The sequence below is a fragment of the Nitrospirillum amazonense genome (assembly GCF_029594735.1).
Taxonomy (GTDB): Bacteria; Pseudomonadota; Alphaproteobacteria; order Azospirillales; family Azospirillaceae; genus Nitrospirillum; species Nitrospirillum amazonense.
This window is the reverse complement of record NZ_JARPAF010000002.1, coordinates 892,163-948,510: the sequence shown is the minus strand read 5'-3', so window position 1 is coordinate 948,510 and position 56,348 is coordinate 892,163. Positions and strand designations below refer to the sequence as shown.

The window sequence follows — 56,348 nt, the reverse complement described above, 5'->3', positions numbered from 1 at the left end:
ATTCCCTACCGCGCCGACTGGGAAGCCGCCGACGCCAAGCTGGTCAGCAATCAGGCCAAGGGGTCGCTGCGCGCCACGGTGATGCTGGAGGTGCTGTCCGACGGGAAGCAGCCCATCGCCTACAGCGAATTGCGCCAAGGCGCCAAGGTGCTGGATCAGGCGATCGAGGAATTCGTGGGGCCGGTCATGGGCTTCTTCGTCCCCAGCATCGACGAACTGGATTTCAGCTGCGAACCGGACGCCCACTGCCACGTCCATGCCGCCCTCGATGCAGGGGAAGCGCTGGAAGCCGACGACAAGGGACGGCCCATTCTGGAATTCGGCCGCAAGCTGGACCGGCGCAATCCGACCCTGCAGCTCAGCGCCACGGCGGAGGATGGCACGCCCACCCGTCTCTACGCCCTGCCCCAGCTGCATGTGTTCTGACGGCAAAAGGGCGGGGCCAGCGGCATCACCGCCGGCCCCGCCCCTTTCGGCGTCGTTACGCCCTCAAGATCACGTCCCTGGGGCATGCCCTTTAGGCGGCGCGCACGCGGCTGATGAAGCTGCCCACCTCCGTGCGCAGGATGTCGGAGCTGCGGCCCAGGCCGCTGGCCGCCGCCAACACCAGGGACGCGGCCTGTCCCGCCTCGGCGGACGCCACGGTGACACCGGCGATGCTGCGCGACACGTCCTGGGTGCCGTGGGCCGCCTGGTCGACGTTGCGGGCGATCTCTTGCGTCGCGGCGCTCTGCTCCTCCACCGCCGAGGCGATGGCGCTGGAGATCTGGCTCAACTCGTCGATCACCGCGCCGATGCCCTCGATCGCGCCCACCGCCTGCCGGGTGGAGGCCTGGACCTCCGCGATTTGGGCGACGATTTCGTCAGTGGCCTTGGCGGTCTGGGTCGCCAAGGTCTTGACCTCGCCCGCCACGACCGCGAAGCCCCGGCCGGCGTCACCCGCCCGCGCCGCCTCGATGGTGGCGTTGAGGGCCAGCAGGTTGGTCTGGCTGGCGATATTGCTGATCAGTTCGATGACCCGGCCGATGCGTTCGGCGTTGGAGGCCAGGCCGCGCACCATGTCGTTGGCCAGCCGCGCCCGCTCCACGGCGCTGCTGGATACCTCGCTGGAGAGCCCCACCCGCTGGCTGATCTCGCCGATGGAGGAGGAAAGCTGGTCGGCGGCCGCTGACACCGTCTGGACATTGGCTGTGGTCTGGTCCGCCGCCGCCGCCACGGTGGTGGCCTGGCGGTTGGTCTCCTCGGCGATGGACGACATGGCGCTGGCGGTGGACGACAGCTGCTCGGCAGCGGAAGAAACCGCCTGGACCACCCCGGCCACCTTGGCATCGAACAGGTCGGCCAACTCGTCCATGGCCTTCTTCTTTTCCGCGGCGACGCGCTGCTCCTGTTCCTTGGCCGCGGCCTCCATTTCCCGCGTGCGCAAGATGTTGGTCCTGAAGACCTGCATGGTCTCCGCAACCGCCCCCAGTTCATCCTTGCGGCCGATGCCGAAGACGGTGAAGCCAACATCACCGGCCGCCAGGCGCTGCAGGCACTCCACGGTGGCGGCGATAGGGCGGGCCACGCCGACATGACCAATGAACAGGCCCAGGGCGATGCCCAAAAGGGTGCCGGCGGCCGTGCCGATCAGCATGGTGCGCTTGGCGCCGTCCGCCATGACCTGGCCCCGGTGCGCCATGTCCGTACCCGTCTTGTCATAATGTTCCGCCAGCGCCCGGATCCGCTGCTGCAGCTGATCGACCAGGGTCCGGCCTTCCTTGACCGAGGTGATGAGGGCCATCTGGTCCGCCGTCGGCGCCACCCCGCCCAGGGCGCGCGCCTTCTGCATCGTCGTTTCCAGGCTGGTCATAAAGGCGGCATAACCGTCGGCGACCCCGCGCAGCATTTCCTGTTCCTGGGAATCGGCGCTGGACCGCAGGTCATCCAGGCTGCGTTCGAAAAGGGCACGGCTTTCAGCCACCGACTTTTCCACCACCGCCATCGATTCCTGCGACGCGTCGAGGCCCATCCGGTATTGAGAGCGGTTGAGAGCCAACAGGGTATTGTTCATGCGAGAGGCCCGCAGGGCCTGGCCATCCGCATCGTCGATGTCCTGCCCTGCCATGCCCAGGGTAACGGCGCTGTGGTACCCGGTGTAACCGACATAAATCAAGATGGCGGACAACAAGCCAACGATTATCAATATCTTATGGACAATACGAATGTTCGATAAAGACATGAAATCCCCCTCGGATCACAAGTGCGACACGAAATGTCAACGCTGGGGAATTTTCTGTCCTTGCTCACTTAAGATAAGATTAATACCGGAGAACAATTCGATATTTAATACATCTGTAGTCAAATGGGCGCATTTACATCCGGTTAATACTCAATTTTATTGATTAACTCTGGGATCATTTATTTAGAATCATCTCCAAATCGCGCACAAGGGCGGACGGGGCGCGGAGCCCCGTCCACGGCAATCAGAAGCCGTTGTTCTTGGCGACCTTGGCGTACCAGAGGCCGCTGTCCTTGATGGTCCGCTTCTGGCCGTTCTTGTAATCGACGTAGGTCAGGCCGAAGCGCTGGGTATAGCCCTGGGCCCATTCGAAATTGTCCATCAGGCTCCAGGCGTGATAGGCGCGCACCGGCGCACCGTCCTGGATGGCGCGGGACAGGGCCGCGAAATAAGCCTTCATGTACGCGATGCGCTTTTCATCCTTCACATGGCCGTCGACCAGCGGCGTGTTGTAGGCGGCCCCACTTTCCGTGATCTCGATGGGGCGGTTGCCGATGGCCTTGGCCATGCGCACCAGCGTGTCGTGGAAGCCATCGGGATCGATGTCCCAGCCGATGTCGGTCTTGGCGTGCGGGCCCTCACCCCATTCGTGCGACGTGTTCAGGCCGGGGACGCCGTTGCCCTCGGGTTTATCCGCCACCACCCAGCGGGTGTAGTAATTCAAGCCCACCATGTCGTAGTCGGCGCGCATGATCTTCTCATCGCCCGGCTGGAAGCCCAGCAAGGCATCGCGCTGGTCGGCCGGCAGCACGTCGGGGTAGGTGCCCTCCAGCACCGGCTGCAGGAACCACAGATTCAGGAAGCGGTGGTAGCGTTCGGCCGCGGCCTTGTCGGCCTCGCTGTCGGTGCGCGGCACCATGTTGGCCACGTCGCAGACGCTGCCCACCTGGAACTTGGGATTGATGGCCTTCATGGCGCGGAAGGCCTTGCCCTGGCTGAGGTTCACCACGTGGGTGGCCTTCAGCATCTGCAGCGGGTCCTTGTGGCCCGGGGCGAACATGCCCTCCCAATAGCCGAGGTGGGTAAAGGTTTTGGGCTCGTTCAGGATGGCCCAATGGTTGATGCGGTCGCCCAAGGCGCGGCCGACGATGTCGGCGTATTCCGCCAGACGGTCTGACGTGTCGCGGTTGGTCCAACCGCCTTCATCGTCCAGGGCTTGCGGCAGGTCCCAGTGGTACAGCGTGACCAGGGGGCGGGCCCCCGCCTCCAGCACGGCGTCGGTCAGGCGCTTGTAATAGTCCAGGCCGGCCTGGTTGACCGCCCCCTTGCCCAGCGGCTGCACCCGCGACCAGGCGATGGAATAGCGATAGCTCTTCAGGTTCATCTGCCGGATGAGGGCCGCGTCTTCCTTGTACTTGTGATAGCTGTCGCAGGCCACGTCGCCGGTGTCGTCGTTCTTGATGCGGCCCAGGCCCTTCTGGTGGGTAAACGTGTCCCAGATGGACGGCCCCTTGCCGTCGGCGTTCCAGCCGCCCTCGACCTGATAGGCGGCGGTAGCCGCGCCCCACAGGAAGTCCTTCGGGAACACGACTTGGCCCGCCTTCGTGGCGGCCAGCGCGGACCGCCAGGTCGCGGCCGTCCCCCCCAGGGCGCCCACACCGGCCAGGGCGGCGGCGCCCTGCAAAAGGGTGCGACGATTCATCATGCTTTCAACACTCCGTTCCTTGGTAGCGCCTCATCCCCACGGAGCCCGCCGCGAACGCTCATCCCACGGCAAGATCCGGTATCGGCTGTACGGCAAGGCCAGGGCGCGCCGGCGTGATCGATCCGGCCGATAAAACGGCCTGGAAACGGTGCCAGCCTTGGTTTTTGTCATGCCCTTCCTCCCAGGACGACTTTTACCCCATCCCGGACAACGCTGTCACACGTCATGTGACCGCTACCGCGCCGGATTCTCATCGCCACCCTCGGCTTACCCGATAGGGTCAAATTTCACACTTTTGTGATGGTGATTTATTGGGAGATGCATGGCACCGTTGTGAAAGACGTGCCTGCCCCGCACGGCGTGAAGGTTGTACACGCTCCGGGGCTTATGCATTAATCTCGCGTCTCGAATTTGGGGAAAGGCCGCTCATGACCCGACCGGGTTCGTCTCACGTCGACTTATCCCTTTCGGGCGGGGTAGCCTCGTGACGGCCGCCGCGTCGACCACGGCGACCAAGCCTGCCAGGCGGGGGTGGGCCTTCCTGGCCCCGACCATCCTGCCCGGCTTTGGCACCGCCTTCGGCTTCACCCTGGCCTATCTCTGCCTGATCGTCCTGATCCCCCTGGGCCACATGGCCCTGCGGGCGGCGGACGTGGGTTGGGACCGGTTCTGGGCCATTACCCTGGCCCCCCGGGTGCTGCACGCCTTCTATATCAGCTTCGGCTGCGCGCTGGCGGCCGCCCTGATCAACGCCGTGTTCGGCCTGGTGGTGGCGTGGGTGCTGGTGCGGTACCGCTTTCCCGGCCGACGCCTCATCGACGCCATGGTCGACCTGCCCTTCGCCCTGCCCACCTCCGTCGCCGGCATCGCGCTGACGGCCATCTATGCCCCGAACGGCTGGATCGGGGCCCTGGCCAAGGCGGCCGGGTTCAAGATCGCCTTCACCCCGCTGGGTATCGTCATCGCCCTGGTGTTCGTGGGCATGCCCTTCATCGTGCGCACGGTGGAACCGGTGCTGCAGGATCTGGACGCCGAGGTGGAGGAAGCCGCCGCCTCGCTGGGCGCCACGCGCTGGCAGACCTTCACCAAGGTGCTGTTGCCCGCCATCCTGCCGGCGCTGATCACCGGCGTGGCGCTGGCCTTCGCCCGCGGCGTGGGGGAGTATGGCTCCGTCATCTTCATCGCCGGCAACATCCCGGCGGTGTCGGAGATCGTGCCCCTGCTGATCGTCGCCCGGCTGGAGCAATACGATTATGCCGGCGCCACCGTCATCGCCACGGCCATGATGGGGGTTTCCTTCCTCATGCTGCTGGGCATCAATTTCCTGCAGCGCTGGACCCGGTCGCGTCATGCCCGCTGATCCACATTCCCGCCGCCCCGCCGTGGGCGAGGGCCCGCTCACGCGCCTGGCGCTTATCGGCCTGGCCATCCTGTTCCTGGCGGCCTTCCTGGCCCTGCCGCTGGTGGCGGTGTTCAGCCAGGCCCTGGCCAAGGGTGTCGGCGCCTTCCTCAAGAGCCTGACCGATCCCGACGCCCTGTCGGCCATCCGGCTGACCCTGACGGTGGCCGCCATCGCCGTGCCGCTGAACCTGGTGTTCGGCGTGGCCGCCAGCTGGGCCATCGCCAAATTCAATTTCCGGGGCAAGAGCCTGCTGCTGGCCCTGATCGACCTCCCCTTCTCCGTCTCGCCCGTCATTTCCGGCCTGGTCTATGTGCTGCTGTTCGGCCTGCATGGCAGCTTCGGCCCCTGGCTGCGCGACCACGGGGTGCAGATCATCTTCGCGGTGCCGGGCGTGGTCATGGCCACCGTCTTCGTCACCTTCCCCTTCGTGGCGCGCGAGCTGATCCCGCTGATGCAGGAACAGGGCGTGGAGGATGAGGAGGCCGCGATCGTGCTGGGCGCCAGCGGCTGGCAGACCTTCCGCCTGGTGACCCTGCCCAACATCCGCTGGGGTCTGCTGTACGGCGTGCTGCTTTGCAACGCCCGCGCCATGGGCGAATTCGGGGCGGTGTCCGTCGTTTCCGGCCACATCCGGGGCAAGACCAACACCATGCCCTTGCATGTCGAGATTCTGTACAACGAATACAACTTCGTGGCCGCCTTCGCGGTGGCCTCGCTGCTGGCGCTGCTGGCGCTGGTGACCCTGGCGGCCAAGGCGGCCCTGGAATGGCGCTTCGCCGACCAGATCGCCGCCGCCAAACGGTGAGACCAGACCGGTGAGAGTAGCAGCGACGATGACGATCAAGCAAACGGGCGGCGCGCATGGCCATTGAAATCCGCAACGTGGAAAAGACCTTCGGCGCCTTCACCGCCTTGGGCGGCGTCAGCCTGGACGTGCGCTCGGGCGAGCTCTTGGCCCTGCTGGGGCCCAGCGGTTCCGGCAAGACCACCCTGCTGCGCATCATCGCCGGCCTGGACCATGCCGACGCCGGCGAGGTCAGCTTCGACGGGCAGGACACCCGCGACCGCGCGGCGCGGGACCGCAAGGTGGGCTTCGTCTTCCAGCACTACGCCCTGTTCCGGCACATGACCGTCTTCGACAACGTGGCCTTCGGCCTGCGCGTCAAGAAGAAGGCGGAGCGGCCGGCGGAGATGGACATCCGCCGCCGCGTGGACCAGCTGCTGACCATGGTGCAGCTGTCGCACCTGGCCACCCGCTACCCCAGCCAGCTGTCCGGCGGCCAGCGCCAGCGCGTGGCCCTGGCCCGGGCGCTGGCCATCGAGCCCAAGGTGCTGCTGTTGGACGAGCCCTTTGGCGCCCTGGACGCCAAGGTGCGCAAGGATCTGCGCAAGTGGCTGCGCCATCTGCACGACGACATGCACATCACCTCCATCTTCGTGACCCACGACCAGGAAGAGGCGTTGGAACTGGCGGACCGCGTGGTGGTCATGAACCACGGCCAGATCATCCAGGTGGGCACCCCGGCGGAGGTGTACGACCACCCCGCCGACAGCTTCGTCTTCGACTTCCTGGGCGGCGTGAATCGCCTGAACGGCGTCATCGAGGCGGGCGTGGCGCGCCTGGACGGCAAGGCTGTGCGGGTGGATGGCGCCGTCGGCGCGGACGGCCCGGCCGTCATCTATGTACGCCCCCACCAGGTGGAGCTGGGCGTGGCCCCGGCCGAGGGCGTGCCGGAGGGCAAATGGAGTGCCCGGGTCAGCAGCCTGCACGCCGCCGGCCCCGTGGCCCGGCTGGAGCTGGACCTGGCCGGCCGCGCGCTGGAAGCACAGCTGTCCCGCGACCGGCTGAGCGATCTGGCGCTGGAGGTGGGCAGCTGGTGTACTGTGGACTTCCGTCACGCCCGGGTGTTCCCCGCTAAAAGCTAGGGCTGGGGCGTGACGGCGTAACGGATCAGGGCGTGCGAATCATGGACGGGCAGACGGTCGACCTCACGGCATTGATGCAGGATATCGGACAGCGGGCGCGCGCCGCCAGCGCCGACCTTGCCGTGACCACACCGGAGCAGCGCGTCGCGGGCCTGCGCGCCGCCGCGGCCGCCCTGCGCGCCGACGCCGCCACCATCCTGGACGCCAACGCCCGCGACATGGCGGCCGGCCAGGCCAAGGGGCTGACCCCCGCCCTGCTGGACCGCCTGCGCCTGGACGAGGGCCGGCTGGAGGCTATGGCCAGGGGCTTGGAGGAGGTGGCCGACCTGCCCGACCCCCTGGGCGCCGTCATGGCCGACTGGACCCGGCCCAACGGCCTGCGCATCCAGCGGGTGCGGGTGCCGCTGGGCGTCATCGGCATCATCTATGAAAGCCGGCCCAACGTGACCGCCGATGCCGGCGGCCTGTGCGTGAAGTCCGGCAACGCCGCCATCCTGCGCGGCGGCTCGGAAAGCCTGCACTCATCATCCACCATCGTCGCGGCCATGCGCCGGGGCCTGGTGGAAGGCGGCCTGCCCGCCGACGCCGTGCAGCTGGTGCCCACCACCGACCGCGCCGCCGTGGGCATCCTGCTGACCATGACCGATTTCGTCGATGTCATCATCCCCCGTGGCGGCAAGTCCCTGACGGCGCGGGTGGCGGCGGAATCGCGCGTGCCGGTCATCAAGCACCTGGACGGCATCTGCCACGTCTACCTGGACCGGGCGGCCGATCCGGCCAAGGGCCGCGCCATCGCCCTCAACGCCAAGATGCGCCGCACCGGCATTTGCGGCGCCATGGAGACGCTGCTGGTTCACCGCGACGTGGCGGCCACCCAGCTGCCCGCCCTGATCGAGGATCTGGTCGGTGCCGGCTGCGAGGTGCGGGGCGACGCCACCGTGCAGGCGCTGGACGCCCGCGTGCTGCCGGCCGACGACGCCGACTGGGATACGGAATATCTGGACGCGATCCTGTCGGTGAAGGTGGTGGACGGCGTGGATGAGGCCATCGCCCACGTCGAGCGCCACGGCAGCCACCATACCGACAGTATCGTGACCGAGGATGCCGCCACGGCAGAGTATTTCCTGGCCCGTGTCGACAGCGGCATCGTGCTGTGGAACGCCTCCACCCAGTTCGCCGATGGCGGGGAGTTCGGCTTCGGCGCCGAGATCGGCATTTCCACCGGCAAGCTGCACGCCCGCGGCCCGGTGGGTGCCGAACAGCTGACCAGCTACAAATACGTCGTGCGCGGCGACGGCCAGACGCGCCCGTAAGCGACCGGCCGGCGTCTCCCCCATGTCAACCTCCCACCACGGCCGCTATTGGATTCGCCCGCGGCCGCTGACCGGGGCCAGTTGGGCCGGCCGGCGCATCGGCATCCTGGGCGGGTCCTTCAACCCCGCCCACGCCGGCCACCGCCACGTCAGCCAATGGATGCTGCGCCGCCTGAACCTGGACCAGGTGTGGTGGCTGGTCAGCCCGCAGAACCCGCTGAAGCAGACGCACGGCATGGCCACGCTGGACGCCCGGCTGGATGCCGCCCGCGCCGCCGCCCGCGATCCCCGCATCCTGGTGACGGATCTGGAGACACAGCTGGGCACCCGCTACACCGTGGACACGCTGGAGGCCCTGCGCCGCCGCTATCCCCGCACCCGCTTCGTCTGGATCATGGGCGCCGACAACCTGCTGCAGATTCCGCGCTGGCGGGGATGGACGCGCATCCTGGGCCGCATGCCGGTTGCCGTGTTTCCGCGCCGCCCCTATTCCCTAAAGGCGCTTGTCGGCAAGGCCGCGCGGCGTTATCTCCGCAATCGGGTTCCTCCACGGGACGCGGGCGGGCTGCCGGCACGATCGGCACCGGCCTGGACCTTCCTGGACGGGCCGCTGCATCCCGCCTCCGCCACCGAAATCCGGCGGAAGGGGTGGTGGGCCGGCCGGTGACGGGAAAAGCGGACTGCTAGGACTAATCCCGTAGGCAAGCGCGCCCCGTGCGGCTTGCCCACGGACATCATCGGACTATCATCAGGGTGCGGGCCGGCCATGCCGGATCCTCAGCGCCCTTTTTTGCTTAGAGGTAACGATCATTTCCACCATCGCCCATTTCCCGACGCCGACCGCTGGGCGGACGGCGCCCCAGCCGCTTCCGGACATGGCGGCCCCCGACTTCCCCGAGCAGCTGCGCGACCTGATCGTCGCCAGTGTGGAGGATGACAAGGCCGAAGGCACCGTGGTGCTCGACCTCAAGGGCAAGTCCACCCTGGCCGACTACATCGTCATCACCTCGGGCCGTTCCGCCCGGCAGGTGGATGCCATGGCCGGCCACCTGCTGTCCAAGCTGAAGGAAGTCGGCCTGGTCGGTCTCGACGCCGAAGGCACGCCCCAGTGCGACTGGGTGCTGATCGACGCCGGCGACGTACTGGTCCATCTGTTCCGTCCCGAGGTCCGCGCCTTCTACAACCTGGAAAAGATGTGGGGCGTGGAACTGCCGCCCGACTTCGCCGGATTCGGCGCGCCCGCCGGCGACTTTTTGTCTGTTTAAGTAAGAACGTCGGCGGGACCGGGCCCATGCGCGTTTGGCTGATCGCCGTCGGCCGCAGCCGGCCGGGCCCCGCCCGCGACCTGTTCGAAGAGTACAAGGGCCGCATCACCTGGCCCTTCACCCTGCGCGAGGTCGAGTGCCGCAAGCGGGTGGAGGGCGATGAGTTGAAGCGGCTGGAGGCCCAGCTGCTGCTGGAGGCCATCCCCCCGGGCGCCACCCTGGTGGCCCTGGACGAACGCGGCAAGGCCCTGCCCAGCGAGGCCTTCGCCCGCCAGGTCGGCACCTGGCGCGACGCCGGCGTGGCCGACCTCGCCTTCGTCATCGGCGGCGCCGATGGCCTGGCCGAAGAGGTGCGCCGCCGCGCCAGCCTGCTCATCGCCTTCGGCCCCATGACCTGGCCGCACATGATGGTGCGCGGCATGCTGGCCGAACAGCTCTATCGCGCCCAGCAAATCCTGGCGGGACATCCCTACCACCGGGTGTGAGCGTGCCGCGCTTGCGGTGCGTCAATGCACGCGCCGTCCCCTTTGGCCATTCTTCCCCAGCGTGTGCGACCGCCCGGTGAGGGCGACCGGAAATGGAGGGGACCATGGCCGTGCTGATCGCCTTTTACTCGCTGACTGGAACAACCCGCACCGTGGTGGCGGAGTTGGCCCGGCACCTGCGGGCCGACATCGAGGAAATCCGCTGCGAGCGCTACGGCGTCAGCTTCAGGGGTTGGTGGCGGGCGGCGGCGGATAGCTGGCGCGGCCGGCTGCCCCCGATCGCCCCGGCGACCCACGCCGCCCGCAACTATGATCTGGTGGTGCTGGCGGGCCCCATCTGGGCCTGGCACCCCTGCCCGCCCCTGCGCGCCTATGTGCGGCGCGAGCGGGCGGACCTGCCGGAAACCGCCCTGCTGCTGACCCACGGCGGATCGGCGGGCCAACAGTCGCTGGACGCGCTGCAGGCCTGGGTGGGAAAGCCGCCCAAGGCGCGCGTGACCATCACCGCCGCCGAGATGAAAAGCGGCACCTACGCCGAGACCGTGGCGCATTTCGCCCAGACCCTGCGTCCCAAGCCCGCGCCGGCGCCGGTGCCCCTTGCGGTGGATCAATGCGCCGGGTGAACGGTTGGGGCCGACTGGGCGGGTCATACCCTTTCCAGGACCGCCTTCATGGACGACCCCACCACCCTGCTCAGCCGCCTGGCGGTTTCCCTGGCGATCGGGCTGCTGGTGGGGCTGGAACGGGGATGGCACAGCCGTAGCGGCCAGGAATACCAACGGGCGGTGGGGCTGCGCACCTTCGCCTTGTCCGGCCTGCTGGGGGGCATCGCCGGCGCGCTGACCTTGGCGCAGCAACCCTACATCCTGGGCCTGGTGTTCCTGGGCTATGCCGCCGCGTTCACCGCCTTCCACTGGCTGGAAGCCAAGGCCGACACCGATCCCAACCCGGAGCGCGATCTCAGCATCACCTCAGTCGTGGCGGGATTGGTGACCTTCCTGCTGGGGGCGCTGGCCATCCTGGCCGACGTGCGCGTCGCCATCGCCGCCGGCGTGGCCGTGACCGGCCTGCTTGCCTTGCGCGACCCCTTGCACCGCTGGGTGGCGGCGCTAAGCGGGGACGAGGTTCGGGCCATCCTCACGCTGCTGGCCATGTCCTTCCTGCTGTTGCCTGTATTGCCCAACCGGCCGGTGGACCCGTGGGGTGCGCTGAACCCCCATTCCATCTGGCTGCTGGCGGTCATGGTCGCCGCCATCTCCTTCGGCGGCTATGTCGCGGTCCGTGGCCTGGGCGATCGGTTGGGGGTGTTGATGGCGGCGCTGGCCGGCGGCCTCGCCTCCTCCACCGCCACCACGCTGACGCTGGCGCGGCTGGGGCGGATGCATCCCACCTCATCACGGTTGCTGGGCGCCGGGGTGTTGCTGGCCGGGGCCGTGATGATGGCGCGGGTGGGCGTGCTGGCGATGGTCCTGAACCCCGACCTGCTGAGGCCGTTGGCGCCCCCCTTGGCCAGCGCCGGGCTCGTCCAGGTGGTCGGCGCCGCCGCCCTGATCGTGCGCAACCGGCACTACCATGTGCCCAAGCTGAACATCGCCAACCCGCTGGAGGTGGGCATGGCCCTGAAGATGGCCGCCTTCATCGCGGCGGTGGCGCTGGCTAGCCAGTTGTTGGCGCAGTCGATGGGCGCCCCGGGGGTGCTGGTCATGGCCGCGCTGTCGGGCGTGGCCGACGTGGACGCCGTCACCCTGTCCATGGCCCATCTGGGCGGGCATGGCCTGACCCTCCAGGTGGCCATGGAGGGCGTGCTGATCGTCACCGCCGTCAACACCGTGACCAAGGCGGCGATGGCGGCATGGGTGGGGGGTGGCCGCCTCGGCCTTGTGGTGGGTGGCGTCAGCGCCCTGGCCCTGGGCGCCGGCGCGCTGGCCATGGGGTGGTGAAGAAGGGGCGACCGCCAGAGCGCCCCTTCCCGGGACCGCGCCTCACCAGGTGGTAGGCTTGGGATTGCGGTGGTTGAAGTCCTTCTGGTGCCAGTAGGGATAGATGGGGTCCTTCTGGCTGGCCTGTTCCAGGCGCGCCACCTGGTCCGGCGTCAGCGACCAGCCGACAGCGCCCAGGTTCTGCTTCAACTGTTCCTCATTGCGGGCGCCGATGACCAGATTGGCCACGCCGGGCCGGGCCAACAGCCAGTTCAACGCCACCTGGGGAATGGTCTTGCCCGTCTCCGCCGCCACCACGTCCAGGGCATCGACCACCGTGTAGAGGTATTCATCGTCCACCTTGGGCCCGCCGGCGGCGCCACCGCTGGCGATGCGGCCGGCCTGCGCCGGCTGGCCGCGCCGGATCTTGCCGGTCAGGCGGCCCCAGCCCAGGGGGCTCCACACCATCAGGCCCACGCCCTGGTCCAGGCCCAGGGGCATCAGTTCCCACTCGTATTCACGCCCCACCAGGGAGTAGTAGCCCTGGTAGGCGACATAGCGGGCCAGGCCGTACTTCTCCGACGTCGCCAGCGCCTTCATCAAATGCCAGCCGGAGAAGTTGGAGGCGCCGATGTAGCCGATCTTGCCGGCGGTGATCAGGTCGTCCAGGGCGCGCAGGGTCTCATCCACCGGGGTGGTGGCGTCGAAGCCGTGCATGAAATAAAGGTCGATATGGTCGGTGCCCAGCCGCTTCAGGCTGGCCTCGCACGCACGGATCAGATGATAGCGTGACGAGCCCACGTCATTGGGGCCATCGCCCATGGTGAAGGTGGCCTTGGTGGAAATCAGCACCTTGTCCCGCCGGCCTTTGACGGCCTGGCCCAGGATCTCCTCCGACGCGCCCCGGGAATAGACGTCGGCGGTGTCGAAGAAATTGACGCCCGCCTCCAGGCACAAATCCACCAGCCGCGTGGCCTCGGCCACGTCGGTGCTGCCCCAGCGGTTGAAGAATTCACCCGCCCCGCCGAAGGTGCCGGTGCCGAAGCTGAGGACGGGAACCTTCAGGCCCGACCGTCCAAGTTGCCGATATTCCATGGTGTTTTCCTCATGGGTCCATATGGCGCGCCGTAAACGGCCCCCTGCCTGGGACCGCCGGTGCCGGCAGTTGAGCGTATGAGGATGCGAGAGGGGAAGCGTTTTCGTAGGGGCGGGAGGTTCGCAACGACGCGGGACCGCTATCGATTCAACCGGGCCGGCCATTCACGAGCGGTATGACGAACCGCCAGAATATCCACGCAGGTTTCCGCTATTTGGTAAGCGATGATGAAATCCGTGCCTGAAATGACCAACTCGCGCGTACCGTTGATGCGGCCGGGGCGCCCTTTTTGAGGATGAGAACCCAACCCTTGCGCCTGCGCGCGGAGCGACTTGACCAGCTTGAGCGCGGCCGCTGAATTGAACTGGCTCAGGTAATCGTGGATATCCACCAAGTTTCGTGTCGCCGGCCTGGTCCACCGCACCTTCATCGATCAGCTGCCGCCTCGAATTTTTCAAACAAGGCATCCATCTCGACATCCGTGACGAAGTCGCCAGCCGCCGCCGCCGCCAGTCCCGCTTGCACTTGGGTAGCCCACCGACGCTCTTCGGCGAGATAACGCTCGATGGCCTCGTTGACCACGAAATTGCGCGACCGGTTCTGCGCCTCGGCCAGCTTGTCCAGCTCCGCCAGGGTGGCGGGTTCGGTCCGGATGGAGAAGTTTTGGGTGGCCATGTCCACACCCTCAAGCCGTGACGATTACAGGTGATTACGTTGTAATCATGTGAACCTCAACGCCCCGCCGGTCAAGACCGCTCAAGCCTCCTCCTCGAACACCGGGTACGTCCCGAAATCCCGGATGGGGCGCAGCACCACGTTGCTGACGACGCGGGCGACGCCCATCTCGGCATCGTCGATCCAGCTGTCGGTCAGTTCCTGGTAGGTCTCCAGATCGCGGCAGACCAGCTTGGCGATATAGTCGTAGGGGCCGCTGACCTCGAAGCACTCGATGACCTCGGGCACCTCGCGCAGGCGGCGCTCGAAGGTGCTGGTGCGGGCACGGCCCTGTTTTTCCAGGGAGATTTGGGCCAGGACGAAGACGCAGGACTGGATGCGGCGCACGTCCACCTGGGCCTGGTAGCGCACGATGACGCCCTCGCGCTCCAGCCGGCGCACCCGTTCCAGGCAGGGGCGGGCGGACAGGCCCACCCGTTCCGACAGGGCCTGGTTGGTGACGCGGCCATCGGCCTGCAGTTCCGTCAGGATCTTGATGTCGATGGCGTCGAGCTTGCGCGGCTTCAAGGCGGGGTCCGGAAAGGCCAAAGCGAGGACGCCAGCTTAAGCGCCCTCGCCTCCACCCCCCAAGGCTTTACTTGCCCAAAGGCTTTACTTGGAGGTGCGATCCAACTTCAGGATCAGGCAGAAGGCCGACCCGCCGGACAGGCCGAAGTCGCTGACCGGGGTCTCATGCACGCGGTAGCCGCGCTCCGTCAGCATGCCGCGCAGGGCGGGGCTGGCGGTGGCCAGCACGATGTCGCGGCCCAGGTTCACGGCGTTTACCGCCAGGGTGCAGGCGTCGGGCTCCGGCGCCACGATCAGGTTTTCGGCGCCGAAGCGCTCCAGGATGCGAGCGTTGCCCTCGGCGGAGAAGGCGCCGGGGAAGTACAGCACCTCCCCCCCCGTCAGGGGGCAGAGGCAGGTGTCCATGTGATAGAAGCGCGGGTCGACCAGCTCCAGCGCCTCAACCTCCATGCCGAACAGGTCGCGCACCACGGGCGCGGCCGCCTTGTCGGAACGTTGGCCATAGCCCAGCCAGAAGGTCCGTCGCACGGGATCCCACACGCAGTCGCCCGCCCCCTCCAGCACCACGCCCTCCGGCATGTCGTGCACCTCGGTCAGCAGGCCCCGGTCCTTCAGCGCGTCGAAGGTGCGGCGGAACACCGGCGTCTCGCCCTGGCGCTGGGGATGGCGGAAGGTGGCGACCAGCGCCTTGCCGTCCAGCACCACGGCGGCGTTGGCGGTGAACACCATATCGGGCAGGCCGGCATGGGGCACCGCGAACTCCAGCTCCACACCCAGGCCGCGCAGGGTCGCCACCAGCCGCTCCCAGCCGCTGGATGAGCGGGCGCCCAGCAAGGCCCCCTCCTGCTGCCAGCGATCGGGCCGCATCCACGGATTGATGGCGTAGCTGACCTCGAAATGCTCCGGGGCGCACATCAGGATGCGGCCGCCGGGAAGGGCGTCGGCCACGGCGGAAGCGGCGGCGGTCAGGCGGGTATCGGGCATGGATTGGGATTCCCCGGGATGTTGTTGTCGGTTGATGTCAGGCGAACGCCGACAGGGTCTCGGCCAGGCGGTCCACCGCCCAGTCCAGATCCTCCGGTGCGATCATCAGCGGCGGCGCCAGGCGCACCACCGTGTCGTGGGTTTCCTTGGACAGGACACCGCGGCGCATCCAGTCCTCCACCACCTGGCGGGCGGTGGCGCGGGCGGGGTCGATCTCCAGCCCCACCCACAGGCCGATGCCGCGGATGTCGCGGATGAGCGGGCTGTTCAGCCCGCGCAGGCGGTCCATCAGATGGGCGCCCAGCTCCGCGCTGCGCTGGACCAGGCCTTCCTCCTCGATCACCGCCAGGGCCTCCAGACCCACGGCGGCGGCCAGCGGGTTGCCGCCGAAGGTGGAGCCGTGGCTGCCGGGATCGAACACGTCGATGACGTCGCGGCGGGCGACGAAGGCGGAGACGGGCAGCACGCCGCCGCCCAGCGCCTTGCCCAGGCACAGGCCATCCGGCTTGATGCTTTCATGCTGGTGGGCGAACCAGCGGCCGGTACGGCCCAGGCCGGACTGGATCTCATCCAGGATCATCAGGATGCCGGCCCGGTCGCAGGCGTCGCGCACACCCTTGAGATAGCCGGCCGGCGGCAGGACGATGCCGGCCTCGCCCTGGATGGGTTCCAGCAGCACGGCCGCCGTGTTGGGACCGATGGCGGCCGTCAGCGTTTCCAGGTCACCGAAGGGGACGACGCGGAAGCCGGGTGTATAGGGGCCGAAGCCCTCACGATAGGCCTCTTCGGAGGAGAAGCTGATGATGGTGGTGGTGCGGCCGTGGAAATTGCCGCTGGCCACGATGATCTCCGCCTGGTTGGCGGGAATGCCGCGATGGCGGTAGCCCCAGCGGCGGGCGGCCTTCACCGCCGTCTCCACCGCCTCCGCCCCGCTGTTCATGGGGCAGGCGCCATCCAGGCCGGTCAGGGCGCACAGGCGCTCCAGGAAGGGACCCAGCCTGTCGGTGTGGAAGGCGCGGGAGACGACCGCCACCTTGGACGCCTGCTCGGTCAGGGCCTTCAAGATGCGGGGGTGGCTGTGGCCGACGTTGACGGCGGAATAGGCGCTCATCATGTCCAGGTAGCGGCGGCCGGCGTCGTCGTGCACCCAAGCGCCCTGGGCACGGGTGATGACGACGGGCAGCGGCTTGTAGGTGTGGGCGCACCACCGGTCCTCCAGGGCGATCGCCCCCGGGGACGAGGCATTGACGATGTCGCCGTTCAGCCGCTGGTCCATGATGTCCTCCACCTTATCCCGGTCTCGTTGCCTGGATGGTGGCATGGGCGGGGCAGCCGAAACGGTCGAAGTTCGCGAGTGGCGCGACAGAACCGGGCAGCGGGTGGTGCGCCGGGCACACCGTTTCTGTCCTGCCGCCTTTGCGCCTGCGGCATGGGAAAGGAACGGGACGGGCGAACCACCGGCGCCTATAACGGTTTATCAGGTCGGAAATTCGGATGCGCCGCTTGCCATCGCGCGCGGAAATCCCGATTTTCCCAATAGGTTCGCATCTCCTACCCCCCACCAGGATCAGGGAACAGACAGCCATGGCCGCCACCGACAAGACCAGCAAAGCCCCCCGCCCCGTGGTGCTGTGCATCATGGACGGTTGGGGCTATCGGGAAGAGGTGGCGGACAACGCCGTCGCCCAGGGCAACACCCCCAACTACGACCGCCTGTGGAAGGAGAGCCCGCACGGCCTGCTGTCCGCCAGCGAGGAGGATGTGGGCCTGCCCGCCGGCCAGATGGGCAATTCCGAGGTGGGGCACATGAACCTGGGCGCCGGCCGCGTGGTGTTCCAGGATCTGCCCATGATCGACCGCGCCATCGCCCAGGGCGAGTTCGAAACCAACGGGGCGCTGACCGCCTTCAAGGCCGCCCTGAAGAAGTCCGGCGGCACCGCGCACATCCTGGGCCTGGCCTCCCCCGGCGGGGTGCACAGCCACCAGGACCATATGGTCGCACTGGCCCACACCCTGGCCCTGGCCGGCATCCCCGTGGCCCTGCACGCCTTCACCGACGGCCGCGACGTGCCGCCGCAGAGCGCCCTGGAACAGCTGGCCGCCATCGAGGCCGGCCTGAAGGATGCCCCCGGCGCCCGCATCGCCACAGTGGACGGCCGCTACTACGCCATGGACCGCGACAAGCGCTGGGACCGGGTGGAAAAGGCCTACCGCGCCCTGGTGTCGGCCGTGGGCGAGAGGGCCGACAGCGCCGAGGCGGCGGTCAAGCAGAGCTATGACGCCGACAAGCATGACGAATTCATCCTGCCCACCGTCATCGGCGACTATGCCGGCATGAAGGACGGGGACGGCGTGCTGATGGCCAACTTCCGCGCCGACCGCGCCCGCGAAATCCTGTCCGCCCTGGTAGAGCCGGAGTTCAGCGGATTCGATCGCGGCACGCCGGTGAAATTCGCCGCCCAGCTGGGCATGGTGGAATACTCCTCCACCCTGGCGAAATACCTGCCAGCCATCTTCCCGCCCAAGGAGATCCGCCATACCCTAGGCGAGATCGTGTCGCAGAAGGGCCTGAAGCAGCTGCGCATTGCCGAGACGGAGAAGTACCCGCACGTCACCTTCTTCTTCAACGGCGGCGAGGAAAAGGTCTACAAGGGGGAGGAGCGCATCCTGATCCCCTCGCCCAAGGTGGCCACCTACGACCTGCAGCCGGAAATGTCGGCCGATGAGCTGACGGACAAGCTGGTGGCGGCGGTGGACAGCGGCGCCTTCGACCTGGTGGTGGTCAACTACGCCAACCCGGACATGGTCGGCCATTCCGGCATCCTGGCCGCCGCCGTCAAGGCGGTGGAGGCGGTGGATCGCAGCATCGGCCGGCTGGAGGCCGCGGTGAAGCGCCAGGGCGGCGCCCTGCTGATCACCGCCGACCACGGCAATTGCGAGCTGATGAAGGACCCGGAGACGGGCGGCCCGCACACCGCCCATACCCTGGACCTGGTGCCCGCCATCCTGGTGAACGCCCCGGCGGACGTGGTGCGGCTGGAGCGGGGCAAGCTGGCCGACGTGGCCCCCACCCTGCTGGAGCTGATGGGCCTGCCCCAGCCGGAGGAGATGACGGGCCATTCCCTGCTGGTCCGCGACGCGGCGCGCGCGGCGGCCGAGTAAGCCCACACCCGAGTGAGCGCAGCCCCGGCGTGATCCCGCACAAGGCCCCGTTCCGACTGTTCCCCCTGGCGCTGGCCCTGCTGGCACCGGGATCGGTGTGGGCTGAGCACGCCCCGCCGGTGGTGCTGACGCCCGTCGCGCAGACGACGGCCTCGCAAGGCGTCCCCCGCGACGCCCAGCGCCAGCTGGACAAGGTGGAAAAGGACCTGAAGGCCGACCAGGCCCGCAAGGCCGAGTTGGACGCCAAGAACGACGCCCTGGAACGCGAGTTGGCCGACCTGCGCGCCAAGTCCGTGGCCGTGGCGGAGGACCAGCGCCGCCAGGACGACGCCCTGCGCGCGGTGGAGCAGTCGCTGGCCGGACTGGCGGCCAACGAGCAGGAGCAGGTGGCCCGCATCGACGCCGACCGCGCCGCCCTGGCCGAGTTGCTGGGCGCCCTGCAGCGCCTGTCCCGCCTGCCGCCGGAGGCCATGGTGGCCCGGCCGGAGGCACCGGGCGAGATGGTGAAGAGCGCCCTGCTGCTGCGCGAGGCCATTCCCCAGCTGAAGAAACGGGCCGACGCCCTGGCCGTGCAGTTGCGCGACCTGGCCGCCCTGCGCCAGAAGCTGGCGGACAAGCGCGCCCAGGCCCTGGCGGCGAAGAAGGACCTGGAAAAGCGCGAGGGGGAGTTGCGCGACCTGGTGTCGCGCCGCGAGGCCCTGTCGCAGGCCAACGACGCCGAGCTGCAGGACGTGGCCGGCCACATGGCGGTGTTGACTGCCCAGGCCGGCGACCTGCGCGACCTGGTGGAAAAGCTGGAGGCGGAGCGCAAGGCCGCCGCCGAACGCGCCCGCCAGGCGGAGGCGCAGAAGCGCCAGCTGGCCGAGGAGGCGCGGCAGAAAAAGGCGCAGGAGCGGCTGGCCGCCATGGGCCGCACGCCCAAGGACGTGCCGGGCGGTACGGCGCTGGGTGGCATGACCCTGCCGGTGGCGGGCCCCGTGGCCCAGCGCTATGGCGAGCAGGACGCCGTGGGTACCACCAGCCGCGGTGTCCGCATCAGCGCCCGCGCCGGGTCGCCGGTGGTGGCGCCGTATGAGGGGTCGGTGGTCTTCGCCGGACCCTTCAAGGGATATGGCCTTATCTTGATCGTCGAGCACCCCAATGGCTATCATAGCCTGATCGCGGGATTGGGTCGGATCGATACGCGGGTGGGACAACGTGTGTTGACCGGCGAGCCCATGGGCGCCATGGCCAGCGACGGAACCCCCACATTGTATTTCGAGTTGCGGCGGGGTGGTCAGCCGATCAATCCCCTGCGCGGCTTCGCGGGCACCGAGGGTAAAGGACAAGGGTGAGATGAAGAAACTGCTGACCTCCGTGGCCGTCGTGGCCCTGGTCTATCTGGCAAGCCCCCTGTCCCGGCCGCTGGACGCCAAGCCGCCGATCAAGGCGGAAACCTATAAGCAGCTGGAACTGTTCACCGAAGCGTTCGAGCGGGTGAAGTCCGACTATGTCGAGGAGGTGCCGGACGACCAGCTGGTCGAGGCCGCCATCAACGGCATGCTGGCCTCTCTCGACCCGCACTCGAACTTCATGAACAAGAAGAATTGGGAGGACATGCAGGTCCAGACCAAGGGCGAGTTCGGCGGCTTGGGCCTGGAGGTCACGGAAGAAAACGGCGTGGTCAAGGTGATCTCGCCCATCGACGACACCCCCGCCTCCCGCGCCGGCGTGCAGCCTGGCGACTACATCACCCACCTGAACGACGAAGCCATCGTGGGCCTGGGCCTGAACGAGGCGGTGGAGAAGATGCGCGGCGCCCCGGGCACCGACATCAAGGTGACCATCCACCGCAACAATGTGCCCCAGCCGCTGAACTTCACCCTGACCCGCGCGGTCATCAAGGTGCAGTCGGTGCGGTGGCGGGTGGAAGGCAATGTCGGCTACATCCGCCTGTCCGGCTTCACCGAGCAGACCCAGGTGGGCCTGGACAAGGCCCTGGCCGGCATCCAGAAGGAGCTGGGCGACAAGGTCGTGGGCTATGTGCTGGATCTGCGCAACAACCCCGGCGGCCTGCTGGACCAGGCCATCTCGGTCAGCGACACCTTCCTGGAGCGGGGCGAGATCGTCTCCACCCGCGGCCGCCGCCCGGACCAGGGCGAGCGCTACAACGCCAAGCCGGGCGACGCCATCCACGGCCTGCCCTTGGTGGTGCTGATCAACGGCGGCTCCGCCTCCGCCTCGGAAATCGTGGCCGGCGCGCTGCAGGACCACAAGCGCGCGATCCTCATGGGCACGCAGAGCTTCGGCAAGGGCTCGGTCCAGACCCTCATGCCCATGCCGGGCGGCAACGCCATGAAGCTGACCACGGCGCGCTACTACACGCCCTCCGGCCGGTCCATCCAGCAGCTGGGCATCACCCCGGACATCGAGGTCCAGCAGGCCAAGGTGGAAGAGGTGGGCGCGCCCGCCGGTGTCATCCGCCGGCGCGAGGCCGACCTACCGCACGCCCTGCGCAACACCGATCCGGGTGCCAAGCAGCCGGCCAAGCCGGACGACGCCAAGGACAAGACTTCGGAAAAGGCCCCGGACGCGAAGGCGCCCGACGGCAAGACCCCCGACAACAAGGGGGTTGGCGCCGACAAGGCCAAGGTCGATTCCAAGACCCAGGATCCGAAGGCGGGCACCAAGGGCCAGGACGCGCCTGGCACGCCGGTGCCGCCGGCCGCCACCGGCGACGCCACACCCCAGGATTACCAGCTGACCCGCGCCCTGGACCTGCTGCGTGGCCTGTCGCTGTTGCAGCAGTCCAAGGCCACGAACTGACGACGCCCTCGAGCGGATCGCGGAAAAGCGGAAGCGCTTTGCGGCGTGAATCCGCTCCTTGAACAAGCATTTAGGGCCGAGTGTGTTTCTGATTGAACGCACCCGGCACTAGCCAACCGACGGGGACCCCTTGGCCGCCCTACCCACCCGCCTGAAGGCCTTGGTCTCGCGCCCGAGCACGCCGCGCAAGACCAAGCCCGCCAAGGCGGCAAAGACAACAAAACGCAAGAAGGGCGGCGATGACGACGCCTTCGAGGCGCTGCTGGCTGGCGCGGACGAGGACGCGTCCGCCGATGTGCTGGCGGCGCGCCTGGGCGTGCCCAAGCGCGCCGGTCGTGTCGGGGCGGCCGCCACTGGACCAGCCGGGGACGACCCTGAAAAGCCCCGCCGCCGGCTGAACCTGTTCGCCGTGGCCGTGGCCCTGACGGTATTGGCCGTGGCGGGCACGGTCGCCTGGCTGGCCGCCACGGCGGAGGAGACGGCCGCCGCGCGGCGCAAAGCCACCATGCTGGCCGACATCCCCGTCACCCTGCCCCAGGGCGGCGCGCGGCCGGTGGAGGCCCCGCACCCGGCCGCCCCGGCGGAGGGCACCGCCAAGCCCGCGGCCCCGCACGACCCCGACCCCATGGACGTGGCCGTCAAGCTGGCGCCCAGCCGCAACGACGACCTGTTGGAAAAGACCCGCGCCGGCTATCTGCCGCGTATGCCTGCCAAGGGCCCCGCCCCCTGGCAGGCCTACAGCCGCCCCTTCCCCCAGGATGACAAGCGCCCGCGCATCGCCCTGGTGATGGCCGACCTGGGCTGGTCGCCCAGCGCCCTGGAGAAGGTGCTGGCCCGCATGCCGGCCGCCGTCACCCTGGCCTTCGCCGCCGGCGCCCCCAACCTGCAGAAGGCGGTGGACCAGGCGCGCGGCGACGGGCACGAGGTGCTGTTGCAGGTGCCGATGGAGCCGCAGGGCTTCCCTCAGAACGATCCCGGCCCCGGCACCTTGCTGACCAGCCTGCCGGACGAGAAGAACGTGGACCGGCTGGAAACGGCCATGGCCAGCGCCACCGGCTATGTCGGCCTGACCAATCTGACCGGCACCAAGTTCCTGGCCAGCCACGACAGCCTGCAGACCGTGCTGCGCCAGGTGCAGCGGCGCGGCCTGATCTATGTCGACAGCTGGCCCACCACCGCCAGCCAGGCCACCCGCATCGCCACCCAGCTGGGCCTGCCCCGGGCCGTGTCGGACGTGCAGGTGGACCGTGCGCCGTCCGACGCCGGCGTCGCCGCCCAATTGGCGGAACTGGAACGGCTGGCCAAGCTTAACGGCGTCGCCGTGGGTTATGCCCAGCCCTATCCCGTGACGCTCGAAGGCATCGCCCGCTGGGCCGTGGGCCTGCGCGATCGGGGCATCGTGCTGGCACCGGTCACGGCGGTGGTGAACCGCCAGGCGGATCGGTGATGTCCGGGCGGCACCCTGACCCTCGCCAGGGTCTCAACATAAGGCCAATTCCGATTCTGCTCGCGAGTTTCGTGCTCCCCGCATTATTGGCTATCACGACACAAGCTGTCGCGATGAAGGAAGGGCTCGATCAAATCAGCCCTGAAGCGCTCGCGGCCATGTTCATATTCGATACCATAGGTTATGCGCTCATCGGCCCCCTCCTGTTGGCATTTCCCATAAGAAGACAGTGGCGTTCCCCTGCAATCTACACTATCGCCTGTGCCTTGGCGGGATTGATCATCAATTGGATTCTTAGCGAGCTTTTGCCTGTCATCGCAGCTTACCAAGATGGTCGTGTGACCTTGCTTGGTCTGTTTTGGCTGCCATTCTTGGTGATAGACTGGTCGCCACTCGTCGCCGGATTGCTCGGTGGCGCACCAGGTGGATTCTTACTTGGCGCCACCTTGTGGAGATGGCCGCAGCAGCGCTGATTCCTCGTCAAAATTGCTTCCTCCCATCCCCTTAAGGTCCGTAGGCGCCCCCGTCGTTTCCCCGCATCCTGACCGGACCCGAACCGGCCCACCAGGAGGAACCCGCATGCCCCCCAAACGCATCCTGATGATCGTCGGCGATTTCGCCGAGGACTATGAGACCATGGTGCCCTTCCAGGCCCTGTCCATGGTGGGCTACCAGGTGGACGCGGTGGCGCCGGGCAAGCGGCCGGGCGACAAGATCGCCACCGCCATCCATGATTTCGAGGGCCACCAGACTTATACCGAGAAGCGCGGCCACGACTTCACGCTGAACGCCGATTTCGAGAGCGTGAAGGCCGACGATTACGTGGCCTTGGTTATCCCCGGTGGCCGCGCGCCGGAGTTCCTGCGCCTGGACAGCCGCGTGCTGGCTCTGGTGAAGGCCTTCGCCGCCCAGGACAAGGCCATCGCCGCCGTCTGCCACGGCCCCCAGATCCTGGCCGCTGCCGGCGTGCTGTCCGGCCGCAAGGTCTCCGCCTACCCTGCCTGCCGGCCGGAGGTGACCCTGGCCGGCGGCGAGTACGCCGACATCCCGGTGGATGGCGCCGTCACCGACGGCAAGCTGGTGACCGCCCCCGCCTGGCCCGCCCACGCCGCCTGGCTGGCCCAATTGCTGAAGGTGCTGGGCGCCGAAATCAGGGTGTAAGAAAAACGAAGCCCCCGCGCCGGGGTCACCGAGGCGGGGGCTTGACCTTCAGGAGTGTGCTGGAACCGGCTTACAGCTTGACCAGCGCCTTGCCCAGGTTCTTGCCCTGCAGCAGGCCCAGGAAGGCCGGCACGGCGTTTTCCAGGCCCTCGGTCACATCCTCGCGATAGCGCAGCTGGCCACTCTTCACCAGGGCGCCGACCTCTTCCAGGAAGGCGTCGTTGCGGTGCCAGTGGTCGGAAACGATGAAGCCCTGCACATGCAGCCGGCGGGTCAGGATGGCCGACAGCAGGGCCGGCGTCCGGTCCGGGCCGGCCGGCAGGGCGGTGTCGTTCAGGTTGCCGATACGGCCGCACAGCGGCACGCGGGCGAAGGTGTTCAGCAGATCGAACACCGCGTCCGTCACCCGGCCGCCGACATTGTCGAAATAGACGTCGACGCCGTTGGGGCAGGCGGCGGCCAGCGCTTCCTTGAAATTCTCCGCCTTGTAGTCGACGCAGGCGTCGAAGCCCAGCTCCTCCACCACGAAGGCGCACTTCTCCGGCCCGCCGGCGATGCCGACGACGCGGGCCCCCTTCAGCTTGGCCAGCTGGCCGACAACGGAGCCGACGGCACCGGCGGCGGCGGACACCACCACCGTCTCGCCCGCCTTGGGCTGGCCGATGTCGTAGAGGCCGACATAGGCGGTCAGGCCCGGCATGCCCAGCACGCCCAGGGCCGTCGTCACCGGCAGGCCATCGGTGTCCAGCTTATGCACCGACTTCGGTCCTGCGACGGCGTACTCTTGCCAGCCGGAATTGGACAGCACCAGATCACCCGCCTGGAAGCCAGGGACGTTGCTTTCCACCACCTCGCCGATGGTGCCGCCCACCATCAGGCCACCCACCTCGATGGGCGGGGTGTAGGACTTGGCGGCGCTCATGCGGGCGCGCATGTAGGGGTCGAGGGAGAGCCACCGCGTCTTCAGCAGCATCTGGCCGGGGCCCGCCACGGGGATGGACGCTTGCTCCATCCCGAAGTTCTGTTCCGTCGGGAGCCCTTCGGGGCGCGAGGCCAGAACAATCCTGCGGTTCAGCGGCATGTCTTTCCTCTTTTTCCTTCAGAAGGGGCGTCACCCTCTGCCGGGTGGTCCCCGTTTATTCGCTTGGAACCGGGCCTGTCGTCCGGGGCGCAAACCTTAGCCCAGGGTCCGGCACCCCGTGAAATGCCGTTGGCGCAACCCCCAGCCCCACCACCGGGGCCGGGCGGCGCACCACCTGTGGCTGTCTTTCCTCGGGCGAATGCTGAAGCCGGCTTTATCGCAGGCGCACAAAAAATCCCGGCCGCGACGGGGCGGACCGGGACTTCCTTTGGCAAGCGCCTGGGCTTTGAGTCGCCGCAAGCCGGATCAGGATCAGTCCGGCTTGCGGGTCAGGCTGGTGAGGGAAACCAGCTGCTGCTGCAACTCGTCCAGCCGCTTCTGCAGTTCATCGAACTGCCCGCCGCCGCTGGCAGACTTGGCCTTGGGCGCCTCGGCCGCTTCCGGCTTGCCGCCTTCAGCCCCGGCCAGGGGAGAGAACATGCGCATGGCCCGTTCGAACATGGCCATGTTCTGCTTGCCCACTTCCTCGAAAGAGCCGAAGGGGAACATGCCGCCCAGCGTGCCCTGGAAGTAATCCCGCATCTTTTCATGATTACGGGTGAAGGACTGCATGCTGTATTCCAGGTACTTCGGCACCATCCACTGCATGTTGTCGCCATAGAGGCTGATCAACTGCCGCAGGAAGCCGATGGGCAGCAGGTTCTGCCCGCCCTTGGATTCCTCTTCCACGATGATCTGGGTCAGCACCGAGCGCGTGATGTCGTCACCCGTCTTGGCGTCGTAGACGACGAAGTCGGTGCCGTCCTTCACCATCTGGCACAGATGGTCCAGGGTCACGTAGGAGCTGGTGGCCGTATTGTAGAGGCGCCGGTTGGCGTACTTCTTGATGGTGATCGGCGCGGGCTTGGGATCTTCTTTGTCGACCATAGGCGGCGTTTCCCGGCGATGTTTATCACCCGCACAACGGGTGCACTGCACATAGCTAATCCATGCAGTGCGGAACGTGCAAGCATCCTGCCAAGAACCAATGCGCGTATGTCGTTCCGCCACCGCTTTGCCAGGCGGCGGCGGGGGGTGTAGATTGAAGCCCATGCCCCGCGAAACCGACGCCCCACCACCGCCGTCCGGCGCCCCGGAAGACGAGGCCGCCCCCACCCCCGGCGAGCCGCCGAGCGTGGAGTCGCTGGCCCGCCGCTACCTGGACTTGTGGCAGGACCAGTGGGCCGCCGTGGCCGCCGACCCCGACATGACCGGCGCCTTCGCCCGCCTGGTGCGCGCGTTGGGCCAAGCCACCGCCTGGCCGACGGGAGGGGGCCAAACCGGCTGGCCGGGCGGCAATCCCTTCGCCGCCAGCGGCACGAATCCTGGGGCCGGCGCCTGGATGGGCGTGCCCTTCTTCACCCCCGCCGCCTTCCCCTGGGGGCCCCATGCCAGCACACCAAGCACCACCGACCGGACCGGCCACGACAGCCCCGCCGAAGCCCCGCCAGGGCCCTCGGCCGTTGGCGACGCATCTGACGGCGGCGATGGCCGTCTTGCTGAACTCGCAGGCCGGATTGCCGCTCTTGAACGGCAGCTCGCCGATCTGGCGCAAGGAGCTGGAACCGAGGTGCCGCCAACTGCGCGCCGATCTCGCCGGCGCCGACCCGGAAGCGGTGAAAGCGGCGGTTGAGCGTGAGACCCGGCGCCGACTCGACACACTGCTGGCCGGGCTGGAACGCTACCGCCGCAATCCCTACCAGCGCGACGTCACCGACCCGCCGCCGGTGTGGACGGAGGGCAACAGCCGCCTGCTGGATTACAGCCTGCCCGGTGCCAAGGGCCCCGTGCTGCTGTTCGTGCCTTCGCTGGTCAACCGCGGCTATGTGCTGGACCTGTCGGCGCGCAAGAGCCTGGTGCGCTGGCTGGCCGCCCAGAACTTCCGCCCCCTGCTGCTGGACTGGGGCACGGTGGGGGCGGTGGAGCGGGGGTTCGATCTCACCGACTATGTCGCCGGCCGCCTGGCCCGCGCGGTGGATGCCACGCGCGACCTGATGGGCCAGGCACCGGCCCTGGTGGGCTATTGCATGGGCGGCACGCTGGCCGCCGCCGCCGCCGTACTGCGGCCCGAAGCGATCTCATCCCTGGTGCTGCTGGCCGCCCCCTGGGACTTCCACGCCGACGACCCCGCCGCCGCCCTGCGCACGGCCGCCGTCCTGCCCCTGGTGGAGCCGGCGCTGACCTGGCTGGGCGAACTGCCGGTGGACATGATCCAGTTCCTGTTCGCCGGGCTGGATCCGCTGCTGGCCCTGCGCAAGTTCAGCCGCTACGCCACCCTGGACCCGGACAGCCAGGACGCTCAGGACTTCGTCGCGCTGGAGGATTGGCTGAACGATGGCGTGCCGCTGGCGGCGGCCGTGGCCCGGGAATGCCTGGGCGGCTGGTACGGCCGCAATGACCCGGCGGAGGGCACCTGGCGGGTGGGCGGCCAGGCCATCGACGCCCGCGCCATCCGCCTGCCCACCCTGGCCATCATCCCAGCCCGCGACCGCATCGTGCCACCGGGCGCCGCCCGCGCCCTGATCGACGCCATCCCCGGCGGCGACCGGCTGGAGCCCCACCTGGGCCATATCGGCATGGTGGTCAGCGCCGGCGCACCGGACCAAGTGTGGGCGCCCCTGGCCGATTGGCTAAGGGCGCGCCTCGATCACCCTCGGTCATAGCGGTAGGGCCCGCCCTTCTTCACGGCCGCGCGATAGGCCGGGCGCGTCTGGATGCGGGTCACGAAGGCGGCCAGGTGGGCGAAGTGTTGGCCGGTGCCGGGCATCATCATGGCCGCCTCGATGGGGAAGCTCATCTGGATGTCGGCGGCGGTGAACTGGTCGCCCATGAACCAGGGCCCTTGGGCCAGTTCAGCGTTCATGTAGCCCAGGTGGTTGGCGGTTTCGCTGGCGATGCGGGGCTGCAGGGGCGCGGCCGCCTCGCCCAGGCGGCTGGTGTAGAGATGCAGCAGCAGGGGCAGCATGGCCGACCCCTCGGCGAAGTGCATCCAGTGCAGGTAGCGCGCCTGGGCGGCCCGGTCGCCCGGCGCCGGGGCCAGGCGGCCCTCGCCATAGGTGCGCACCAGGTACTCGATGATGGCGCCCGATTCCGCCAGCACCAGGCCGTCATCCTCGATCACCGGCGACTTGCCCAGCGGATGGACGGCCTTAAGCGCCGGCGGCGCCAGCTGGGTGGCGGGATCGCGCTCATAGCGGACCACCTGGTAGGGCAGCTCCAGCTCCTCCAGCGCCCACAGCACACGCTGGGAGCGGGAGTTGTTCAGGTGATGGACGATGATCATGGAAGCGCCCTCCGGCTTTCTGGTTATGGAATACCCTTTACGGCCCGCTTACAGGCCCAGATCAACCGCCAGCCGCCGGGCCAGCGCCTCGGCCTCGCCGGCGGCATAGGCCCGCTCATGGCCCGAACCCCAGATGGGGCCCGGCCAGGCGGCGTCCCCGCGCGTGCGGGCCACCACGTGGACGTGCAGCTGCGGCACCATGTTGCCGATGGCGGCCACGTTCAGCTTGTCGGGCGCGAACGCCGCCTCCATGACCTGCGAGGCCTGGGTGATCTCAGCCATCAGCTGGATCTGGTCGGCCGTGGCCAGCCTATGGATCTCGACGGCGCCGACACGGCGCGGCACCAGGATCAGCCAGGGCCAGCAGGCGTTGCGGGACAGCAGCGCGCGGCAGAGGGCCAGGTCGCCCAGCGCCACGGTGTCGGCGGCCAGGCGGGGGTGCAGCGTGAAGTCGTCGGCGCTTGTCATTTCAGGGAAATCCGTTCCTGGACCGGTGGCTAGGGCCCGGCGTCGCGATGCGGACGACGGTGTCCGCAATACCGCTGGACGCCGCCGCCGGGATGGCTATGTACTACTGCCCGACGCCGCCCGTCCAAAGGGTTTGGCTGTGGGGTGGATGACTGGGCCTGACCTGGTAGCCTGGCTTGCTGACCTGGCTTGAGGGCCGGAGGGCGGCCCTTCGTCCACAAAATTGCCCCATAGTCATGCCAATGGAAGGGATGGTTCGCACGCGGCCGGTGCCCTGGGGCAGGGAACCGTCCCGTTTGTTCATATGTTTCGGGTCCGCCGTTCTGCTATTCCGTCGCCGTCATCCCGTTCATCGTTCTCCCGTTCCTGGGGCAGGGGTCGTTCACAATGCGTAAGATTTTGAGGATGCAGAAATCCGCCTGGGCGGTCCTGCTTCTTCTGGTGCTGGGCAACATCGGCGCGTGGGCGATCGTCAATCGCCCGGCCGTGGAGCGCCCCTGGGCCGGCACCATCGCCGGCGTGGCCTTCGTGCCCTTCCAGGCCAACCAGACCCCGCAGAACGGCGACAGTCCCACCGCCGACGACATCAAGCGCGACCTGGACGTGGTGGCGCCGCATGTGCAGTCCATCCGCACCTATCAGGTGGGCAACGGCATCGACCAGGTGGCGCCCATCGCCCTGGAGCGCTACCCCAACCTGACCATCACCCAGGGCGCCTGGCTGTCCAAGGACATGGCCGCCAACGAGGCGGAACTGGCGGGCCTGGTGCGCGTCGCGCGCGCCAACGCCAACGTGAAGCGGGTCATGGTCGGCAACGAGGTGCTGTTCCGCGACGACTTCAGCGTCGCCCAACTGATCGACTACATCCAGCGCGTGAAGCGCCAGGTCAACGTGCCGGTGTCCACGGCCGAGCCGTCCTACGTCTGGCTGGACCATCCGGAACTGGCCGACGCCTGCGACTTCATCACCATCCACCTGCTGCCCTACTGGAACAAGGTGTCGGTGGACCGCGCGGTGGAGGACGCCATGGCGGCCTACCGCCAGGTGCAGGAACGCTTCCCCAACAAACACATCCTGATCGGCGAGACCGGCTGGCCGTCCGACGGCGCCTATCGCGGGGCGGCCGAGGCCGGCCTGGTGAACGAGGCCAAGTACATCCGCAGCTTCCTGAACATCGCCGGACAGCAGCGCCTGGATTTCTACATCATGGAGGCCTTCGACCAGCCCTGGAAACGGACGCTGGGCGGCACGGCGGAGACGGCCTGGGGCATCTGGGACGCCCACCGCCACCAGAAGTTCCCCATGGTGGGCGGCATCCTAGAGGTGCCGTCGTGGCGGGTGTTGTGCGCCATCGCCACCGCCCTGGCCTTCCTGCCCATGTTCTTCTTCGTGCTGGCCCGCGACGACCTGAAATGGCGCGGCCAGCTGTTCTACGGCTTCCTGATCCAGACGGTGGCCTCGGTCCTGGTATGGACGGGCACCCAGGCCCTGACCGTGGGCATGGGCACCCTGTCCTTCACCGCCTTCATGGTGCTGATCCTCGCCCAGCTGATCCTGTTCGCCGTCATGCTGATCGACGGCCTGGAATTGACGGAGGTGGTGTGGACCCAGCGATGGAAACGGCGCTACACGCCGGTGCGGGAGCCGCTGGGCGACTACACGCCCAAGGTTTCCATCCACGTGCCCTGCTATAATGAGCCGGCGCACATGGTGATCGAGACCCTCGACGCCCTGGCGGCCATGGACTACCCCAACTTCGAAGTCCTGGTGATCGACAACAACACCAAGGACGAGGCGGTGTGGCGCCCGCTGGAGGAATACTGCGCCAAGCTGGGGCCGCGCTTCCGCTTCTTCCATCTGCCGCGCTGGCCGGGCTTCAAGGGCGGCGCCCTGAACTTCGGCCTGTCCGTCACCGCCCCGGACGTGGAGGTGGTGGGCGTCATCGACAGCGACTACCAGGTCACGCCCGACTGGCTATCGGCCACCATTCCCTATTTCAAGCGGCCGGAGGTGGGCTTCGTCCAGTCGCCGCAGGACTACCGCGACTGGTCCGACGACGCCTTCAAGTCGATGATCAACTGGGAATACCAGGGCTTTTTCCACATCGGCATGATCCAGCGCAACGAGCGCAACGCCATCATCCAGCACGGCACCATGACCCTGGTGCGCAAAAGCGCCCTGGACGGCGTGGGCCGCTGGGCCGAATGGTGCATCTGCGAGGATTCGGAACTGGGCCTGCGCCTGTTCGAGGAGAAGCTGGAAGCGGTCTACATGCCCGACAGCTTCGGCCAGGGCCTGGTCCCCGATAGTTTCGCCGGCTACAAGACCCAACGCTTCCGTTGGGCCTACGGCGCCGTGCAGATCCTGAAGCGCCACTGGCGCGAGATGATGCCGGGCGGCACCAAGCTGACCGCCGGCCAGAAGTATCACTTCATCACCGGCTGGCTGCCCTGGTTCGCCGACGCCGCCCACATGGGCTTCGTCATCGGCGGCATCATCTGGTCGCTGGGCCTGCTGCTGCTGCCGCAGTGGATCGAGTTCCCACCCACTGTCTTCATCCTGCCCACCCTCAGCGTCTTCTTCTTCAAGGTGCTGTGCGGCCTGTGGCTGTATGGGGAGCGGGTGAAGTGCCGCTTCATCGACAAGCTGGGCGCCGCCATCGCCGGCATGGCGCTGACCCACACCGTGGGCCGCGCCGTCTGGGTGGGCCTGTTCACCAGCGGCCGCCCCTTCGTGCGCACGCCCAAGTGCGAGGATCAGCCCGCCCTGATCCAGGGCTTCCTGCACGCGCGGGAAGAGGTGGGGCTGATGCTGGGCCTGTGGCTGGCCGCCGCCGCCATCGCCCTGCTGAAGGGCAGCGACAACCGCGATGCCTACGTCTGGGCCACCATGCTGGTCGTCCAGTCCTTCCCCTACATCGCGGCCCTGTTCCTCAGCACCCTGAACGCGCTGCCCAAGGGCGGCGGGGCCGAAGCCACCGCCCCGGCGGAATGAGGCGGTCGCCAAGCACTGGTATCCAAGCGCTGGTACAAGGCCGGGGCGGCGGGGCAACCTGCCGCCCCCTTCCTTTTCGGGCACAATTCCGTGACCAAGGACCCCGAGTCGGGGACACGCGGCGCGCGCCCACGCTAAGCTGACGGTGGATCGGCGCTGAGAGAGCCGGCCGGAATGCCGTCAACAGGGGACGCAATGGTGAAGACCCACGCGCTTTCATGCCAGGCACCGGAAACCGAAACGGCGGAGGGTGACACCCATCAACATGAACACGGCGACACGGATGTCCAGGATGTGCTGGCCGCCAATCGCCGCTTCTACCAGGCCTTCGCGGACCGCGACGTGGCCGGCATGGAGGCCCTGTGGGCGCAGGACCGCGACGTGCGCTGCGTCCATCCCGGCTGGCCGGCGTTGTCGGGCCGCGAGCCCGTGATGCGCAGCTGGCGCGAGTTGCTGGGCAACCCCCGGTCGCCGGGCGTGCGTCACCAGAGCGAACAGGCCACGGTGTGCGGCGACATCGGCTGGGTGGTGTGCGAGGAGTTCGTGGCCAACACGGCGCTGGTGGTCACCAACCTGTTCGCCCGTTCCGGCGGCGGCTGGCAGATGATCCATCACCAGGCCACGCCCATCTCCTCCATCGCCGCGTTCGAGGACGCCAGCGGCTATGAGGATCTGAACGGCCGGCCGCCGACGCTGCATTAGTACGACTAATCCGATCTCCGTCCTTGCGGCCGCCCCGCTTTTCCGTACTGTTATCGCTAACAATATGGAAGAGGGAGAGGACCCCATGCGGCGTTGGCTGCGCATCGCGAGCTTGTTACCGTCCTTACTGGCCGCCGGCACGGCGTTGGCCGCGCCGGCCAAGTCGCCCGCCCCCACGCCCCCAATGGGGTGGAACAGCTGGGACGCCTACGGCTTCACCATCGACGAGGCCGACTTCAAGGCCAACGCGGGCGTCCTGGCGACGCTGAAACCCTATGGCTGGACCTACGCCGTGGTGGATGAAGGCTGGTACATGGCCGACCCCTTCGGCAAGTCGCTGGCGGAGCGGCAATACCTGCTGGACGGCAACGGCCTGCTGGTTCCCGTACCCGCCCGCTTCCCCTCCGCCACCGGTGGCCAGGGTTTCAAGCCGCTGGCCGATTGGCTGCATGCCCAGGGCCTGAAGTTCGGTCTGCACATCGTGCGCGGCATCCCCAAGCAGGCCGTGGAGCGGAACACGCCGGTGGCGGGATCGTCCTTCCACGCCGCCGACGCGGCGGACACCGCCGACACCTGCCCCTGGGACGATGGCAACTACGGGGTGCGCGACACCCCTGCCGGCCAAGCCTATTATGATTCGATGATGGCTCAGTACGCCCGGTGGGGGCTGGATTTCCTGAAGGTCGACTGCATCGCCGACCATCCCTACAAGGTCAGTGAAATCCGGCAGATCAGCAGCGCCATCGCCAAGACGGGCCGGCCCATCGTGCTGAGTCTTTCCCCCGGTCCCACCAACCTGTCCCACGCGGATGAAATCAGCCGTTATGGCCAGATGTGGCGGATCACCAACGACGTCTGGGACGGCTGGACCTTCCCGCATGACAAGCCCACGGACGGCTTCCCCTATGGCCTGCGCGACCTGTTCGACGTCCTGCCGGGCTGGGCGCCCCATGCCAAGCATGGCCGCTGGCCCGACGCCGACATGCTGCCCATAGGCGTGCTGGAACCCAATCCCGGCTGGGGCGACCCGCGCACGTCGCGACTGACGGCCGATGAGCAGCGCACCCAGGTGACCCTGTGGGCCATCGCCCGGTCGCCGCTGATCCTGGGCGCCAACCTCACCAAGCTGGACGAGGCCACGCGCGCCCTGATCACCAATCGCGCCGTCATTCAGGTGGACCAGACGGCCACGGAAAGCCACCCGGTGACGGACCTGCCCGCCGGCTTCGAGAACGCGCGCGTCTGGCTAGCCACGGGCGCCAAGGGCCAACGCTACCTGGCCCTGTTCAACCTGGACGACAAGCCGTCGACGCTGTCGGCGTCCTGGGGAAAGCTGGGCCTGGCCGGCGGCAACCTCACCGCCCACGACCTGTGGACGGACAAGGCCCTGCCGGCGGCGGACAGCCTGAGCGTCACGCTACCTGCGCACGGCAGCGCGCTTTATGAAGTGAAGTAACGCCAGCGGCACGAGGTAGCGACTCGTGCCGCTGTAGCCCGCGACTGCGGGTGCCTGAGGAAGCATTTGAGCGGTCACGATCAAATGCCGCGCGTATATGCCGGAAAGGCTGGGCTGGCGCCGGGGTCACTCCCGGCGCAGCACCTTGTCAGCCAGCACGCTGGCCCACCAGCGCGTCATGAAGGTCTTCTTGAATTCGGGCGGGTCATAGACGTCATCCACCCAGGTGTAGAAGGCGTCGACGCTAGGCTCGATCCCCTGGGCCTGGGCATAGGCCAGGAAGGTCTCGAAGAAGTGGTCCAGGATGCCGGTCTTGGCATGGCGCAGGTGGCCATACTTGGGGCTGAGCTGACCCAGCGCCATTTTCAGCGGTACCCCCTCATGCACGAACTGGTATAGCACGCTCATGAAGCCGACGCGGTCGGACCCGGCCTTGCAGTGCATCAGCACGGGGTACTGGGCGTCGCGCCAAATCTGCCGCGCCTGGTGCAGGATGTGCTTCTTGGGCGCGTCGCGGGAATTGACGGCGAAGTTCACCAGGGTCAGACCGTGGCGGGTACAGGCCTCATCCTCCAGCACCCAGGACCCGCAATTGTCGCGGCGGCCGCGCAGGTTGATGACGGTGCGCACGCCCAGGCGGGCGGCCTGGGCGATGTGGCGCGGCGTCGGCTGGCTGGATCGGTACAGCCGCGGCGAAATCTTGAACATGTTCTTGTAGATCATGCGGATGAACGCGTGATCCTTGAAGAAGCTGTTCAGATAGCGCTTGAAACCGCGGATCTGGTTCGGCGGCACGGCGGCGTGGGAGGGGGTAGGCTGCCCCCCGGGCGCGGTGTGGGAGGGCGGCGCCCCGGGGCCGGCCGCCGGCATCTTGTCCACCGTCGCGGCCTGCAGCCGATAGTCCGTCATCGCGTGCACTTATCCTAAAGCAAAGGCAGGAAACCACCGGCCCGCCATCCAGGGGGAGGGATCCGTCAGGCTCACGGCCCCTATATAGGATGTTTGCCCGCCGGGGGCGAGGGGCCTCGCGCGCATGGGCGCATCAACCGCAGGCCCGCGCGGGTGGATATAGGGGTTAAGCGCGCCGGATATGGCCAGTTAGTCCACCCCGGTCAGCGCCCCATGGGACGGACATGGCTGGCGTCCAGCCGATCCAGCCGCTCGAAGAAGGGGGCCATCACCGACCGGTCCTGCTTGGTTTCCTGTTCCAGGGCGGCGCGGTCATGCTCCGTCCAGCGGACCAGGGCGGCCATCTCCTGCCGGTCGAAGGCGCTGAGACTGGAGGCGGACGCCAGCTTCTGCGCCGCCGCCCCCTTTTCCACCGGCTCCTCCGCCGCGCGGGCCGCCTGCCGGGCGGCCAGCACGCGCTGGGTCACCTGGCGCCAGCGCCGCTCATCAAAGCCATAACTGGCCAGCAGGGATTTCGCCTCCGGCCCCGGGTGGGCCAGCAGGACGAAAGCGGGCTGTCCATCGTCCGGCGCGGACGCGACCAGGGCCTCCGCCGCGCTGACGTAGCGGCCGACCTCGGCGGCGTCCAGACGCTCATGCGCCAACATCGGCGCGGATACCATCAGAACCACTAACGCGGCTGCGAAACGCATCGTTTGCCCCCAAACGTTCGCGCGCCAAATGTGATCGTTTCTTATATCGGGCACGCAACGACATTTCCAGCGGAAAGCCTGTAAGTGGAGAGTAGAATTGAAGAATTATGGCGGGGGTATGGCCGCCGCAGCGCTTGGCGCAAACTCTTCCGGAGAGCGCGCAAGGACAGGCCTGCGGCGCGATCGCGCATGCCCCTTGAATGATGCCATGACGTGCCCTAGGGTCCCGTCGCACCCATGGGTTTCATTTAGGATAAGACGTAGCCCCGTGTCCCGCTTCACCGCCCGTCTTCTTGCCGCCGGCACCGCTCTGGTCCTGGCCGGTTCCGCCCTTGCCCAGACCACGCCCCAGCCGGATCAAGCCTCGGGGGGCCAAGCGCCGGCCGGCGGTGGCGACAACGGCGGCCTGATCCTGCCGGGCGCCATCTCCTCCGGTTCCAGCGTGGCAGCCCCCCAGCAGGCCCCCATGCCGTCCGGCCCGGCCGCCGGCCCCGCAGTGGGTCCGGCAGCGGGCCCGGCACTGGGCCCCAGCGCCGGCCCGCGCCAGGCCCCGGCCGCGCAGGCCCCGATCGCCGGCCCCGCCACCGGCCCGGCGGCGCCCTCCGGCGCGCCGGCCGCCTCCAAGGTCGGCACCGTCACCGGCAACTGGCAGGTGGGTCCGCAGGTCTATACCGACGGCAGCTTCAAGCTGTGCGAGGCGCAGGCCAGCTTCGACAACGGCCTGGCGCTAGTCTTCCTGGCCCTGCCCGTGCCTCAGGCCGAGCAGCAGGCGAAGAAGCTGCCGCCCAAGATCATCAACCTGGTGATCGGCGTGCCCGGCGCCAACATGCCGCCGGGCCAGGGCCCGGCCATCAAGCTGAAGCTCGACGGCAAGCTGGAGCAGACGCGCGGTTCGCAGGTCATCCAGCCGAACGCCATCATGACCGGCTTCGACCCGATGGACGCCAACTTCATGAAGGCGCTGCCGGCGGCCAACAAGCTGGAGATCACCAGCCCCAACGACACGGCCACCTTCGTGCTGAAGGGCGGCACCAAGGCGTTCAAGGACCTGAACGCCTGCTTCGACCAGGCCATGGCCGGGAAGCTGCAGCTTCCCGCCCCGCCGCCCGCCATCCCGCCGGCCTTCGCCGCCCTGCTGATGGACGCCGGCCTGAAGGACGCGCACCCCCTGCCCGTCGACAAGATGTCGCCGCAGGAACGGCCGGGCGATTTCGCCTGGGCCATCCAGAAGGACGTCATCGGTTCCTTGCGGTCCGTCGGACTGAAGCCCGAGGCCGGCGACCTGGAAAAGATCATGCAGAACTACCTGGACAGCCTGTCCAAGGGCTGCCAGGGCACCTACACCCCGACCAAGGGCAAGCTGGAAAAGCTGCTGCAGATCGACATGCAGACCGGTTCCGCCAGCTGCAAGACGGACAAGGGCGAGTTCTACGCCAACCTGATCCTGTACCTGACCAAGGACCGGCAGCTGTTCATCATCTCGCATGAGGCGCCGGTGGCGTCCAAGGCTGTGGCCGACAACGCCGGCAACGCCATCGCCGGCGTGCTGCGCAAGAAGGCCAACGAGCCGCCGCCCGCCCAGGGCGCGCAGCAGCAGCAGCCCGCCCAGGGCCCCCGCCCGGCCGCTGGCCCCCGCAAGCAGCAGTAAAGACCAGCGATCTGGCTGAAATAAGAACGGGAGGGGCAAACACCCCTCCCGTTTTCTTTTGGGCCCCGGCCCTTCGCCTGGGCGGCCGCCCAAAAACTACACCACTTCCCGCACCAGCTTGGACAGGAAGGCATCGGCGAAGGCGTGACGGTTGGCGGCGGTTATGACGAAGGCATCCTCCCCCGCGACCACGTTCTCGCGGTAGTAGGGTTCCAGCCAATCGTACTCGTCCAGGATGACCAGGCCGTTCACGCCCACGCCGGCGGCCTGGGCGTGCGCCCGAGCGGAGCGGGGATCGATGCCGCCGTTGTTGAAGCCGTTGCTGACCAGGTCGATGGTCCGCCGGTCGGCGCTGTAGGGGCAGGCGTCCAGCTGGCGCACGGCCTGGACGATGCAATCGCCCAGCGCCGTGTTGCCGCCCATGGCGACACCGGGCGCCTCATCGATGCGGTCGGCCAGGGCCAGCGCGTCCTGGGTCCCGGCCAGCAGGGTCCAGGGCACCAGGGTGGTCAGGGTGCCGGGGCCGGAGAACAGGGCCAGTTGCACCGCCACCTTGCCCTTCGGCCCGCCGGTCAGGGCCTGGTGCACCGTCTTGTCGCGGAAGGCGGCGGCGTGGCCGCGCAGCTGGAAGTCCAGCATCACCTTGGAAATGCTGGCGGAGCTGTCGACCGCCATCACCAGGGCGAGGTCCACGGGCGTACCGCCGGCCCGCGCCCAGGCCCGCCCCGGCAAGGTGGGAGCCGCCAGTGCCGCCCCCATGCCGGCCAGCAGCGCGCGCCGCGTCGGCTTGGCCATTCCTTGACCACCCTCACTCACGTCTCGTCCCATCTACCCGTAGTCCTATGGAGAAACGCGGCGGCACCTGGGCGGGATCAGTCCTTGCCGCCGCCGCGCGCCCAGGCGACGACCTTGCGCATGACGGTGGGCAGGGCCTGGTCATGGAAGTCGGCGGGGGCGCACCACACGCCCTCAACCGCCGCCCCATCGTCATCCAGGTGGCCGCGAACGACGGTAAGTTCCAGGTGAAAATGGGTGAATGTATGGCGGACGACACCGGGCAGGCGCTGCCAGTCGGCCGCCGCCGGCGCCCAGCCCAGGGCGCGGGTGTAGGCGAGGTCCACGCCAGGTTCCCACGCGCTGGATGGCACCTCCATCATCCCGCCTAGCAGGCCCGATTCGGGGCGGCGGCGCAGCAGCACCTGCCCCCGGGCGTTGGTCAACCAGAAGGCCACCCCCCGGCGGGTCGGCTTGGCGGCCTTCTCCGCCTTCAGCGGCAGCAGTTCCGCCAGGCCGTCGCGCCGGCCCCGGCAGGCCGCCATCCACGGGCACAGCACGCAGCGGGGGCTGCGGGGGCTGCACAGCGTGGCGCCCAGGTCGAACAGGGCCTGGGTGTAGTCGCCCGGCCGCTTTTCCGGCACCAGGGCGGCGGCCAGCGCCTTCAGCTTGGGCTTCGAGCCTGGCAGCGGATCGGTCACGGCATAGATGCGGGACATCACCCGTTCGACATTGCCGTCCATGGCCGTGGCGGGCCGGTCGAAGGCGATGGCCGCGATGGCGGCGGCGGTGTAGGCGCCGATGCCGGGCAGATCCAGCAACGCCGCCTCGTCCGCCGGGAAGCGGCCGCCGTGCCGCGCCACCACCGCCTTGGCGCAGGCGTGCAGGTTGCGGGCACGGGCGTAATAGCCAAGACCGGCCCATTCCTTCAGCACCTCGTCCAGGTCCACCGCCGCCAGGTCCGCCACCGTGGGCCAGCGGGTCAGGAAGCGCTGGAAATAGGGGCCGACCGTCGCCACCGTCGTCTGCTGCAGCATGATCTCCGACAACCAGACATGGTAGGGGTTGGCCTTGGCACCGGGGGCGGAGCGCCATGGCAGCACCCGGCGGTGGGCGTCGTACCAGGCCAGCAGGTCGGCGGGCCGGGGGGCGGGCAAATCGTTGCCGGGGGGAAGGGAGTCGCCTGCGACGATCATTGTGTGGTCAAAGCCCCTTGCGCCATGGTTCAACTGCCCCCAAACACTGTCCCAGACAAAGGGGTCGGCGTTAGCGGATACGCCGCCCCCGCAACCGTTTCAAGGTCCACCACCACCCATGCCCGGCCCCCGCCCCATTGGCCGCCACCTGAACGCCATCGCCGGCAAGGCGCTGGGCCCCCATGGCCCGGCCTTCGCCACCCTGCTGGCCGAGTGGGACGCCATCGTGGGTCCCCGCCTGGCCAGCGTGGCCCTGCCGCTGAAGCTGCAGTTCCCCAAGGGCCGGCAGGATGATGCCGTGCTGCACCTGGGCGTGGCCGGACCCGCCGCTTTGTTCATCCAGCATGAGGAGCCGCAGATCCTGCAGCGGTTGAACGGCTTCTTCGGTTTCCGCGCCGTGGCGCGGCTGAAGCTGCTGCAGGCGCCCCCCGCCACCAACCGGCGGCGCGACCGGCCGGCGCCGATTCCCCGCCGCCTGTCGGCGGGCGAGGCGGCGGCGCTGGAAACCCAGACGGCGGCCGTGGAAGACGGGGATTTGCGGGAGGCGCTGACCAGCCTGGGTCGCGCCATCCTGGCCACCGAAAAGCCGGTCGGGTCCCCGAAGCGATAGCCCCTCGGACGCGGCTTGCCGGCCCCCGGCGCCGCCCCCTATAGTCACTACAGTTGGTATCGGAGGAACTAAGGTGAACCTACATCTGCGTAATTCGCTGGCCGCCGCCCTGGTGGCCGCCGGTGCCCTGGCCGGTGTCCTGGCGGCCGGTGCGGCCCACGCCCAAGCGGCGGACGCCCCGGTCACCATCGACGTCGCCAGCGCCACCAGCCCGCGCGTGCTGGGCGATGTCAAGGCGCCCGTGGTGCTGGAGGAATACGCCTCGTTCACCTGCCCGCACTGCGCCCATTTCGAGGAAGCGTTCCTGCCGCAGCTGAAGGCCGACTTCATCGACACCGGCCAGGTGCAGCTGGTGTTCCACGACTTCCCGCTGGACCAGCTGGCCTTCGCCGCCGAAATGGCCGCCCGCTGCCTGCCGCCCGATCGCTACACCGCCGCCAAGGGCCTGATCTTCAAGACGCAAGCGCAGTGGGAACACGCCGACGACCCGCTGAAGGCCTTGCAGCAGACGCTGCGCCTGGGCGGCATGTCCGACGCTACCTTCACCGCCTGCCTGAGCAACAAGCCGCTGCAGGACTTCATCACCCAGAGCCGGCTGGACGCGTCGGAAAAGCTGGGGGTAGACGGCACCCCGACCTTCTTCATCAAGAAGGGCGACGCCATGGTGGAGAAGATCGACAACCTGCGTGAATACAGCCAGCTGTCGGAAGCGCTGGTGAAGGCGGGCGCTAAGGCCCCGGCCAACCCGGCCCCGGCGCCGGCGCCGGCCGCAGCCACCCCCGCAGACCAGGCCGCGACCACGCCGGCCAGCACCCCGGCGGCCTCCGCCGCCGCGCCGGCCGCGTCCACCGGCCCCAACACCGGCCTGATCGTGGGTGGCATCATCGCCGCCCTAGTCGTGCTGGGCGGCATCTTCATGCTGACCCGCCGCAAGAAGTGAGACCAGCGGCGCCCTGGGGACGGGGATCCCAAGGGCGCCGTCTTCGTGCCCGTCGCGTTTGGACCGGTCGCGTTTTGAACCAGTCGCGTTTTGGAGTCGGGATGGAGGGGGATATGGCAGGGCGTTGGATGCGTGATCGAGCCGGCATGGCCCAGGGCCTGGTCATGGGGATGGCGGCGCTGGCCGCCCCGCTGGCCCTGCCCGCGCCCGCCGTGGCCCAGGCAGCGGTTGCCCCCGCCCCGTCCACGGGTGGCGGCATCGACATCGCGGCCGCCACCAGCACCCGCGCCCTGGGCAGCGGCAACGCCCCGGTGGTGATCGAGGAATACGCCTCCCTCTCCTGCCCGCACTGCGCCCATTTCGAGGAGACGATGCTGCCCCGCCTGAAGGCCGACTTCATTAATCCCGGGCAGGTGCGCTTCATCTTCCACGACACGCCCACCAACCGTGTCGGCTTTCTGGCCCACATGGCCACGCGCTGCCTGCCCGTCGGCAGCTATAATGACGCCCGCAGCCTGCTATTCAGCACCCAGGACCAATGGCTGGGCGCCAAGGACCCGGAGGCGGGCCTCAAGGAGATGATGGGCATGGCCGGCCTGCCGGCGCCGGCCTATGACGCCTGCGTCGCCAGCAAGCCCATCCAGGACTACATCGCCGCCAGCAGCCAGGAGGCCACCGAGGCGAAGGTCGAACAGACGCCCACGCTGATCATCCGCAAGGGTGGCAAGGAAGTGGACCGCATCGCCGGCCCCAACGACTATGACAAGCTGGCCGCCGCCCTGATCAAGGCGGGCGCCAAGGCACCGAAGAAGTAAGACCCCGTGCAATTCACCAAGCTTCGCATCTCCGGCTTCAAGTCCTTCGTGGACCACACCGAGCTTCTGATCGAGCCCGGGATGACCGGCATCGTCGGCCCCAACGGTTGCGGCAAATCCAACCTGGTGGAGGCGTTGCGCTGGGCCATGGGCGAGACCTCGGCCAAGAAGATGCGTGGCGAGGACATGGACGACGTCATCTTCGGCGGCACGGCCACACGGCCGGCGCGCAATTTGTGCGAAGTCGTCCTGCACCTGGACAGCCCCAACCTGACCGCTGGCACACCGGGCGTCAAAGCGGACGCCGTCCAGACGGAAATGGAGATCAGCCGCAAGCTGGAACGCGGCGCCGGTTCCGACTACCGCATCAACGGCCGGCCCGCCCGCGCCCGCGACGTGCAGCTGCTGCTGGCCGACAACGCCTCGGGCGCCCATTCCCCGGCGCTGGTCAGCCAGGGCCGGGTGGGTGCCCTGATCAACGCCAAGCCCGGCGACCGCCGCCAGTTGCTGGAGGAGGCGGCCGGCATCACCGGCCTGCATTCCCGCCGGCATGAGGCGGAATTGAAGCTGAAGGCGGCGGAAACCAACCTGACGCGCCTGGACGACGTGGTCGTCACCATGGACGCACAGCTGCAGAACCTGCGCAAGCAGGCCCGCCAGGCCGCCCGCTACCGCAACATCTCAGACCACATCCGCCGGGCGGAGGCGCTGCTGCTGCACCTGCGCTGGACCACCGCAACCGCCCAGGTCATGCAGGCTCGCGCCGGCTTCGACAAGGCGGAGGAGGCGGTGCGCGGCCTGATGCTGGCCGTCACGCAGGCCACCACCAAGCGCACGGATCTCGCCGCCAGCCTGCCGCCCAAGCGCCAGGCGGAAGCCGAGGCCGCCGCCGCCCTGCAGCGCCTGCTGGTGGCGCGGGAGCAGCTGGACGCGGAGGAGCGGCGCGCGACCGAGGCGCTGGCCACCCTGCAGCGCCGTCTGGCCCAGATCGAGGGCGACCTGGCGCGCGAAAAGGATCTGGCCGCCGACGCCGACCGCGCGCTGGCCCGCCTGGCGGAGGAACGCCAAGCCATCGTCGACGCGCAAGGGGACGAGGCCGAAAGCCAGGAACTGGCCAAGGCCCGCCTGGAGGAAATCCGCGACACGGTGGCCAGCCTGGACGCGGAGCTGGCGGCCGCCACCGAGCGGCTGGCCGCGGACGAGGCCAAACGCGCCCAGATCCAGCGTCAGGCGCAGGACCTGGAGCAGCGCGTCGCCACCCTGCGCCGCCGTGTCGAGGAGACGCAGGCGCAGAAGGCGGAGTTGGAGCGCCAGCAGGCCGCCCGCGACGACGTGGCCGAGGCGGAAGAGGCCATCCACCTGGCCGAGGAACGGCTGGAACTGGCCAAGGGCACGGCGGAGGAGGCGGAAGCCGCCAAGGCCGGGGCCGAGCAGGCCGCCAACGCCGCCCGCGCGCTGGGCACGCAGGAGCAGGCGACGGCCCGCGACGCCCTGCAGCGGGCCGAGGGCGACCGCGCCCGCCTGACGGCGGAGGCCGACGCCATCACCCGCCTGCTGAAGGCCGGGGCCGGCGACCTGTTCCCGCCGCTGGTGGACGCGCTGACCGTGGCCAAGGGCTATGAGCAGGCCCTGGCCGCCGCCTTGGGCGACGCGCTGACCGCCCCGCTGGATGAGGCGGCGCCGGTGCACTGGCGCGCCCTGCCCGCCCTGGGCACCATTGTCCCCCTGCCCGCCGGGGCGGAGCCGCTGGCCGCCAAGGTCAAGGCCCCGGGCGCGCTGGACCGCTGCCTGGCCCATATCGGCATCGTCGCCGACACTGCCACCGGCACGCGCCTGGCCCCCAACCTGGTGCCAGGCCAAATCCTGGTGACCCGCGATGGCGCCGCCTGGCGCTGGGACGGGCACTGCATCGCCGCCGGCGCGCCCACCGCTGCCGCCGAGCGCCTGCGCCAGCGCAACCGCCTGACCGAACTGACGCAGGAGATCGCGGAGGCTGACGCCCTGGTGGCCGAGGCCCGCGCCGCCTATGAGGCGGTGAAGGACGCGGCGGAGGAGCGCGTGGCCCAGGCGCTGCGCGCCGTGGACCAGGCCTCCGCCAAGGACCGCGCGGCCCGCGACGCCGTCAGCGCCGCCTTCCGCGCCGTGGCCGACGCCCGCGCCACCCACGCCCGCGTGGCCCAGGCCGCCGCCGCCCTGGCCAGCCGCCTGGCCGCCCTGTCCGAGACCCTGGACCAGATGACGGCGGATGAGGAGGACCTGCGGGAACGCCGGGCCGAGGCCCGCGCCACGCTGGAGGAACTGCCGCCCCCGGGCGAGGGCCGGGAGCAGATCGCGGAGGCCCGCCTGCGCCTGACCGAGGCGCGCGGCACACAGGCGGAGGCGCAGAACGCCCTGGACCGCCTGCTGCGCGAGGCGGAGGACCGCCGCCGCCGGCTGGACGCCATCGCCGCCGAGGAAACATCGTGGCGCCAGCGCCGCGACGGCACCGGCGGCCGCCTGGCCGAGCTGACCGAACGCGCCGAAGAGACGCGGGAGGAGCAGGAGCGCCTGGCCGAACGCCCGGCCCAGATCGAGGAAGAGCGCCTGACCCTGGCCGACCTGATCCATGAGGCGGAGCGGGTGCGCAGCCGTGCCGGCGACGACCTGGCGGAAGCCGAGGGCGCGCTCACCACGGCCGAGCGCACCCTGAAGGAGGCGGAGAACGGCCTGGCCGACGCGCGCGAGGCCCGCGCCCATGCCGAGGCGGCCGTCGGCTCCGCCCACCAGCATCTGGACACGGTCAAGGAGCGCATCGCCGAACGGCTGGATTGCCCGCCGGAACAGGTGCTGGCCCTGGCCGGCCTGGACGAGGGCGAGCCCCTGCCCGAGGCCCATGCCGTGGAGCAGCGCCTGGGTCGTCTGGAGGCCGAGCGCGATAACATGGGCCCCGTCAACCTGCGCGCCGAGCAGGAGGTGCAGGAGCTGGACGAGCAGATCGGCGTCATGAAGACGGAGAGGGAGGACCTGGTGTCCGCCATCGCCCGCCTGCGCCAGGGTATCTCGGGTCTGAACAAGGAGGCCCGCGAGCGGCTGCTGGCCGCCTTCCACAAGGTGGATGCCCATTTCCAGGAGATGTTCACCCAGCTGTTCGGCGGCGGCCGCGCCCAGCTGAAGCTGACCGACACCGAGGATCCGCTGGACGCCGGCCTGGAGATTTACGCCAGCCCACCGGGCAAGAAGCTGCAGATCCTGTCGCTGCTGTCGGGCGGCGAGCAGGCCTTGACCGCTATCGCCCTGCTGTTCGCCGTCTTCCTGTGCAACCCGGCGCCCATCTGCGTGCTGGACGAGGTGGACGCGCCGCTGGACGAGGCCAACGTGGGCCGCTTCTGCGACCTGGTGGAGGAGATGGCGCGGGCGGGCCATACCCGCTTCCTCATCATCAGCCATCACCGCCTGACCATGTCGCGCATGGACCGCCTGTTCGGCGTCACGATGGCGGAGCGGGGGGTATCGCAGCTGGTGTCCGTCGATCTGGCTACCGCCGAGGAGCTCCAGGCCGCCGAATAGGCGTAAAAATGGAGCTGCGGTAGGGTGTTAACCCCGTTACCCGCGACAACTGGCGCGCTGGCCCGCAACAGTCCGGCCCTGGCGGGAAAGCGCGCGCTGCACTATCTTAACAGGCAAGGGCCCTGGGGCAGGGCCCGGGCGGTTGGGGCTTGTTTCATCCGGCGGCAGCGGCCGAACCGGACGTGTGAGGGAGACTGAAATGCGGTACCGTTCCTTGGCACTCGCGGCGGTGGGCCTGTTGGCCGTTGCCGGTTGCGCCACCAACCCCGACGCCGACCAGGCGGCGTACGCCCAGCGCGCGCTGATCGGCATGCCGAAGCAGACCCTGCTGTCCTGCGCCGGCGTGCCCACCCGCCAGACGGCGGTCGACAATGTGGAATACTTCACCTACTCCAGCGACAGCCTGCAGACCCGCGTGGGCCCGTCCTACTGGGGTGGTTTCGGCGGTGGCCCGTGGCATCGCGGGTATTGGGGTGGCGCCGATTTCGGCCCCACCGAGGTGTCGGCCCGCAACTGCAACGCGACCTTCACCCTGAAGAACGGCGCCGTGCAGCAGCTGGTCTACGGCAGCTCCACCGACAGTCCCGCTGGCCGCCTGTCCCAATGCTACGCCATCGTGCAGAACTGCTTGCCGCTGGTGCCGCAGCAGTCGGGCCCGGCGGCCTCCGCCGCGACCGGCGCCGGCAGCCGCGCCCGTTAAGGGACCGAATATTCCCTTGCCGAAACAATCCCTGGGTCGCTAGGGGTTGTTAGGCACGGCGCGATGCATTGGGTGCCCATATCCCTCGACCTATGCTTAAGGCCCGGCCCTCGGCCGGGCCCGTCGCCGTTTGGCCCATTGCGGACGCGGCGCAACATGACGTTTCATAGTCCCCTGGAAGGAGGGGCCGCCGGTTGCGGCCCGCTTCCGGAGGGGGCCGTTACCGGTCGACAGAAACCGGCGCTGGTTTCCTTGGCATGAATCCACTGGGCACGCGGAAGACCGGCCCTTGGGAAGGCCGACCAGGGCGCGAGACCGCCCCCGCCCGCGTTCCCCGTGTTGAACGGGAGAAGCGCCTATGCATGTTTCCGGTATCCTGAAGCACAAGGACAGCAGCACCATCATCAGCGCCAAGCCGGGCGACACCATAGAAACGGTGGCGGCCCTGCTGGCGGCCCATCGCATCGGCGCCGTGCTGGTGCTGGACCCCGGCGGCGGCGTGGCCGGCATCATTTCGGAACGCGACATCGTGCGCGGTCTGGCGACCCACGGTCCCGCCGTGCTGAACCAGAGCGTGTCGGAACTGATGACCCGCAAGGTCGTGGCCTGCGCTCCCGGCGACAGCGTCTCCTCCATCATGACCCGGATGACGGAAGGCCGCTTCCGCCACATGCCGGTGATGGACGGCGGCCGGCTGGTGGGCTTCATCAGCATCGGCGACGTGGTGAAGCATCGCCTTGCCGAGGCCACCAGCGAGGTGGAGAGCATGCGCGTCTACGTGGCCGGCGGTTTCTGAGCGGCGCATCCTCCGCCCCCGCGCCACCCCGGTGCCACGGCACCGGGGAAGGGAGTTGGCTGCACCGGGTGAAAGGCATCACCCGCAAGGGATGGACGGGCCGCTGTGATGACCATCGCAGCGGCCCGTCACCCGTTCCGGGAGGCTGCCGTCCCACCCCCTCTCAGCGAAAGCCGCCGCCCCATGGTGATCGATCCCAAAGCCATCGCGCTATACGCCTGGCCCACGCCCAACGGCCACAAGATCTCCATCGCCCTGGAGGAAATGGGCCTGCCCTATGCCGTGCACCCGGTGGACATCGGCGCCGGCGACCAGTTCAAACCGGACTTCCTGGCCATCTCACCAAACAATCGCATGCCGGCCATTGTCGATCCCGACGGCCCCAACGGCCGGCCGCTGTCGCTGTTCGAGTCCGGCGCCATCCTGATCTACCTGGCGGAGAAGACCGGCCAGTTCCGCCCTGCGGACGCCGCGGTTTGGTATGGCCATGTGCAATGGCTGATGTGGCAGATGGGCGGCGTCGGCCCCATGTTCGGCCAAGCCGGCCATTTCCGTAACTACGCGCCCGAGCGCATCCAATACGGCATCGATCGCTACACCAATGAGGCCCGCCGATTGATCCGTGTCGCCAACACCCAGTTGGCCAAGACGGAATTCCTGGCCGGTGACTACGGCATCGCCGACATGGCGACCTTCCCCTGGCTGCGCCTGCATGAACGCTACGACATCGATCTGGCCGACTTCCCCCATGTGAAACGCTGGATCGACACCGTGGCCGCCCGCCCCGCCGTGCAGCGCGGGCTGGAGCTGCTGAAGGACAAGAGCCGCCCCGCCGGCCAGGCCCTGGATGAGAAGACGCGGGAGAACCTGTTCGGCGCCCGGCAGCGTTGAAACCCTGCACCGGCGGCCCCCCCAATTCCGGCCCATCTTCCGGGCCATCTTCCGGATAGTGGCGCCTTGACCACGCCGCCGCCGCCGCCATCTACCCCCGCGCCACCGCCCGTGCGGCGGGGCGCGGCCTGGGGATGGTCCCCGGCACGGATATGGTCAAGGGATGGGCATGCTGGGGCGGTTTTCGGATGTGCGGCGTCAGCGCCGAGTCGCGGCGTGGGCCGGCGCATTCTTGCTGGCCGCGGGGTTGCCCCTCGCCCCGCCGGCCGCTGGTGCCACCGTCAGCCGGCCGGAAGACCTGACCGTCAGCGGCAAGCTGATCGCCACTGGCGGCGTCACTCAGGTAGAGGGGGCGGCCGGTGGCGGCCTGACGCCCTGGGCTGTCATCGGCGGCGGTGGGACGCGGGAGGAGGTGGGTGCCACCGCCTTCTTCACCGCCGTGCGCACCCATGATTACGGCATGAACGCCTATGGCGCCCTGATCGGCCTGTGGGACCGGGTGGAGCTGTCGGTGGCCCAGGACAGGTTCGACACCCAGGCCATCGGCGGCGCCCTGGGGCTGGGAGACGGCTACGCCTTCACCAACACCATCGCCGGCGTCAAGGTGCGGGTCGCCGGCGACGCTGTCTATGACCAGGACAACTGGCTGCCCCAGCTGTCCTTGGGCGCGCAGTACAAGTCCAACGACCGCGGCAGCCTGGTGAAGGCGCTGGGTGCGCGCAGCGGCGACGGCGTCGATCTCTACGCCAGCGCCACCAAGGTGCTGCTGGCGCAAAGCCTGCTGCTGAGCGGCACGGTACGCCTGACCAAGGCCAACCAGACCGGGCTGCTGGGTTTCGGCGGGGCCGACGACAACTACTATGCGGAACTGGAGGGCAGCGCGGCCCTGCTGCTGGACCGCACCCTGGTGGCGGGCGTGGAATACCGCATGAAACCCAACACCCTGGCCCGCGCCAACCCCGGCCTGGCGCCGGAAGACGACTGGTACGACGCCTTCGTCGCCTGGCTGCCCGGCAAGAACCTGGCCTTCACCCTGGCCTATGTGAATTTGGGGCGGGTGGTGACGCCCACGCGGCAGAACGCCGTCTATCTGTCCTTGCAAGCGGGGTTCTGAACCATGACGCGCCGCACCGCCGCCGCCCTGCTGACAATCACCCTGGCCGGCGCGATCGCCGGATGCGCCTCCGGCCCCTCGCCCGACCTTTACCAGACCTTCGGCGGCCAGCCGGGTCTGGTCTCCCTTGTGGACGACTTCATGGACGGAATGATGCGCGACCCCGACCTGCGCCCTTATTTCGTCAACGCCAACCGTCCCCACATCAAGGCGGAACTGGTGGCGCAGTTCTGCGCCACCCTGGGCGGCCCCTGTGAATACAAGGGCATGGACATGAAAATGGCACACGCCCGTTATGGCATCGGCGACCATGAGTTTAACGCCCTGGTTCAGGATCTGCAGGACGCCATGGACCTGCATCGCATTCCCTACCGCGCGCAAAACCGCTTCCTGGCCATGCTGGCGCCCTATCGCGACGACGTCGTCCACCTGTCCAACAAGCCGCCGGCACGCTGACGCTGCCCCTTTGTGGGGCAGATGCCCAAGCGGCGGGCAGCCGCCGTCCTTTGGACAGCACGGCCCGAAATCCTCCGCCTTATGGATAGAGGGACTAGCGTTAGGCCCGGATCGTGGTTTAGCATCTACCTATAGCCGGTCGCCCGCTCTGCCATGGTATTGCAGGGGATTTCCAGGACTGGCCAGGACCTGCCGAGCGGTCCCCCACAGATGGGCCGCGGCGGCCAAAAACATGTATCCCAGGGCATATCGTTAACATTTTGGTGAGGCCTTGGAGCTCACCCTGCCCGTAGGGAATACGCATGAAATGCCGCCGGCGCGGTGGTCGCGGGAACAACCCGGGCCTAGGCCATTTGGCGGAGGAACGCGTGGCACAGGGCGCCGCTGCATGGGCCCGATTATAAACGGACAAGGTTGACCGGATCGCTGATCCGGCGCCCGGGGATAGCCCGCGGGATAGGTGGAATGGATGAGGCCGACGCCAGGCGGATCGGCACAACGTTTGGTTTTCGCTGAAAAATTCCCCGATCTGCCTCTACTCCGTCGCAATCATCCACCAATATCTAAATCAAGACCCAAGGCATCCGGGTACAGGGAGAACGAAGGACGGCAGGTGAGTGTTTAACAAGTGGAGTGCGAGGGTTCGATCCACCGGGACGGACCATCTGGTACGGAACTTGCCTCTCCTGAAACGTCAGTCACGAGGTTGGTACCCCGTTGGAACGGGGGAGAGTGGAGCCGTCGCGGTCTCGCGTGTTGGGACCGCCCGTCGAGTTGCCTGATAGGCGTGATCCTTCTGAAAGGGTGAACCCATGCCGAAGTCGACCGATTTATTCACAACCTTCGCCCAAAGCTATGAGGCGCGCCGCGAAGTGGCGATGTCGTTGCAGGAATACCTGGAAGGGTGCCGCGACGACCCGATGATGTACGCCAGCGCGCCGGAGCGTCTGCTGGCCGCCATCGGCGAGCCGGAGGTGGTGGACACCGCCAAGGACAGCCGCCTGTCCCGCGTTTTCATGAACCGTACCATCAAGATCTATCCCGCCTTCGCCGAGTTCTACGGCATGGAGGAGACGATAGAGCGCATCGTGGGCTTCTTCCGCCACGCCGCCCAAGGCCTGGAGGAGCGCAAGCAAATCCTCTACCTGCTGGGCCCGGTGGGCGGCGGCAAATCCTCGCTGGCCGAGCGTCTGAAGGCGCTCATGGAAGAGCAGCCCATCTACGTCCTGAAGGCTGGCGATCAGCTGAGCCCGGTGTTCGAAAGCCCGCTTGGCCTGTTCGACCCCGGCACCATGGGCGAGGCGCTGGAGGAACGCTACGGCATTCCCCGCCGCCGCCTGACCGGCCTGGTCAGCCCCTGGGCCATCAAGCGCCTGGATGAGTTCGGCGGCGACATCACCCGCTTCAGGGTGGTGAAGCTGCGACCGTCGCGCCTGCGCCAGATCGCCGTGTCCAAGACAGAGCCGGGCGATGAGAACAACCAGGACATCTCTTCCCTGGTGGGCAAGGTCGACATCCGCAAGCTGGAGATGTTCCAGCAGAACGATCCCGACGCCTACAGCTATTCCGGCGGCCTGAACCGGGCGAACCAGGGCCTGCTGGAATTCGTCGAGATGTTCAAGGCGCCCATCAAGATGCTGCACCCCCTGCTGACCGCCACGCAGGAGGGCAACTACATCGGCACAGAGAATATCGGCGCCCTGCCCTTCACCGGCGTCATCATGGCGCACTCCAACGAGGCGGAGTGGCAGAGCTTCAAGAACAACAAGAACAACGAGGCCTTCATCGACCGCATCTGCGTGGTCAAGGTCCCGTACAGCCTGCGCGTCACCGAGGAACAGCGCATCTATGAGAAGCTGATCGGCGGGTCGGAGCTGGCCAAGTCCCCTTGCGCCCCCGGCACCATGGAGATGCTGGCCCGGTTCACCGTGCTGTCCCGCCTGCGGGAGCACGAGAACTCCAACCTCTTCTCCAAGATGCGCGTCTATGACGGCGAAAGCCTGAAGGAGACGGACCCCAAGGCCCGCACCCTGCAGGAATACAAGGACGCCGCCGGCGTGGACGAGGGCATGAACGGCATTTCCACCCGTTTCGCCTTCAAGGTGCTGGCCAGCACCTTCAACTACGACACGGTGGAGGTGGCGGCCGACCCGGTGCACCTGATGTATGTGCTGGAGCAGGCCATCCGCCGCGAGCAGTTCCCGGATGAGACGGAAAAGCGCTACCTGGAATTCATCAAGGCCGAGCTGGCGCCGCGCTATGCAGAGTTCATCGGTTATGAAATCCAAAAGGCCTACCTCGAGTCCTACCATGATTACGGCCAGAACCTATTCGACCGGTATGTCGACTACGCCGACGCCTGGATCGAGGATCAGGACTTCAAGGATCCCGATACCGGCCAGTTGATGAACCGGGACCTGCTGAATCAGGAGCTGACCAAGATCGAGAAGCCGGCGGGCATCGCCAACCCGAAGGACTTCCGCAACGAGGTCGTGAAGTTCGTGCTGCGGGCGCGGGCGGCCAACGCCGGCCGCAACCCCAGCTGGACCTCTTATGAGAAGCTGCGGTTGGTCATAGAACGGCGTATGTTCAGCCAGGTGGAAGAGCTGCTGCCGGTCATCAGCTTCGGCAGCAAGAAGGATGGCGAGACGGAGAAGAAGCACCACGAGTTCGTCGAGCGCATGGTGGATCGCGGCTATACCGAGCGCCAGGTGCGCCGGCTGGTCGAGTGGTACATGCGGGTGAAGCAGGCGGGCTGATCCGGGACCTTCGGACAGGAAGGGGCCCGGCTTCACCGGCCGGGCCCGGTCTCCGCAATCCCCTGCGTTCAAACGCGAAATGGACACCACCCCCGCCCGGCTGACCGCCGGTGGCGCTCTCCCGCCCGGCCCGTTCGAAGGCGCCGGGGCGCCGGCGCCGCCGGTACGGTTCCCGGGGGACGGGGTACCGGGGAGTAATGCCTTGTCGTCGATGATCATTGTCGATCGCCGCAGCAATCCCAAGGGCAAGAGCCTGGCCAACCGCCAGCGCTTCATACGGCGTGCCAAGGAACAGATCCTGCGTGCCGTGAATGGCGCCTCAAGCAACCGCCGCATCAAGGACGTGGAGAGCGGCGCCGACATTTCCATCCCTACCGGCGGCATCTCCGAACCCACCTTCCACCGCTCCAGCCAGGGTGGCATCCGCGACCACGTGGTGCCCGGCAACAAGGAGTTCATGGAGGGGGACACCATCGCCAAGCCGCCCGGCGGCCAGAGCGGCGGCCGTGGCACGGATGGCAGCCCCGACGGCGGCGGCGAGGACGAGTTCCGCTTCGTCCTGACGCGGGAGGAGTTCATGGACCTCTTCATGGAGGACCTGGAACTGCCCGACCTCGCCAAGCGCAAGCTGAAGGCGGCCGACGCCGTGCTGTGGCAGCGCGCGGGCTATTCCGTTTCAGGATCGCCCACCAACCTCAACCTGGTGCGCACCATGCGCAACAGCCTGTCGCGCCGCATCGCGCTGAAGCGCCCCAAGTCCGAGGAGATGCTGGCGCTGGAGGCTGAGATCGCGGAACTGGAGGCCCAGCCGGGAAAGGACCCGGACCGGCTGATGGAACTGCGCGGCCTGCTGGAACGCCAGGTGATGCGGTCCAAGCGCATCCCCTACATCGACCCCATCGACGTCCGCTACAACCGCTTCACGCCCATTCCCAAGCCGGCGGCCCAGGCGGTGATGTTCTGCCTGATGGACGTCTCGGGCTCGATGACCGAGCATATGAAGGACCTGGCCAAGCGCTTCTTCATGCTGCTCTACCTTTTCCTCACCCGCCGCTACAAGCAGGTGGAGGTGGTCTTCATCCGCCACACCCATGAGGCGGAGGAGGTGGACGAGGACACCTTCTTCCACTCCACCGAGACCGGCGGCACCATGGTGTCGACGGCGCTGGAGGAGATGAAGCGCATCATCAAGGAGCGCTACCCCGTCGCCGACTGGAACATCTACGGCGCCCAGGCTTCGGACGGCGACAACACCACCAGCGATGGCGGCCGCACGGCGGCCCTGCTGGAGCATGACCTGCTGCCCGCCTGCCAGTACTACGCCTATGTCGAGGTCGGGTCCGACCCCGACGCCATGCCCGCAGGCTTCGCCACCCACGCCCGCGAAACCGACCTGTGGCGCACCTACAAGCAGGTCACCGGCACCGAGACGCCCTTCGTCATGAAGAAGGTCCGCCATCGGCGGGAAATCTACCCGGTATTCCGTGAGCTGTTCGCCCGCGATGGCGCGAAACAGTCGGAGGAGGCGACACCTTGACCTTAGCCCCCGTTGAACGCCTGAAGCCTGTCAAGAGATCGGAACCGGGGGAGAAGGCGCCGCCACCGGACGATGCCAACCTGCTCTACACCGGTGCCGACTGGGACTACGACACCATCAAGCGCTGCCACGACGCCATCCAGGAGATCGCGCTGGGCGAGCTGGGACTGGACGTCTACCCCAACCAGATCGAGGTCATCACGTCCGAGCAGATGCTGGACGCCTATGCCTCCATCGGCATGCCCCTGCTGTACCGCCACTGGTCCTTCGGCAAGCATTTCGCCCGGGACGAGGCCATGTACCGCCGTGGCATGCGCGGCTTGGCCTATGAGATCGTCATCAACTCCAGCCCCTGCATCAGCTACATCATGGAGGAGAACTCCATCACCATGCAGGCGCTGGTCATCGCCCACGCGGCGTTCGGCCACAACCACTTCTTCAAGAACAACTACCTGTTCCAGCAGTGGACGGATGCCGAGGGCATCCTGGGCTATCTGGACTTCGCCAAGGCCTACATCGCCCGCTGCGAGGAGCGCTATGGCCAGCAGCTGGTGGAACGCACCCTGGATGCCGCCCACGCCCTGATGAACCAGGGCATCCACCGCTACCCCCGCCGCCGCCTGGACCTGCAGTCCGAAGCGCGGCGGGAGCAGGAGCGGCAGGAGATGCAGCGCCAGCTGTACAACGACCTGTGGCGCACGGTGCCCACCAAGAAGGGCCAGAAGGCGCCGTCGGACGAGGAACGGCGCCGGGCCCTGCTGGACCTGCCGGAGGAGAACATCCTCTATTTCCTGGAGAAGAAAGCGCCGCGCCTGGCCAATTGGCAGCGCGAGGTGCTGCGCATCGTCCGCCATGTGGCGCAGTACTTCTCCCCCCAGCGGCAGACCAAGGTGATGAACGAGGGGTGCGCCACCTACACGCACTACCGCATCATGACCCGCCTGCACGAAACGGGGCGCATCAGCGACGGCGCCTATATGGAGTTCCTGCACTCCCACACCGCCGTGGTGTTCCAGCCGGCCTTCGACGACCCGCGCTATTCCGGCATCAACCCTTATGCCTTGGGGTTCGCCATGATGCAGGACATCGAGCGCATCGCGACCAACCCCACGGAGGAGGACCGCGCCTGGTTCCCCGGCTATGCCGGCAGCGGCGACGCCATGGCGGCGCTTCGCGACGCCTGGGCCAACTATCGCGACGAGAGTTTCATCCTGCAGTACCTGAGCCCGCACCTGATGCGCAAGATGCGGATGTTCCACCTGCACGACAACAGTGATGAGAACGTCTACCGCGTCGCCGCCATCCATGACGAACGCGGCTATCGCCGGGTGCGCCAGCAGCTGGCGGCGCAGTACGACTTCTCCTCCCTGGACCCGGACATCCAGATCACCGACGTGGATCTGGCTGGCGACCGCCGGCTGATCCTGGAGCACAAGGTGCAGAACGGGGTGCTGCTGGCGGAGGAGGACGCCAAGTCCGTGCTGCAGCACGTCGCCAATCTCTGGGGCTACGACGTGCTGCTGTTCGAGAACGACGATGCAGGCAACACGCTGCGCAAGCTGACCGTGCCCGCCCGCACGATCCTGCTGGCAGAGTGATCAAGGCCCCCAAGGAGGCCAGCGTCAGAGGCAGCCTTCAATATAGTCAACGGCCGGGGGCAAGCCCGCGCGGAAGCGGGTGACCCGGCCGTCGGCTGTCTCGAGCAGCAGGACCCGCCCCCGCTCCTCGATACGGAGATAGTGCCCGTCCTCATAGGCGTGGGGCTGCACCGCCACCGTGGGGCCATAGGCCTTCAGTACTGCCGCCTCCGTGGCGCCCACACCGATCCCCTGGGCCGTCCGGATGGTCGCCTCCCCACCCGGTGGGGCGAAGACGTCGATGCGGGTGATCCGGCCCTTTTCCACCATGTAGCTGATCTGCTTGTCCTTGCCGTCGCTGCGGCCGGTCAGCCAGCAGTCCGCCGACTGGGCCTGGCCCATGGGACGAAAGGAAACGTTCAGCGCCGACTCCGCCTGGACGACCGTCATGCCCAGGCGGACGGGGCCCAGACCGTCGAAGGTCAAGGGCGGCGGTGACGGCTGGCAGGCGGCGGGTAGGACGGCCATCCCGGCCAGGAAGGGGTAGACCCAGGACCTCATCGGAACCTTCTCCCGAACGGCGGCTTGTTCCTGCGTGCCGGCCACCGATTTGTCATGCCGCAGATGCGAAATCGCCCTAGTTAAGCCATGTTGCATCGCGATATTATGAGCGTACCCCAAGCGGGTACCCAACCGCCAACCTCCTAGAGAGCAATTCCGATGTCCACCCTGGAACTGGATCCCGCCTTCGTCGCCGCTTGCGAAGCGCACGGGCTGGACCCGCAGAAGACCAACATGTTCCTGCTGGAATGCGCCGTTCAGGGCCGCGAGCCGTCCAAGGTCTCCATGTTCGAGCTGGACCGCCAGCCGTCCGACCTGTGGGCCAAGGTGCGCAAGCTGAACCGCGCCGCGTGATCCCGGGCCCTACTGGCCAAGCCTTGCTGAATTGGCTCTGCTGAATTGGCCCTGCTGAATTGGCCCTGCTGAATTGGCCCTGCTGAATTGGCCCTGCTGAATTGGCCCTGCTGAATTGAACGAAGCCGCCGGGCCGTTGAGGCCCGGGCGGCTTTTTTCATGCCCTCGGGTTCCATTTGTCCAGGGATGCCGCCACCCTGGCCAGCACGCCATACCAGTCGCCGGCCACCTCCTGCCGGAACTGGCGCAGGGTGGGATACCAGGGGCTGTCGTCACGGTCGCGCAACCAGCGCCAGTCGGAATCGAAGCGGTTCAGC

At 68.1% G+C, this 56,348-nt stretch carries 53 protein-coding genes (2 of these 53 running past the window's edge); 35 read left to right on the top strand and 18 right to left on the bottom strand.

Going from position 1 to position 56,348, the window contains the following annotated elements:
* On the top strand, positions 1-426 hold the 3' portion of the coding sequence (locus tag P5F91_RS10460) for a DUF2987 domain-containing protein (RefSeq protein WP_277907159.1). 372 nt of this gene lie to the left of the window's left edge; only the last 426 of its 798 coding nucleotides appear in the window; its start codon lies beyond the left edge, outside the window; it ends in the stop codon at positions 424-426.
* A 91-nt stretch (positions 427-517) separates the two neighbouring features.
* Here the strand turns inward: P5F91_RS10460 and P5F91_RS10455 are convergent, their stop codons facing one another.
* A complete protein-coding gene (locus P5F91_RS10455) occupies positions 518-2,221 on the bottom strand; it encodes a methyl-accepting chemotaxis protein (RefSeq protein WP_277907158.1) in 1,704 nt (567 codons plus the stop codon).
* Positions 2,222-2,465: 244 nt separating this feature from the next.
* The gene (locus P5F91_RS10450; RefSeq protein ID WP_246134587.1) at positions 2,466-3,926 is read right to left on the bottom strand and encodes a GH1 family beta-glucosidase; all 1,461 of its coding nucleotides are present in this window, start codon (positions 3,924-3,926) and stop codon (positions 2,466-2,468) included.
* 484 nt (positions 3,927-4,410) lie between these two features.
* Here P5F91_RS10450 and cysT point away from each other — a divergent pair, with 484 nt between their 5' ends.
* From cysT to P5F91_RS10405, 9 genes are all read left to right on the top strand, one after another.
* Complete coding sequence (gene cysT / locus P5F91_RS10445) at positions 4,411-5,286, top strand: sulfate ABC transporter permease subunit CysT (protein WP_145613304.1); 876 nt, start codon at positions 4,411-4,413, stop codon at positions 5,284-5,286.
* Complete coding sequence (cysW, locus tag P5F91_RS10440; RefSeq protein ID WP_145613305.1) at positions 5,276-6,133, top strand: sulfate ABC transporter permease subunit CysW; 858 nt, start codon at positions 5,276-5,278, stop codon at positions 6,131-6,133. Before cysT ends, cysW begins: the two co-directional genes overlap by 11 nt.
* Before the next feature lie 56 nt (positions 6,134-6,189).
* Positions 6,190-7,254: a sulfate/molybdate ABC transporter ATP-binding protein gene (locus tag P5F91_RS10435; protein WP_088870871.1), complete on the top strand. Its 1,065-nt coding sequence runs from the start codon at positions 6,190-6,192 to the stop codon at positions 7,252-7,254.
* 41 nt (positions 7,255-7,295) lie between these two features.
* Positions 7,296-8,567 (top strand): glutamate-5-semialdehyde dehydrogenase, encoded by a 1,272-nt coding sequence (locus tag P5F91_RS10430; protein ID WP_145613306.1) that lies wholly within the window; start codon positions 7,296-7,298, stop codon positions 8,565-8,567.
* 22 nt (positions 8,568-8,589) lie between these two features.
* Positions 8,590-9,234, top strand: coding sequence for a nicotinate-nucleotide adenylyltransferase (locus P5F91_RS10425; RefSeq protein WP_145613307.1), 645 nt, complete (start codon positions 8,590-8,592; stop codon positions 9,232-9,234).
* 208 nt (positions 9,235-9,442) lie between these two features.
* Complete coding sequence (gene rsfS, locus P5F91_RS10420) at positions 9,443-9,832, top strand: ribosome silencing factor (RefSeq protein ID WP_145613308.1); 390 nt, start codon at positions 9,443-9,445, stop codon at positions 9,830-9,832.
* Between the two features lie 26 nt (positions 9,833-9,858).
* A complete protein-coding gene (gene rlmH / locus P5F91_RS10415) occupies positions 9,859-10,317 on the top strand; it encodes a 23S rRNA (pseudouridine(1915)-N(3))-methyltransferase RlmH (protein ID WP_277907157.1) in 459 nt (152 codons plus the stop codon).
* Between the two features lie 104 nt (positions 10,318-10,421).
* Positions 10,422-10,940 (top strand): flavodoxin family protein, encoded by a 519-nt coding sequence (locus P5F91_RS10410; RefSeq protein ID WP_277907155.1) that lies wholly within the window; start codon positions 10,422-10,424, stop codon positions 10,938-10,940.
* 48 nt (positions 10,941-10,988) lie between these two features.
* Positions 10,989-12,257, top strand: coding sequence for an MgtC/SapB family protein (locus P5F91_RS10405; protein ID WP_277907153.1), 1,269 nt, complete (start codon positions 10,989-10,991; stop codon positions 12,255-12,257).
* Between the two features lie 42 nt (positions 12,258-12,299).
* On the opposite strand, the gene P5F91_RS10400 is transcribed toward P5F91_RS10405, so the two are convergent.
* From P5F91_RS10400 to rocD, 6 genes are all read right to left on the bottom strand, one after another.
* On the bottom strand, positions 12,300-13,331 hold the full coding sequence (locus P5F91_RS10400) for an aldo/keto reductase (protein ID WP_277907152.1): 1,032 nt from the start codon (positions 13,329-13,331) through the stop codon (positions 12,300-12,302).
* A 140-nt stretch (positions 13,332-13,471) separates the two neighbouring features.
* Positions 13,472-13,762 carry a type II toxin-antitoxin system RelE/ParE family toxin gene (locus P5F91_RS10395; RefSeq protein ID WP_145613313.1) on the bottom strand — a complete coding sequence of 97 codons (291 nt, stop codon included), beginning with the start codon at positions 13,760-13,762 and terminating at the stop codon, positions 13,472-13,474.
* Complete coding sequence (locus P5F91_RS10390) at positions 13,759-14,007, bottom strand: CopG family ribbon-helix-helix protein (protein WP_277907151.1); 249 nt, start codon at positions 14,005-14,007, stop codon at positions 13,759-13,761. The genes P5F91_RS10395 and P5F91_RS10390 overlap by 4 nt, the downstream gene beginning before the upstream one ends.
* A gap of 81 nt (positions 14,008-14,088) precedes the next feature.
* Positions 14,089-14,574, bottom strand: coding sequence for an Lrp/AsnC family transcriptional regulator (locus P5F91_RS10385; protein ID WP_145613315.1), 486 nt, complete (start codon positions 14,572-14,574; stop codon positions 14,089-14,091).
* 84 nt (positions 14,575-14,658) lie between these two features.
* Entirely contained in the window at positions 14,659-15,558 is a 900-nt protein-coding gene (locus P5F91_RS10380; protein ID WP_145613316.1) for a dimethylarginine dimethylaminohydrolase family protein, read from the bottom strand.
* 37 nt (positions 15,559-15,595) lie between these two features.
* The gene (gene rocD, locus P5F91_RS10375; RefSeq protein ID WP_277907150.1) at positions 15,596-16,834 is read right to left on the bottom strand and encodes an ornithine--oxo-acid transaminase; all 1,239 of its coding nucleotides are present in this window, start codon (positions 16,832-16,834) and stop codon (positions 15,596-15,598) included.
* A 308-nt stretch (positions 16,835-17,142) separates the two neighbouring features.
* Here rocD and gpmI point away from each other — a divergent pair, with 308 nt between their 5' ends.
* From gpmI to P5F91_RS10345, 6 genes are all read left to right on the top strand, one after another.
* Positions 17,143-18,720, top strand: a complete 1,578-nt coding sequence (gene gpmI / locus P5F91_RS10370; RefSeq protein WP_277907149.1) for a 2,3-bisphosphoglycerate-independent phosphoglycerate mutase — start codon at positions 17,143-17,145, stop codon at positions 18,718-18,720.
* 29 nt (positions 18,721-18,749) lie between these two features.
* Positions 18,750-20,054 (top strand): murein hydrolase activator EnvC family protein, encoded by a 1,305-nt coding sequence (locus tag P5F91_RS10365; protein WP_145613319.1) that lies wholly within the window; start codon positions 18,750-18,752, stop codon positions 20,052-20,054.
* A gap of 1 nt (position 20,055) precedes the next feature.
* Positions 20,056-21,525 carry a S41 family peptidase gene (locus P5F91_RS10360; protein ID WP_145613320.1) on the top strand — a complete coding sequence of 490 codons (1,470 nt, stop codon included), beginning with the start codon at positions 20,056-20,058 and terminating at the stop codon, positions 21,523-21,525.
* A 130-nt stretch (positions 21,526-21,655) separates the two neighbouring features.
* Positions 21,656-22,972, top strand: a complete 1,317-nt coding sequence (locus P5F91_RS10355) for a divergent polysaccharide deacetylase family protein (RefSeq protein ID WP_145613321.1) — start codon at positions 21,656-21,658, stop codon at positions 22,970-22,972.
* Positions 22,972-23,445, top strand: a complete 474-nt coding sequence (locus P5F91_RS10350; protein WP_277907147.1) for a hypothetical protein — start codon at positions 22,972-22,974, stop codon at positions 23,443-23,445. Before P5F91_RS10355 ends, P5F91_RS10350 begins: the two co-directional genes overlap by 1 nt.
* 106 nt (positions 23,446-23,551) lie before the next feature.
* The gene (locus P5F91_RS10345; RefSeq protein WP_145613324.1) at positions 23,552-24,133 is read left to right on the top strand and encodes a DJ-1/PfpI family protein; all 582 of its coding nucleotides are present in this window, start codon (positions 23,552-23,554) and stop codon (positions 24,131-24,133) included.
* Between the two features lie 70 nt (positions 24,134-24,203).
* On the opposite strand, the gene P5F91_RS10340 is transcribed toward P5F91_RS10345, so the two are convergent.
* Both P5F91_RS10340 and phaR read right to left on the bottom strand, forming a co-directional pair.
* Positions 24,204-25,214, bottom strand: a complete 1,011-nt coding sequence (locus P5F91_RS10340; RefSeq protein ID WP_145613325.1) for an NADP-dependent oxidoreductase — start codon at positions 25,212-25,214, stop codon at positions 24,204-24,206.
* 312 nt (positions 25,215-25,526) lie between these two features.
* Positions 25,527-26,141, bottom strand: a complete 615-nt coding sequence (gene phaR / locus P5F91_RS10335) for a polyhydroxyalkanoate synthesis repressor PhaR (protein WP_145613326.1) — start codon at positions 26,139-26,141, stop codon at positions 25,527-25,529.
* Positions 26,142-26,304: 163 nt separating this feature from the next.
* Here phaR and P5F91_RS10330 point away from each other — a divergent pair, with 163 nt between their 5' ends.
* Together P5F91_RS10330 and P5F91_RS10325 are read left to right on the top strand one after the other, a co-directional pair.
* On the top strand, positions 26,305-26,886 hold the full coding sequence (locus P5F91_RS10330) for a hypothetical protein (protein ID WP_246134588.1): 582 nt from the start codon (positions 26,305-26,307) through the stop codon (positions 26,884-26,886).
* Positions 26,780-27,916, top strand: coding sequence for an alpha/beta fold hydrolase (locus P5F91_RS10325; RefSeq protein WP_246134589.1), 1,137 nt, complete (start codon positions 26,780-26,782; stop codon positions 27,914-27,916). The genes P5F91_RS10330 and P5F91_RS10325 overlap by 107 nt, the downstream gene beginning before the upstream one ends.
* On the opposite strand, the gene P5F91_RS10320 is transcribed toward P5F91_RS10325, so the two are convergent.
* Both P5F91_RS10320 and P5F91_RS10315 read right to left on the bottom strand, forming a co-directional pair.
* The gene (locus tag P5F91_RS10320; protein ID WP_145613328.1) at positions 27,901-28,536 is read right to left on the bottom strand and encodes a glutathione S-transferase family protein; all 636 of its coding nucleotides are present in this window, start codon (positions 28,534-28,536) and stop codon (positions 27,901-27,903) included. The two genes, P5F91_RS10325 and P5F91_RS10320, sit on opposite strands and share 16 nt — an antisense overlap.
* Before the next feature lie 48 nt (positions 28,537-28,584).
* Positions 28,585-29,004: an HIT domain-containing protein gene (locus P5F91_RS10315; RefSeq protein WP_145613329.1), complete on the bottom strand. Its 420-nt coding sequence runs from the start codon at positions 29,002-29,004 to the stop codon at positions 28,585-28,587.
* 405 nt (positions 29,005-29,409) lie between these two features.
* Here P5F91_RS10315 and P5F91_RS10310 point away from each other — a divergent pair, with 405 nt between their 5' ends.
* The 3 genes from P5F91_RS10310 to P5F91_RS10300 all read left to right on the top strand — a co-directional run bounded on the left by P5F91_RS10310 (position 29,410) and on the right by P5F91_RS10300 (position 34,156).
* Entirely contained in the window at positions 29,410-31,998 is a 2,589-nt protein-coding gene (locus tag P5F91_RS10310; protein WP_246134590.1) for a glycosyltransferase, read from the top strand.
* Positions 31,999-32,193: 195 nt separating this feature from the next.
* Entirely contained in the window at positions 32,194-32,700 is a 507-nt protein-coding gene (locus tag P5F91_RS10305; protein ID WP_145613331.1) for a nuclear transport factor 2 family protein, read from the top strand.
* An 85-nt stretch (positions 32,701-32,785) separates the two neighbouring features.
* Positions 32,786-34,156, top strand: a complete 1,371-nt coding sequence (locus P5F91_RS10300; protein ID WP_277907145.1) for a glycoside hydrolase family 27 protein — start codon at positions 32,786-32,788, stop codon at positions 34,154-34,156.
* A gap of 126 nt (positions 34,157-34,282) precedes the next feature.
* On the opposite strand, the gene P5F91_RS10295 is transcribed toward P5F91_RS10300, so the two are convergent.
* Entirely contained in the window at positions 34,283-35,065 is a 783-nt protein-coding gene (locus P5F91_RS10295; RefSeq protein ID WP_246134592.1) for a protein tyrosine phosphatase family protein, read from the bottom strand.
* Between the two features lie 203 nt (positions 35,066-35,268).
* Entirely contained in the window at positions 35,269-35,712 is a 444-nt protein-coding gene (locus tag P5F91_RS10290; protein ID WP_277907144.1) for a hypothetical protein, read from the bottom strand.
* Between the two features lie 313 nt (positions 35,713-36,025).
* On the opposite strand from P5F91_RS10290, the gene P5F91_RS10285 reads away from it, so the two are divergent.
* Positions 36,026-37,405: a hypothetical protein gene (locus tag P5F91_RS10285; protein ID WP_145613333.1), complete on the top strand. Its 1,380-nt coding sequence runs from the start codon at positions 36,026-36,028 to the stop codon at positions 37,403-37,405.
* Between the two features lie 96 nt (positions 37,406-37,501).
* Here the strand turns inward: P5F91_RS10285 and P5F91_RS10280 are convergent, their stop codons facing one another.
* Positions 37,502-38,200 (bottom strand): DUF1194 domain-containing protein, encoded by a 699-nt coding sequence (locus P5F91_RS10280; protein ID WP_186454967.1) that lies wholly within the window; start codon positions 38,198-38,200, stop codon positions 37,502-37,504.
* A 77-nt stretch (positions 38,201-38,277) separates the two neighbouring features.
* A complete protein-coding gene (mutY, locus tag P5F91_RS10275; protein ID WP_145613335.1) occupies positions 38,278-39,375 on the bottom strand; it encodes an A/G-specific adenine glycosylase in 1,098 nt (365 codons plus the stop codon).
* 118 nt (positions 39,376-39,493) lie between these two features.
* Between mutY and P5F91_RS10270 the strand changes: the two genes are divergently transcribed.
* The 12 genes from P5F91_RS10270 to P5F91_RS10215 all read left to right on the top strand — a co-directional run bounded on the left by P5F91_RS10270 (position 39,494) and on the right by P5F91_RS10215 (position 55,137).
* Positions 39,494-39,985 carry a DUF721 domain-containing protein gene (locus tag P5F91_RS10270; protein ID WP_145613336.1) on the top strand — a complete coding sequence of 164 codons (492 nt, stop codon included), beginning with the start codon at positions 39,494-39,496 and terminating at the stop codon, positions 39,983-39,985.
* Between the two features lie 73 nt (positions 39,986-40,058).
* Complete coding sequence (locus P5F91_RS10265; protein ID WP_145613337.1) at positions 40,059-40,925, top strand: thioredoxin domain-containing protein; 867 nt, start codon at positions 40,059-40,061, stop codon at positions 40,923-40,925.
* Positions 40,926-41,053: 128 nt separating this feature from the next.
* Complete coding sequence (locus P5F91_RS10260; protein WP_186454968.1) at positions 41,054-41,740, top strand: thioredoxin domain-containing protein; 687 nt, start codon at positions 41,054-41,056, stop codon at positions 41,738-41,740.
* Positions 41,741-41,746: 6 nt separating this feature from the next.
* On the top strand, positions 41,747-45,286 hold the full coding sequence (smc, locus tag P5F91_RS10255; RefSeq protein WP_277907141.1) for a chromosome segregation protein SMC: 3,540 nt from the start codon (positions 41,747-41,749) through the stop codon (positions 45,284-45,286).
* 199 nt (positions 45,287-45,485) lie between these two features.
* Positions 45,486-45,986, top strand: coding sequence for a hypothetical protein (locus tag P5F91_RS10250; protein WP_145613340.1), 501 nt, complete (start codon positions 45,486-45,488; stop codon positions 45,984-45,986).
* A gap of 358 nt (positions 45,987-46,344) precedes the next feature.
* Positions 46,345-46,782, top strand: a complete 438-nt coding sequence (locus P5F91_RS10245) for a CBS domain-containing protein (RefSeq protein ID WP_040843512.1) — start codon at positions 46,345-46,347, stop codon at positions 46,780-46,782.
* A 183-nt stretch (positions 46,783-46,965) separates the two neighbouring features.
* Positions 46,966-47,673 (top strand): glutathione S-transferase N-terminal domain-containing protein, encoded by a 708-nt coding sequence (locus P5F91_RS10240; protein WP_277907873.1) that lies wholly within the window; start codon positions 46,966-46,968, stop codon positions 47,671-47,673.
* Positions 47,674-47,920: 247 nt separating this feature from the next.
* Entirely contained in the window at positions 47,921-48,787 is an 867-nt protein-coding gene (locus tag P5F91_RS10235; protein ID WP_277907140.1) for a DUF3034 family protein, read from the top strand.
* A gap of 3 nt (positions 48,788-48,790) precedes the next feature.
* The gene (locus P5F91_RS10230; protein WP_277907139.1) at positions 48,791-49,243 is read left to right on the top strand and encodes a group I truncated hemoglobin; all 453 of its coding nucleotides are present in this window, start codon (positions 48,791-48,793) and stop codon (positions 49,241-49,243) included.
* A gap of 812 nt (positions 49,244-50,055) precedes the next feature.
* Positions 50,056-52,002, top strand: a complete 1,947-nt coding sequence (locus tag P5F91_RS10225; RefSeq protein WP_145613345.1) for a PrkA family serine protein kinase — start codon at positions 50,056-50,058, stop codon at positions 52,000-52,002.
* Positions 52,003-52,213: 211 nt separating this feature from the next.
* The gene (locus P5F91_RS10220; protein ID WP_145613359.1) at positions 52,214-53,539 is read left to right on the top strand and encodes a YeaH/YhbH family protein; all 1,326 of its coding nucleotides are present in this window, start codon (positions 52,214-52,216) and stop codon (positions 53,537-53,539) included.
* 80 nt (positions 53,540-53,619) lie between these two features.
* Complete coding sequence (locus tag P5F91_RS10215; RefSeq protein ID WP_088872438.1) at positions 53,620-55,137, top strand: SpoVR family protein; 1,518 nt, start codon at positions 53,620-53,622, stop codon at positions 55,135-55,137.
* A gap of 24 nt (positions 55,138-55,161) precedes the next feature.
* Here P5F91_RS10215 and P5F91_RS10210 read toward each other — a convergent pair whose 3' ends face one another.
* Positions 55,162-55,677, bottom strand: coding sequence for a hypothetical protein (locus tag P5F91_RS10210; RefSeq protein ID WP_277907138.1), 516 nt, complete (start codon positions 55,675-55,677; stop codon positions 55,162-55,164).
* Between the two features lie 159 nt (positions 55,678-55,836).
* On the opposite strand from P5F91_RS10210, the gene P5F91_RS10205 reads away from it, so the two are divergent.
* Positions 55,837-56,031 carry a hypothetical protein gene (locus P5F91_RS10205; protein ID WP_040842430.1) on the top strand — a complete coding sequence of 65 codons (195 nt, stop codon included), beginning with the start codon at positions 55,837-55,839 and terminating at the stop codon, positions 56,029-56,031.
* A gap of 157 nt (positions 56,032-56,188) precedes the next feature.
* On the opposite strand, the gene P5F91_RS10200 is transcribed toward P5F91_RS10205, so the two are convergent.
* On the bottom strand, positions 56,189-56,348 hold the 3' end of the coding sequence (locus P5F91_RS10200) for a tetratricopeptide repeat-containing glycosyltransferase family protein (protein WP_277907137.1). Its footprint extends 1,535 nt past the window's final position; 160 of the gene's 1,695 nt are visible here — the last part of the coding sequence; its start codon lies beyond the right edge, outside the window; the stop codon is at positions 56,189-56,191.

What these genes read in the sequence shown, in the direction of transcription:
- P5F91_RS10330 (WP_246134588.1), top strand. Translation starts at nt 26,305, where the DNA reads ATGCCCCGCGAAACCGACGCCCCACCACCGCCGTCCGGCGCCCCGGAA.
- P5F91_RS10230 (WP_277907139.1), top strand. Translation starts at nt 48,791, where the DNA reads ATGACGCGCCGCACCGCCGCCGCCCTGCTGACAATCACCCTGGCCGGC.
- P5F91_RS10210 (WP_277907138.1), bottom strand. Translation starts at nt 55,677, where the DNA reads ATGAGGTCCTGGGTCTACCCCTTCCTGGCCGGGATGGCCGTCCTACCC.
- P5F91_RS10320 (WP_145613328.1), bottom strand. Translation starts at nt 28,536, where the DNA reads ATGATCATCGTCCATCACCTGAACAACTCCCGCTCCCAGCGTGTGCTG.
- phaR (WP_145613326.1), bottom strand. Translation starts at nt 26,141, where the DNA reads ATGGTCGACAAAGAAGATCCCAAGCCCGCGCCGATCACCATCAAGAAG.
- P5F91_RS10270 (WP_145613336.1), top strand. Translation starts at nt 39,494, where the DNA reads ATGCCCGGCCCCCGCCCCATTGGCCGCCACCTGAACGCCATCGCCGGC.
- P5F91_RS10435 (WP_088870871.1), top strand. Translation starts at nt 6,190, where the DNA reads ATGGCCATTGAAATCCGCAACGTGGAAAAGACCTTCGGCGCCTTCACC.
- gpmI (WP_277907149.1), top strand. Translation starts at nt 17,143, where the DNA reads ATGGCCGCCACCGACAAGACCAGCAAAGCCCCCCGCCCCGTGGTGCTG.
- P5F91_RS10225 (WP_145613345.1), top strand. Translation starts at nt 50,056, where the DNA reads ATGCCGAAGTCGACCGATTTATTCACAACCTTCGCCCAAAGCTATGAG.
- P5F91_RS10295 (WP_246134592.1), bottom strand. Translation starts at nt 35,065, where the DNA reads ATGACGGACTATCGGCTGCAGGCCGCGACGGTGGACAAGATGCCGGCG.
- P5F91_RS10205 (WP_040842430.1), top strand. Translation starts at nt 55,837, where the DNA reads ATGTCCACCCTGGAACTGGATCCCGCCTTCGTCGCCGCTTGCGAAGCG.
- P5F91_RS10305 (WP_145613331.1), top strand. Translation starts at nt 32,194, where the DNA reads ATGGTGAAGACCCACGCGCTTTCATGCCAGGCACCGGAAACCGAAACG.
- P5F91_RS10315 (WP_145613329.1), bottom strand. Translation starts at nt 29,004, where the DNA reads ATGACAAGCGCCGACGACTTCACGCTGCACCCCCGCCTGGCCGCCGAC.
- P5F91_RS10360 (WP_145613320.1), top strand. Translation starts at nt 20,056, where the DNA reads ATGAAGAAACTGCTGACCTCCGTGGCCGTCGTGGCCCTGGTCTATCTG.
- P5F91_RS10245 (WP_040843512.1), top strand. Translation starts at nt 46,345, where the DNA reads ATGCATGTTTCCGGTATCCTGAAGCACAAGGACAGCAGCACCATCATC.
- P5F91_RS10455 (WP_277907158.1), bottom strand. Translation starts at nt 2,221, where the DNA reads ATGTCTTTATCGAACATTCGTATTGTCCATAAGATATTGATAATCGTT.
- P5F91_RS10395 (WP_145613313.1), bottom strand. Translation starts at nt 13,762, where the DNA reads ATGAAGGTGCGGTGGACCAGGCCGGCGACACGAAACTTGGTGGATATC.
- P5F91_RS10340 (WP_145613325.1), bottom strand. Translation starts at nt 25,214, where the DNA reads ATGCCGCTGAACCGCAGGATTGTTCTGGCCTCGCGCCCCGAAGGGCTC.
- cysW (WP_145613305.1), top strand. Translation starts at nt 5,276, where the DNA reads ATGCCCGCTGATCCACATTCCCGCCGCCCCGCCGTGGGCGAGGGCCCG.
- P5F91_RS10410 (WP_277907155.1), top strand. Translation starts at nt 10,422, where the DNA reads ATGGCCGTGCTGATCGCCTTTTACTCGCTGACTGGAACAACCCGCACC.
- P5F91_RS10450 (WP_246134587.1), bottom strand. Translation starts at nt 3,926, where the DNA reads ATGATGAATCGTCGCACCCTTTTGCAGGGCGCCGCCGCCCTGGCCGGT.
- P5F91_RS10345 (WP_145613324.1), top strand. Translation starts at nt 23,552, where the DNA reads ATGCCCCCCAAACGCATCCTGATGATCGTCGGCGATTTCGCCGAGGAC.
- P5F91_RS10380 (WP_145613316.1), bottom strand. Translation starts at nt 15,558, where the DNA reads ATGCCCGATACCCGCCTGACCGCCGCCGCTTCCGCCGTGGCCGACGCC.
- mutY (WP_145613335.1), bottom strand. Translation starts at nt 39,375, where the DNA reads ATGATCGTCGCAGGCGACTCCCTTCCCCCCGGCAACGATTTGCCCGCC.
- P5F91_RS10390 (WP_277907151.1), bottom strand. Translation starts at nt 14,007, where the DNA reads ATGGCCACCCAAAACTTCTCCATCCGGACCGAACCCGCCACCCTGGCG.
- P5F91_RS10425 (WP_145613307.1), top strand. Translation starts at nt 8,590, where the DNA reads ATGTCAACCTCCCACCACGGCCGCTATTGGATTCGCCCGCGGCCGCTG.
- P5F91_RS10400 (WP_277907152.1), bottom strand. Translation starts at nt 13,331, where the DNA reads ATGGAATATCGGCAACTTGGACGGTCGGGCCTGAAGGTTCCCGTCCTC.
- P5F91_RS10350 (WP_277907147.1), top strand. Translation starts at nt 22,972, where the DNA reads ATGTCCGGGCGGCACCCTGACCCTCGCCAGGGTCTCAACATAAGGCCA.
- P5F91_RS10290 (WP_277907144.1), bottom strand. Translation starts at nt 35,712, where the DNA reads ATGTTGGCGCATGAGCGTCTGGACGCCGCCGAGGTCGGCCGCTACGTC.
- P5F91_RS10240 (WP_277907873.1), top strand. Translation starts at nt 46,966, where the DNA reads ATGGTGATCGATCCCAAAGCCATCGCGCTATACGCCTGGCCCACGCCC.
- P5F91_RS10405 (WP_277907153.1), top strand. Translation starts at nt 10,989, where the DNA reads ATGGACGACCCCACCACCCTGCTCAGCCGCCTGGCGGTTTCCCTGGCG.
- rlmH (WP_277907157.1), top strand. Translation starts at nt 9,859, where the DNA reads ATGCGCGTTTGGCTGATCGCCGTCGGCCGCAGCCGGCCGGGCCCCGCC.
- P5F91_RS10300 (WP_277907145.1), top strand. Translation starts at nt 32,786, where the DNA reads ATGCGGCGTTGGCTGCGCATCGCGAGCTTGTTACCGTCCTTACTGGCC.
- P5F91_RS10280 (WP_186454967.1), bottom strand. Translation starts at nt 38,200, where the DNA reads ATGGCCAAGCCGACGCGGCGCGCGCTGCTGGCCGGCATGGGGGCGGCA.
- P5F91_RS10250 (WP_145613340.1), top strand. Translation starts at nt 45,486, where the DNA reads ATGCGGTACCGTTCCTTGGCACTCGCGGCGGTGGGCCTGTTGGCCGTT.
- rocD (WP_277907150.1), bottom strand. Translation starts at nt 16,834, where the DNA reads ATGGACCAGCGGCTGAACGGCGACATCGTCAATGCCTCGTCCCCGGGG.
- rsfS (WP_145613308.1), top strand. Translation starts at nt 9,443, where the DNA reads ATGGCGGCCCCCGACTTCCCCGAGCAGCTGCGCGACCTGATCGTCGCC.
- P5F91_RS10220 (WP_145613359.1), top strand. Translation starts at nt 52,214, where the DNA reads ATGATCATTGTCGATCGCCGCAGCAATCCCAAGGGCAAGAGCCTGGCC.
- P5F91_RS10260 (WP_186454968.1), top strand. Translation starts at nt 41,054, where the DNA reads ATGCGTGATCGAGCCGGCATGGCCCAGGGCCTGGTCATGGGGATGGCG.
- P5F91_RS10430 (WP_145613306.1), top strand. Translation starts at nt 7,296, where the DNA reads ATGGACGGGCAGACGGTCGACCTCACGGCATTGATGCAGGATATCGGA.
- P5F91_RS10310 (WP_246134590.1), top strand. Translation starts at nt 29,410, where the DNA reads ATGCAGAAATCCGCCTGGGCGGTCCTGCTTCTTCTGGTGCTGGGCAAC.